The organism is Acidovorax sp. YS12 (assembly GCA_021496925.1).
GTDB lineage: Bacteria > Pseudomonadota > Gammaproteobacteria > Burkholderiales > Burkholderiaceae_C > Paenacidovorax.
In genome coordinates, this window is the sequence record CP053915.1 from 730282 (window position 1) to 787952 (window position 57671).

At 68.0% G+C, this 57671-nt stretch carries 44 protein-coding genes (2 of these 44 only partly in view); 22 read left to right on the forward strand and 22 right to left on the reverse strand.

Features of this window, described 5'->3' with window-relative positions:
• Window positions 1-65, forward strand: the final stretch of a protein-coding gene (locus YS110_03510) for a MaoC family dehydratase (GenBank protein ID UJB63899.1). The gene continues 394 nt to the left of window position 1, outside the view; the window shows 65 of its 459 coding nt (coding positions 395-459); the start codon falls outside the window, past its left edge; its stop codon occupies window positions 63-65.
• Between the two features lie 60 nt (window positions 66-125).
• Here the strand turns inward: YS110_03510 and YS110_03515 are convergent, their stop codons facing one another.
• Both YS110_03515 and YS110_03520 read right to left on the reverse strand, forming a co-directional pair.
• Window positions 126-911, reverse strand: a complete 786-nt coding sequence (locus YS110_03515; GenBank protein ID UJB63900.1) for an SDR family oxidoreductase — start codon at window positions 909-911, stop codon at window positions 126-128.
• Window positions 912-1016: 105 nt separating this feature from the next.
• Window positions 1017-1928: a hypothetical protein gene (locus YS110_03520; protein UJB63901.1), complete on the reverse strand. Its 912-nt coding sequence runs from the start codon at window positions 1926-1928 to the stop codon at window positions 1017-1019.
• A 101-nt stretch (window positions 1929-2029) separates the two neighbouring features.
• Here YS110_03520 and YS110_03525 point away from each other — a divergent pair, with 101 nt between their 5' ends.
• Window positions 2030-2428: a hypothetical protein gene (locus YS110_03525; GenBank protein ID UJB63902.1), complete on the forward strand. Its 399-nt coding sequence runs from the start codon at window positions 2030-2032 to the stop codon at window positions 2426-2428.
• Here YS110_03525 and YS110_03530 read toward each other — a convergent pair.
• Window positions 2425-2775: a helix-turn-helix transcriptional regulator gene (locus YS110_03530; GenBank protein UJB63903.1), complete on the reverse strand. Its 351-nt coding sequence runs from the start codon at window positions 2773-2775 to the stop codon at window positions 2425-2427. The genes YS110_03525 and YS110_03530 overlap by 4 nt on opposite strands.
• An 87-nt stretch (window positions 2776-2862) precedes the next feature.
• On the opposite strand from YS110_03530, the gene YS110_03535 reads away from it, so the two are divergent.
• The 11 genes from YS110_03535 to YS110_03585 all read left to right on the forward strand — a co-directional run bounded on the left by YS110_03535 (window position 2863) and on the right by YS110_03585 (window position 13067).
• Window positions 2863-3945 (forward strand): efflux RND transporter periplasmic adaptor subunit, encoded by a 1083-nt coding sequence (locus tag YS110_03535; protein ID UJB63904.1) that lies wholly within the window; start codon window positions 2863-2865, stop codon window positions 3943-3945.
• A 1-nt stretch (window position 3946) separates the two neighbouring features.
• Window positions 3947-7192, forward strand: coding sequence for an efflux RND transporter permease subunit (locus YS110_03540; protein ID UJB63905.1), 3246 nt, complete (start codon window positions 3947-3949; stop codon window positions 7190-7192).
• 77 nt (window positions 7193-7269) lie between these two features.
• Complete coding sequence (locus YS110_03545; protein UJB63906.1) at window positions 7270-7623, forward strand: carboxymuconolactone decarboxylase family protein; 354 nt, start codon at window positions 7270-7272, stop codon at window positions 7621-7623.
• A 165-nt stretch (window positions 7624-7788) separates the two neighbouring features.
• Window positions 7789-9177: a TolC family protein gene (locus YS110_03550; protein UJB63907.1), complete on the forward strand. Its 1389-nt coding sequence runs from the start codon at window positions 7789-7791 to the stop codon at window positions 9175-9177.
• A gap of 54 nt (window positions 9178-9231) precedes the next feature.
• Window positions 9232-10512, forward strand: a complete 1281-nt coding sequence (locus tag YS110_03555) for an NAD(P)/FAD-dependent oxidoreductase (GenBank protein ID UJB63908.1) — start codon at window positions 9232-9234, stop codon at window positions 10510-10512.
• A 70-nt stretch (window positions 10513-10582) separates the two neighbouring features.
• Window positions 10583-11194: a class I SAM-dependent methyltransferase gene (locus YS110_03560; protein UJB63909.1), complete on the forward strand. Its 612-nt coding sequence runs from the start codon at window positions 10583-10585 to the stop codon at window positions 11192-11194.
• 13 nt (window positions 11195-11207) lie between these two features.
• Window positions 11208-11417, forward strand: coding sequence for a DUF2892 domain-containing protein (locus YS110_03565; protein ID UJB63910.1), 210 nt, complete (start codon window positions 11208-11210; stop codon window positions 11415-11417).
• Window positions 11418-11440: 23 nt separating this feature from the next.
• The gene (locus YS110_03570) at window positions 11441-11821 is read left to right on the forward strand and encodes a sulfurtransferase (GenBank protein UJB63911.1); all 381 of its coding nucleotides are present in this window, start codon (window positions 11441-11443) and stop codon (window positions 11819-11821) included.
• Window positions 11822-11853: 32 nt separating this feature from the next.
• Window positions 11854-12048, forward strand: a complete 195-nt coding sequence (locus YS110_03575; protein ID UJB63912.1) for a DUF2892 domain-containing protein — start codon at window positions 11854-11856, stop codon at window positions 12046-12048.
• A gap of 229 nt (window positions 12049-12277) precedes the next feature.
• Complete coding sequence (locus YS110_03580) at window positions 12278-12583, forward strand: NIPSNAP family protein (protein UJB63913.1); 306 nt, start codon at window positions 12278-12280, stop codon at window positions 12581-12583.
• A gap of 70 nt (window positions 12584-12653) precedes the next feature.
• The gene (locus YS110_03585; GenBank protein ID UJB63914.1) at window positions 12654-13067 is read left to right on the forward strand and encodes a GNAT family N-acetyltransferase; all 414 of its coding nucleotides are present in this window, start codon (window positions 12654-12656) and stop codon (window positions 13065-13067) included.
• 73 nt (window positions 13068-13140) lie between these two features.
• Here the strand turns inward: YS110_03585 and bioB are convergent, their stop codons facing one another.
• The 9 genes from bioB to scpA form a co-directional block, all read right to left on the reverse strand.
• Complete coding sequence (gene bioB, locus YS110_03590) at window positions 13141-14238, reverse strand: biotin synthase BioB (GenBank protein UJB63915.1); 1098 nt, start codon at window positions 14236-14238, stop codon at window positions 13141-13143.
• Between the two features lie 403 nt (window positions 14239-14641).
• Window positions 14642-15115 (reverse strand): VOC family protein, encoded by a 474-nt coding sequence (locus YS110_03595; protein UJB63916.1) that lies wholly within the window; start codon window positions 15113-15115, stop codon window positions 14642-14644.
• A gap of 1 nt (window position 15116) precedes the next feature.
• Window positions 15117-15659 (reverse strand): hypothetical protein, encoded by a 543-nt coding sequence (locus YS110_03600; GenBank protein ID UJB63917.1) that lies wholly within the window; start codon window positions 15657-15659, stop codon window positions 15117-15119.
• A 76-nt stretch (window positions 15660-15735) separates the two neighbouring features.
• On the reverse strand, window positions 15736-17784 hold the full coding sequence (locus tag YS110_03605) for an acetyl/propionyl/methylcrotonyl-CoA carboxylase subunit alpha (protein UJB63918.1): 2049 nt from the start codon (window positions 17782-17784) through the stop codon (window positions 15736-15738).
• Between the two features lie 22 nt (window positions 17785-17806).
• Entirely contained in the window at window positions 17807-18268 is a 462-nt protein-coding gene (locus YS110_03610; protein ID UJB63919.1) for a PH domain-containing protein, read from the reverse strand.
• Between the two features lie 25 nt (window positions 18269-18293).
• Entirely contained in the window at window positions 18294-19826 is a 1533-nt protein-coding gene (locus YS110_03615; protein ID UJB63920.1) for an acyl-CoA carboxylase subunit beta, read from the reverse strand.
• A 52-nt stretch (window positions 19827-19878) separates the two neighbouring features.
• Complete coding sequence (meaB, locus tag YS110_03620; GenBank protein ID UJB63921.1) at window positions 19879-20889, reverse strand: methylmalonyl Co-A mutase-associated GTPase MeaB; 1011 nt, start codon at window positions 20887-20889, stop codon at window positions 19879-19881.
• A gap of 14 nt (window positions 20890-20903) precedes the next feature.
• Window positions 20904-21119, reverse strand: a complete 216-nt coding sequence (locus YS110_03625; GenBank protein UJB63922.1) for a hypothetical protein — start codon at window positions 21117-21119, stop codon at window positions 20904-20906.
• 19 nt (window positions 21120-21138) lie between these two features.
• Entirely contained in the window at window positions 21139-23301 is a 2163-nt protein-coding gene (gene scpA / locus YS110_03630; GenBank protein ID UJB63923.1) for a methylmalonyl-CoA mutase, read from the reverse strand.
• 123 nt (window positions 23302-23424) lie between these two features.
• Here scpA and YS110_03635 point away from each other — a divergent pair, with 123 nt between their 5' ends.
• From YS110_03635 to YS110_03645, 3 genes are all read left to right on the forward strand, one after another.
• Window positions 23425-24060, forward strand: a complete 636-nt coding sequence (locus YS110_03635; protein UJB63924.1) for a GntR family transcriptional regulator — start codon at window positions 23425-23427, stop codon at window positions 24058-24060.
• Between the two features lie 112 nt (window positions 24061-24172).
• Window positions 24173-26221 carry a diguanylate cyclase gene (locus YS110_03640; protein ID UJB63925.1) on the forward strand — a complete coding sequence of 683 codons (2049 nt, stop codon included), beginning with the start codon at window positions 24173-24175 and terminating at the stop codon, window positions 26219-26221.
• Between the two features lie 76 nt (window positions 26222-26297).
• Entirely contained in the window at window positions 26298-28142 is a 1845-nt protein-coding gene (locus YS110_03645; GenBank protein UJB63926.1) for a long-chain fatty acid--CoA ligase, read from the forward strand.
• Between the two features lie 66 nt (window positions 28143-28208).
• Here the strand turns inward: YS110_03645 and YS110_03650 are convergent, their stop codons facing one another.
• The 3 genes from YS110_03650 to ettA all read right to left on the reverse strand — a co-directional run bounded on the left by YS110_03650 (window position 28209) and on the right by ettA (window position 35576).
• Window positions 28209-30467 carry a DUF1631 family protein gene (locus YS110_03650; protein ID UJB63927.1) on the reverse strand — a complete coding sequence of 753 codons (2259 nt, stop codon included), beginning with the start codon at window positions 30465-30467 and terminating at the stop codon, window positions 28209-28211.
• 105 nt (window positions 30468-30572) lie between these two features.
• Window positions 30573-33779 (reverse strand): AAA family ATPase, encoded by a 3207-nt coding sequence (locus YS110_03655; protein ID UJB63928.1) that lies wholly within the window; start codon window positions 33777-33779, stop codon window positions 30573-30575.
• A gap of 135 nt (window positions 33780-33914) precedes the next feature.
• Window positions 33915-35576, reverse strand: a complete 1662-nt coding sequence (gene ettA / locus YS110_03660) for an energy-dependent translational throttle protein EttA (GenBank protein ID UJB63929.1) — start codon at window positions 35574-35576, stop codon at window positions 33915-33917.
• 261 nt (window positions 35577-35837) lie between these two features.
• On the opposite strand from ettA, the gene YS110_03665 reads away from it, so the two are divergent.
• Complete coding sequence (locus YS110_03665) at window positions 35838-37589, forward strand: DEAD/DEAH box helicase (protein ID UJB63930.1); 1752 nt, start codon at window positions 35838-35840, stop codon at window positions 37587-37589.
• Between the two features lie 175 nt (window positions 37590-37764).
• Window positions 37765-39600: a succinylglutamate desuccinylase/aspartoacylase family protein gene (locus YS110_03670; GenBank protein UJB63931.1), complete on the forward strand. Its 1836-nt coding sequence runs from the start codon at window positions 37765-37767 to the stop codon at window positions 39598-39600.
• Between the two features lie 58 nt (window positions 39601-39658).
• Here YS110_03670 and YS110_03675 read toward each other — a convergent pair whose 3' ends face one another.
• The 3 genes from YS110_03675 to YS110_03685 all read right to left on the reverse strand — a co-directional run bounded on the left by YS110_03675 (window position 39659) and on the right by YS110_03685 (window position 48845).
• Window positions 39659-41344, reverse strand: a complete 1686-nt coding sequence (locus YS110_03675) for a long-chain fatty acid--CoA ligase (protein ID UJB63932.1) — start codon at window positions 41342-41344, stop codon at window positions 39659-39661.
• Between the two features lie 116 nt (window positions 41345-41460).
• A complete protein-coding gene (gene hrpA / locus YS110_03680; GenBank protein UJB63933.1) occupies window positions 41461-45513 on the reverse strand; it encodes an ATP-dependent RNA helicase HrpA in 4053 nt (1350 codons plus the stop codon).
• Window positions 45514-45644: 131 nt separating this feature from the next.
• Window positions 45645-48845: a patatin-like phospholipase family protein gene (locus YS110_03685; protein ID UJB63934.1), complete on the reverse strand. Its 3201-nt coding sequence runs from the start codon at window positions 48843-48845 to the stop codon at window positions 45645-45647.
• Between the two features lie 330 nt (window positions 48846-49175).
• Here YS110_03685 and YS110_03690 point away from each other — a divergent pair, with 330 nt between their 5' ends.
• The 4 genes from YS110_03690 to YS110_03705 all read left to right on the forward strand — a co-directional run bounded on the left by YS110_03690 (window position 49176) and on the right by YS110_03705 (window position 53846).
• On the forward strand, window positions 49176-50414 hold the full coding sequence (locus tag YS110_03690; GenBank protein ID UJB63935.1) for an acyltransferase: 1239 nt from the start codon (window positions 49176-49178) through the stop codon (window positions 50412-50414).
• A gap of 234 nt (window positions 50415-50648) precedes the next feature.
• Window positions 50649-51995, forward strand: coding sequence for an amino-acid N-acetyltransferase (gene argA / locus YS110_03695; GenBank protein UJB63936.1), 1347 nt, complete (start codon window positions 50649-50651; stop codon window positions 51993-51995).
• A 210-nt stretch (window positions 51996-52205) separates the two neighbouring features.
• Complete coding sequence (locus YS110_03700; protein ID UJB63937.1) at window positions 52206-52553, forward strand: helix-turn-helix transcriptional regulator; 348 nt, start codon at window positions 52206-52208, stop codon at window positions 52551-52553.
• Complete coding sequence (locus tag YS110_03705) at window positions 52554-53846, forward strand: type II toxin-antitoxin system HipA family toxin (GenBank protein UJB63938.1); 1293 nt, start codon at window positions 52554-52556, stop codon at window positions 53844-53846.
• 14 nt (window positions 53847-53860) lie between these two features.
• Here the strand turns inward: YS110_03705 and bla are convergent, their stop codons facing one another.
• From bla to YS110_03725, 4 genes are all read right to left on the reverse strand, one after another.
• The gene (bla, locus tag YS110_03710) at window positions 53861-54739 is read right to left on the reverse strand and encodes a class A beta-lactamase (GenBank protein ID UJB63939.1); all 879 of its coding nucleotides are present in this window, start codon (window positions 54737-54739) and stop codon (window positions 53861-53863) included.
• A 2-nt stretch (window positions 54740-54741) separates the two neighbouring features.
• Window positions 54742-56382, reverse strand: coding sequence for a GAF domain-containing protein (locus tag YS110_03715; GenBank protein UJB63940.1), 1641 nt, complete (start codon window positions 56380-56382; stop codon window positions 54742-54744).
• A gap of 110 nt (window positions 56383-56492) precedes the next feature.
• Window positions 56493-56993, reverse strand: a complete 501-nt coding sequence (locus tag YS110_03720; protein ID UJB63941.1) for a disulfide bond formation protein B — start codon at window positions 56991-56993, stop codon at window positions 56493-56495.
• Window positions 56994-57039: 46 nt separating this feature from the next.
• Window positions 57040-57671: the 3' portion of a sulfate ABC transporter ATP-binding protein gene (locus tag YS110_03725; protein UJB63942.1), read on the reverse strand. Its footprint extends 481 nt past the window's final position; 632 of the gene's 1113 nt are visible here — the last part of the coding sequence; its start codon lies beyond the right edge, outside the window; it ends in the stop codon at window positions 57040-57042.

Below are 57671 nucleotides of genomic sequence, written 5' to 3' on the forward strand. Positions count from 1 at the left end.
GCGACGTGCTGCAGGTGTCCACCGTGCGCGTAGTGGTGCCGCGCAGGCCAGGGCAGGGCGGCTGAGGGTTTATAGGTGAAATAGGCCGCTAGCGCTTACCAGGCAAGCGCTGGCAGCTATCGATTTCATACCGGCACCGTGTAGTTCAGCGTCATGCGCCCGCCGTCCACGGTGACGATCTCGCCGGTCACGTAGCTCGCGGCGTCGCTGGCCAGCCAGGCCACCACGTCGGCAATCTCCGAGGGCTCGCCCAGGCGCTTCATGGGCGTGCGGCTCATGATCTTGTGCTTGGCCTCGTCGCTGGTCAGCACCGCCTTGGCCGCCAGCTCGGTGGCGATGGTGCCGGGCGCGACACCGTTCACGCGGATGTTGCGGTCGGCCAGCGCCAGCGCCATCACGCGCGTGAGCTGGTTGATACCGCCCTTGCTCACGTTGTAGCTGGCGATGTTGGGAATGGCCAGCACGCCGTTGACCGAGCTCATGTTGACGATGGCGCCGCCACCCGCATCAACCATGGCCCGCGCCACGGCCTGGCCCGCGAGGAACGCGCCCTTGAGGTTGACGCGCAGCACGGCGTCGAAGTCCGCCTCGGTCACGTCCAGGAAATCCGCCGCGCGGAAGATGCCCGCGTTGTTCACCAGTACGTCGATGCGCCCATGCGCCGCCAGCACCTGGGCCACCAGCGCGTCCACCTGCGGCTTGTCGCCCACGTCGCAGCGCACGTAGAGCGCGCCCAGCTCCTGCGCCAGCGCCTGGCCGCGTGCGTCGTCCACGTCCACGATCACGGGTTTGGCGCCATCGGCCGCGAAGCGGCGCACGCAGGCCTCGCCGATGCCCTGGGCGCCGCCGGTGACGATGCAGACGCGGCCTTGCAGGCCGAAGTGGATGGAGGATGGCTTGGGGGTGTTCATGGGCGAGGATGGTAGCGGCTGGTGGTGCCGCTTCTTAAATTTATACGATGTATATTATGTTAAATAACAAATATACTGTACGGCGCAGTACCGCCACCCTCCGCACTACACCACGACGATGACGTCCGGATCTGCTGCCTGGGGCGGCAGCGCCTCCCCCAGCATCTCACGCAAGGTCGCCTCAATCATGTCCGACATGGCATGCAGCGCCAGGTCATTCGGGGCCGTGCCGAATGGCTCTTCGATCTCCGAGCCGATGGCTTCGAGTGCGAAGAATGTGTAGGTGATGAAGGCCACGATCACCGGTGTCATGACGCCGATGGCATCGACCAGGCCGAACGGCAGCAACAGGCAATAGAAATAAATGGTCCGGTGGATCAGCACGACGTAGGTGAAGGGAATCGGTGTCGATGCAATGCGTTCGCACCCTCCCAATGCCTCGCTCAGCCGGTTCAGCGGCACCTCCATGGCCGGCACCAGCACGGGCGCCAGGCTTCCTTCGCGCCGCCGCTCGCTGATCCAGCGGCCGGCGAGCAGCAGCAAGACCGCAGGCTTGTAGCGCGCCGCCGCGATCTGGGCACACACCTCTGGGGGCAACAGGCGCCGCATGTCCTCCCTGGGGTCGGTGCCGCGCAACTGGTGGCGCAGCGCATGCACGAACGCGGCCAGGCACAGAGCGAATTCGCGGGCCTTTTCCGGCGTGTCCGTCAGCGTCAGCGCCTGCCGGACCAGGGAGCGGGTTTCATTCAGCAGCGTTCCCCACAGGGTGCGTGCTTCCCAGTAGCGCGCATAGCTGGTGCTGTTGCGAAAGCCCAGGAAGATGGCCAGCGTCAGCCCGATCAGGGAAAACGGGACGAAGTTGAGCTGCACCTTCCAGTCGAGCACCCTGCCGTGCAGCACCGTGACCAGGATGGCGAACAGCGTGGCGGCGCCCAGTTGCGGAAGAATGCCGGGCAGGACAGAGCCGCGCACGACGAACAGCATGCGCAGCCAGTTGGGACGGGGGCGGACGATCATCGAAGGAGGCTGTGCAAGTGGCGGTCACGCCGGCATCGGGGGAAAAGCGCCTGCCTACAATGCGGCGCACACGCCCATCCCATGCCGTCCACGCCCATCCCATGCCGTCCACGCCCTTCCCTGTCCGTACCGAATGCCCTCCGGGCGCATGCGTATGCGAGCGCGAGGCGCTGGTGCATGCGCATGATGCCGATCTGCGGGTTCTGTGGCTCACGAGGGAAGAAGAAAAGCGCCTGTTGCAGCGCCTTGAGAATCTGGCCAGTCTACAGGATCTGCGCCATATGCAAAGGCGCATGTTCGAGCAGCTTGGCATACGGATCAGCGTCCATGCCAGCGCGGTGGAGGTGCGCACGCTGCGGGGCATCACCGTCCTGGTGCACCCTCAGCCAGGGCTGTGCCGCAAGACGCGCCAGGCCATTCCCGCCGCCATCAAGAAGAGCATGGAGCAGCATCCGGACATCGTGTACGCGCTGCTCGACGAAGACGGGCTTTTCGCCTAGCTCCGGGCTTTCTCGGGTGCGCTGAACAGTGCGCGCTGCTGGGCCTCGCGGTCAAATTGGCGGGCCAGGCTGCCGCACACCAGATCGCACAGCGCATACACCGATGCGTCCTCGATGCGGTAGTACACGCTGGTGCCCCGCCCTTCGCGCGCCACCAGGCCATGCTTGGTGAGCAAGGACAGGTGCTTGGACACGTTTGCCACCGTGTAGCCGCACTGCTGCGCCAGGTCGCTCACGTTGTGCTCGCCGTTGCGCAGCAGGTTCAGGATGCGCAGGCGCGTGGGTTCGGACAAGGCCTGGAAATAGGCCGCGACCTGCTCCAGTGCTTCGGGCGGCAAGTCTTTCATAGGGGGAATCCTTCGGAAATGGCCTGATCGGCTGCATGGATTGTAGTGTCGGTTGACTATTCAATCAATTGGTTAAATAATCAATAAATGCACTACGCCCCGCCCCCTCCCCGCTTCCTCTCCAGGACTGGCCTGGCGCTGGCCACGGCCCTGCTGGCTGGCTCCGGCCTGGCTTTCGCGGCTGACATCGCCGCCGTACGCGTGCAAGCGCCTGCCCATGCCGCGTGGGCCAGCGCCGATGCCGTGGTCGAAGCCGTGCGCGACACCACCGTGGCCTCCCAGGTTCCGGGGGCCGTGGTGCAACTGCTGGTGCGCGTGGGCGACCGCGTGCAGGCCGGACAGGCGCTGGTGCACCTGGACGCCCAGGCCGCGCAGCAGAACACCGCCGCCAGCGTGGCCCAGGCCGAGGCCGCGCGCACCCATGCCCGGATCGCGGAAAAGGAACTCGCGCGCCAGCGCCAGCTTTTTGCCAAGCAGTACATCAGCCAGGCGGGCCTGGAGCGTGCGCAGGCGCAATACGACGCGGCGCAGGCCCAGGTGCGCGCGGCCCAGGCCCAGGCCCAGGCGGCTTCGGCCCAATCGGGCTTCTACGTGGTGCGCGCGCCCTACGCCGGGGTGGTGAGCGAAGTGCCTGTGGCGCTGGGCGACATGGCGGCGCCTGGGCGTCCCCTGGTGCGCATGTACGACCCGCGCGCCCTGCGCATTACCGCCACCGCGCCGCAGGCGCTGGTGCAGGCGCTGGCGCAGAACCTGGGCACGGCCGGCCAGGCCGCCATCGAGCTGCCGGGCACGGGGCGCATCGCCATCGAAGCGCGCCAGATCCAGCGCCTGCCTACGGTGGACAGCGCCACGCACACCATGCAGTTGCGCGCCGACCTGCCCGCGGGGCTGGAGGGTGCGGTGCCGGGCATGTTCGCGCGCCTGTGGCTGCCGGGCGCGGGCATGGCGGCGGCGCTGCCCGCCGTTCCCGCCAGCGCCGTGGTGCGCCGCGCCGAGATGACCGGCGTCTACGTGCTCGATGCCCAGAACCACCCGCGCCTGCGCCAGGTGCGCCTGGGCCGCACGCTGCCCGCGGCCGAGGGTGCCGCGCCGCAGATCGAAGTGCTCAGCGGCCTGCGCGACGGCGAGCGCGTGGCCCTCGACCCCCAGGCCGCCGCACAGGTGCGTTGACATGAGCGACACCTCCCCAAAAATGGGTATCTCGGGCCGCATCGCCGCCCTCTTCCTGCAGGCGCAGATCACGCCGCTGCTGGCGCTGCTGGCATTCCTGCTGGGCGCGTTCGCCGTGCTGGTCACGCCGCGCGAGGAAGAGCCGCAGATCAACGTGACCATGGCCAACGTGCTGATCCCCTTCCCCGGGGCCAGCGTCGCCGACGTGGAGCAGATGGTGGCCACCCCGGCCGAGCAGCTGCTCTCGGGCATGGAGGGCACGGAGCACGTCATGTCCGTCTCGCGCCCGGGCCTGGCCGTGCTCACGGTGCAGTTCAAGGTGGGCGTGCCGCGCACCGAGGCGCTGGTGCGCCTGCACGACCAGTTGCGCAGCCACGCCGACTTCGTGCCCGAGGGCCTGGGCGTGCTGCAGCCGCTGATCCGTCCCAAGGGCATCGACGACGTGCCCATCGTCAGCTTCACGCTGCACGGCAAGGACACTGGCAAGGCTGAAAGCGCCAGCGCCTTCGACCTGGAGCGCGTGGCGCACAGCGTCGAGGCCGAGCTCCAGCGCGTGCCCGGCACGCGCGAGGTGCGCTCCATCGGCGGCCCCGGGCGCGCCGCCCTGGTGCGCCTGCAGCCCGAACGCATGGCGGGCACCGGCATGACGGTGCACGAGTTGCGCGCCGCGCTGCAGTCGGCCAACCTGGGCCTGCCGGTGGGCGACCTGCTGGCTGGCGAAAAGACCATTGCCCTGGAGGCCGGGCCGTTTCTTTCGTCCGCCGACGAAGTGGCCGAACTGGTCGTGGGCACGCGCGGCGGCAGGCCCGTCTTCCTGAAGGACGTGGCCGAGGTACGCGACGGCCCGCCCCCGGCCCAACGCATGGTGTGGCTGGGCCAGCCCGGCAAGGACGGCCCCGAGGAATTCCCGGCCGTCACCCTGCAGGTCACCAAGAAGCCTGGCGAGAACGCCATCGACGTGGCCAACGCGCTGGCGGCGCGCATGGCGCAGTTGCGCAACACCGTCATCCCCGACGGCGTGCAGGTGGTGGAAACGCGCAACTACGGCGAAACCGCCAACGACAAGGCGCAAAAGCTCATCCAGAAGCTGCTGTTCGCCACGGCCTCCGTCGTCGCCCTGGTGTTCATCGCCCTGGGGCGGCGCGAGGCGGCCATCGTCGGCCTGGCCGTGGTGCTCACGCTCACCGCCACGCTGTTCGCCTCGTGGGCCTGGGGCTTCACGCTCAACCGCGTGTCGCTGTTCGCGCTGATCTTCTCCATCGGCATCCTGGTGGACGACGCCATCGTGGTGGTGGAAAACATCCACCGCCACCAGCAGCTCGAACCGGGCGTGGGCCTGCTGCAGAGCATCCCCAGGGCCGTGGACGAAGTGGGTGGCCCCACCATCCTGGCCACCTTCACGGTGATCGCCGCGCTGCTGCCCATGGCCTTCGTCTCGGGCCTGATGGGGCCGTACATGGCGCCCATCCCCATCAACGCCAGCATGGGCATGCTCATCTCGCTGGCCATCGCCTTCGTCGTCACGCCCTGGCTGGCACGGCGCTGGATGAAACCCCACGCAGGCGATGGCGCGGCGGACGGCCACGCGGGCCTGGCGGCCAAGCTGGAGCCGCGCCTGCAGCGCCTGTTCGGCCCGCTGCTCGACGAGCGGCGCGGTGCGCGCAACCGGGCCCTGCTGGGCCTGGCCGTGGCCGGGCTGATCGCGCTCTCGGTACTGCTGCCCGTGGTCGGCTGGGTGCAGCTCAAGATGCTGCCGTTCGACAACAAGTCCGAGTTCCAGGTGGTGGTGGACATGCCCGCCGGCACCCCGCTGGAGGAAACCGCCGCCGTGCTGCGCGAGCTGGGCGCCCATTTGGCCACCGTGCCCGAGGTGCGCGACTACCAGGCCTACGCCGGCACCGCCGCGCCCATCAACTTCAACGGCCTGGTGCGCCAGTACGACCTGCGCGCCGCCAGCGAGCTGGGCGACATCCAGGTCAACCTGGTGGACAAGGAGCACCGCAAGGACAAGAGCCATGCCATCGCCATGCGCGTGCGCCCTGCCCTGCAGGAGATCGGCAAGCGCTGGAGGGCCAATGTGAAGGTGGTCGAAGTGCCGCCCGGCCCGCCGGTGATGGCCCCCATCGTGGCCGAGGTCTACGGCCCCGAGCCCGCTGGCCGCCGCCAGGTGACCGAGGCCGTGCGCGCCGTGTTCGAGACAACCGATGGCGTGGTGGACGTGGATTCCACGACCATCGCCGCCGCGCCGCGCAAGCTGCTGCTGGTCGATCGCCGCAAGGCCGCGCTGGCCGGCGTGCCGCAGCAGGCCATCGTCGCCACGCTGCGCGCGGGCCTGGCGGGCGACGCCGCCACCTACCTGCGCGACGCGAGCAAGGTGCCCGTGCCCGTTTGGCTGCAACTGCCCGACGACAGCCACGGCAGCCTGGACGCGCTGCTGCAGCTCACCGTGCGCGGCGCGGCGGGCCAGGCGGTGCCGATCCGCGAACTGGTCACCGTGAGCGACACGCAGCGCGAGCAGCCGCTCTACCACAAGGATCTGCTGCCCGTCGACTACGTGCAGGGCGACATGGCCGGGCGCGTCGACAGCCCGCTGTACGGCATGTTCGCCATGCGCGGCGCCATCGCGCAGATCCAGGCCCCGGGCGGCACGGCGCTGAAGGAGACCTTCGTCGCCATGCCCGAGGATGCGCTGCGCGACTACACCCTGCGCTGGGACGGCGAATGGCGCATCACCTACGAGACCTTCCGCGACATGGGCGCCGCCTATGCCGTAGGCCTGGTGCTGATCTACCTGCTGGTGGTGGCGCAGTTCGGCTCGTACCTGGCGCCGCTCATCATCATGGCGCCGATTCCGCTCACCATCATCGGCGTGATGCCGGGCCATGCCCTGCTGGGCGCGCAGTTCACCGCCACCAGCATGATCGGCATGATCGCGCTGGCCGGCATCATCGTGCGCAACTCCATCCTGCTGGTGGACTTCGTGCGGCTGCAGCAGGCCGCGGGCGTGCCCATGGCCCAGGCCGTGGTGCATGCCGTGGCCACGCGGGCCCAGCCCATCGTGCTCACGGGCGTGGCGGCCATGATCGGCGCCTTCTTCATCCTCGACGACCCGATCTTCAACGGCCTGGCGATCTCGCTGATCTTCGGCATCCTGGTCTCCACGCTGCTCACGCTCGTCGTCATCCCCACGCTGTACTACGCGGCCTACCACCGGCGCGCGGAAAAACACGGCCAAATCGGCACTTGAGGCTTATGCAGCAAGCGCCAGCAGCTATCTAACCCATAGCAAAAACCTTTACCCCCCATCTTCAAGGAGCCATTGCCATGTTGCCCAGCTACCAAGACATCATCAAGGACACCAGCGCCGAGATCGCCAAGCTGCGCGGCGAGATCCCCGACGCCCTGCGCGGCTTCACCGCCATGGCCCAGGGCGCGACCAAGCCGGGCGCACTGGACGCCAAGACCAAGGAGCTGATCGCCACCGCCCTGTCCGTTGCCGCGCGCTGCGACCCGTGTGTCGGCTACCACACCCAGGCGCTGGTCAAGCTCGGCTGCACCCGCGCGGAACTGGCCGAGACGCTGGCCATGGCCGTGTACATGGGCGGCGGCCCGTCGCTGATGTACGCCGCGCGCACCAGCGCCGCCTTCGACGAATTCACCCAGGCCGGCCAGAAATGAAACACCCCCTGAGTCGCTTCGCGCCTTCCCCCTCTCTCTACGCGCTTCGCGCTATGGGAGGGGGACGCAGCCAGCGGCCTGGCAAAGCCAGCTCCGCGGCTGCCTGGCCTGGGCCGCTCCGGTTTCATGGGGCGTGGGTGGCGCGCAGCGCCAGGGATCATTGACATGCGTACATATCTCCGTCCCCTGGCCCTGGCGGGCGTCCTGGCCGCCCTGCCCAGCCTGGCCGCCGCCACCGATCTGCTGCAGGCCTGGCAGGCCGCCCAGCAGCACGACCGCGAGCTGTCTGTGGCGCGGGCCGCGCATGCCGCCGCCCAGCCGCAGCGCGACCAGGCGGCGGCGCTGTGGCGCCCCGGCGTGGCGCTGACGGCCGCGGCCGGCGTGGCGAACGGCGAGACCGAAATGCGCGGCGCGCAGTTCTCCGCCCCGGGCATGGGGCCCACGAATGGTGCCAACGTCGCCACCTCCGTCACCGGCGGCACGGCCACGCGCTGGCAGTTGCAGGCCAGCCAGCCGCTGTACAACCCGCAGCGCCGCGCGCAGCAGCAGCAACTGCGCCTGCAGGCCGACATGGCCGACCTGCAGTGGCAGGCGCAACAGCAGCAGGCCATGCTGCGCACCGCCCAGCGCTACCTGGACGTGGCCGTGGCGCAAGAGGCGCTGCGCGTCACCGGCCAGCAGCACGCGGCCGTGCAGAAGGCGGCCGAGGAAGCGCAGGAGCGCTACCGCGTCGGCAGCGCCCCCATCACCGACACGCACGAGGCCAACGCACGCCTGGCCGCGCTGCGCGCCAGCCAGGTGGCGGCGCAGGTGGACCTGGACGTCAAGCGCCGCCTGCTGGCCGACGCCACCGGCCTGCCCGCCGCCACGCTGCAGGCCCGCCTGCCCGCCGCCCCGGCGGCCGAACTGCTCGCCACTGCCCTGGCGCTGGAGGCCTGGCAGCAGCAGGCCGAGGACGGCAACCCCGGCATCCGCCTGCAGACGCTGGCCGCCGAAACCGCCCGCGCCGAGGCGCGCAAGCACGGCCTGGGCGCCGCGCCCAGCGTGGACCTCGTTGCCCAGGCCGGGCAGGAGCGCCTGCATGGCAGCGGCGCCTACGGCCCGGCGCAGAACAAGAGCCTGAACGCCATGGTGGGCGTGCAGCTCACCGTGCCGCTGTACACCGGCGGCTGGCGCAGCGCCAAGGAAGAAGAAAGCCTGCGCCTGCAGGACAAGGCCGAGGCCGAGGCCCTGAACACCCGCGAACAGGTGGCGCAGCAAGTCCAGGCCGCCTGGCTGGGCCTGCGCATGGGCGCGCAGCGCGTGCATGCGCTGGAGCAGGCCCAGGTGGCCAGCCGCGCCCGGCTGGACGCCACGCAAACCGGCCACGAGGTGGGTGACCGCACCCTGCTCGACCTGCTGAACGCCCAGAGCGACGACGCCGCCACCGCCCTGGCGCTGGCCCAGGCGCGCAGCGCGCTGCTCATCGACCACCTGCGCCTGGCCCTGCTGGCCGGTCAGCTTGACGAGGCGCGGCTGCGCGCCGCCAACCAGGTGCTGGGCGCAGCCCCCTGAAAAGCATTCCCCCCCAAAAAAGATCCCAACAGAGGCAATTCCAAGGAGACAACCATGGCCCATATCGTGATCCTCGGCGCTGGCACGGGCGGCATGCCCGCCGCCTATGACCTGCGCGCCGCCATCGGCAAGGAACACCGCATCACCGTCGTCAACGCGGTGGACTACTTCCAGTTCGTGCCTTCCAACCCCTGGGTGGCCGTGGGCTGGCGCGAGCGCAAGGACACCACGCTGCCCATCGCGCCGAGCCTGGCCAGGAAGGGCATCGACTTCATCGCCCAGCGCGTGGACCGCATCGACGCCGAGGGCAACGCCCTGGAGCTGGCCGACGGCCAGCGCCTGGGCTACGACTACCTGGTCATCACCACCGGCCCCAAGCTCTCGTTCGACGAAGTGCCCGGCGCAGGCCCGGTGCAGGGCCACACCCAGTCCATCTGCAGCGTGGACCACGCCGAGAAGGCCTGGGCCGACTACCAGGCCTTCGTGCAGGACCCCGGCCCTGCCATCATCGGCGCCATGCCGGGCGCGTCGTGCTTCGGCCCGGCGTACGAGTTCGCGTTCATCTTCAACAAGGACCTGCAGCGCCGCAAGCTGCGCCACAAGGTGCCGCTGACCTTCGTGACCAGCGAGCCCTACATCGGCCACATGGGCCTGGGCGGCGTGGGCGATTCCAAGACGTTGCTGGAGAGCGAGCTGCGCAGCTTCGACATCAAGTGGATCACCAACGCCAGGGTCACGAAGGTCGAGGCCGGGAAGATGTTCGTCACCGAGATGGACGAAAACGGCCAGCCGAAGAAGGAGCACGAGCTGCCCTTCAAGTACAGCATGATGCTGCCCGCCTTCAAGGGCGTGGACGCCGTGGCCGCCGTCGAGGGCCTGTGCAACCCGCGCGGCTTCGTGCTCATCGACGAAAACCAGCGCAGCAAGAAGTACCGCAACATCTTCTCGGCCGGCGTGTGCGTGGCCATACCGCCCGTCGAAGTCACGCCCGTGCCCACGGGCGCGCCCAAGACCGGCTACATGATCGAGACCATGGTCTCGGCCATCGTGCACAACATCGCCGCCGAGCTGGCGGGCAAGCCCCAGGACGCCACCGCCAAGGCCACCTGGAACGCCATCTGCCTGGCCGACATGGGCGACACCGGCGCCGCCTTCGTGGCGCTGCCGCAGATTCCGCCGCGTAACGTGAACTGGTTCAAGAAGGGCAAATGGGTGCACCTGGCCAAGGTGGCATTCGAGAAGTACTTCATGTACAAGATGAAGAACGGCACAGCCGAACCCGTTTACGAAAAACACGTGCTCAAGGCCCTGGGTATCGTGCGGCTGGAGAAATGACCCTGCGCGCTGGGAGCTACTGAATCCATAGCTGCCAGCGCTTTATCCACCTACGTTTCTGGCATTTTTCATGACATTCTGGGACCAGGCCTTCGGCAACGCGGGCTACAAGTACGGCACGCAGCCCAACGCTTTCCTGCGCGAGCAGGCCCACCGCCTGCCCGCCCACTGCCAGGCGCTGGTGCCCGGCGACGGCGAGGGCCGCAACGGCGTCTGGCTGGCCGCGCAGGGGCACACCGTGCTGTCGGTCGATGGCTCGGCCGTGGGCCTGGCCAAGGCCCGCGCCCTGGCCCTGCAGCAGGGCGTGCCCCTGGCCACCGAGCAGGCCGACCTGACCGAGTGGACGCCTGCCCGTGGCGGCTACGACGCCGTGGTGCTGACCTACGTGCACTTTCCCTCGGCCCAGCGCGCCGCCATCCACCAGCGCCTGCAGCAGGCCCTGCGCCCTGGCGGCTGGCTGCTGCTGGAAGCCTTCCACCCCCTGCAACTGCACCACGCCAGCGGCGGCCCCAAGGACCCCGACATGCTCTACACCCTGGAGCAACTGCGCGGCGACTTTGCCGGGCTGCTGCACGAAACGCTGGGCTGGGAAGGCCCCCTCACCCTCGACGAAGGCCCCGGCCACCAGGGCCCGGCGCATGTCGTGCGCTGGCTGGGCCAGGCCCCTCACTTGTTTTCATGAAAGGAACCACGCCATGACCTCCTGGCAAATCGTGCGCATCATCGCCGGCATCTTCATCCTGCTCACGCTGGCCCTGGGCCTGCCCGGCAGCCCGCTCTACATGAGCCAATGGTGGCTCGCCTTCACCGCCTTCGTGGGAGCCAACCTGCTGCAAAGCGGCTTCACCAAGTGGTGCCTGCTGGAAAGCATCCTGCGCAAGCTGGGCGTACAGCCCGGCTGCTGATCCACCCGCGAGGAAGACCACCCATGAAAACCGCTCTCGATCTCGTGGCCGCTGCCAAGGCGCGCATCCAGGAAGTGCCCGTGGCCGCCGCCGAAGCCGCCATTGCCCAGGCCGACGTGCTTATCGACGTGCGCGAGCCCGACGAATACCGCCAGGGCCACCTGCCCGGCGCCGTGAACATGCCGCGCGGCCTGCTCGAATTCCAGATGAGCGGCCAACCCGCCATGGCGCCGCGCGACCTGGCCATCGTGCTGTACTGCAAGACCAGCGGCCGCGCCGCCCTGGCTGCCTGCGCGCTGCACGACATGGGCTACCTGAACGTGCGCTCCATCGCTGGCGGCTTCGACGCCTGGGCCACCGCGGGCAAGCCCGTGGCCGCGCCGAGCACGCCCACATTCGGCTGATTCACTTTCCCAACCCCAAGGAGGAACACACCATGAAATTCAATGTTGGCGGCATCGACCGCATCCTGCGCATCGTCGTCGGCCTGGTACTGATCGCCCTGGCCGCCACCGGCACCGTGGGCTGGTGGGGGTACATCGGCGTGGTGCCGCTGCTGACCGGCATTTTCCGCTTCTGCCCGGCGTATCCGCTGCTGGGCATCAGCACCTGCCCGATGAAGAAGAACTGACGCAGCGGCCGCGACGCGGCTGCCTGTTTTTCGCCACTGCTTTCCATGGCGGCATCCCATGCCATAACGGCGTGGATGCCGCTTTTTTTTGCGGATAAGGCTTGCGTGGGGAGAGGTGTTTCGCTGGTGCTTTTTGGGCGACAAGGCATCGTGCTACATTGTTTTATCCGGCCGGTATTCTTCTGGCACCGGCCGTCCATGACCCATATGCCCTCTTGAAAGAAGCGCCGTGATAACCTGCTATCTGAGATACATCATCGATCCATTCAAGCTCAAGGAATTCGAGCATTATGGAAAGATATGGATCCCGCTGGTCGAGAAATTCGGCGGCAAACACCATGGTTACTTCCTGCCATCCGAAGGAGCGAACAACGTTGCACTTGCCATGTTCACCTTTCCCAGCATGGCGCTCTATGAGGAGTACCGCACTCAGTCATTCCAGGACGCCGAATGCCAAGCCGCCTTCAAGTATGCGGAGGAAACTCGTTGCATCATCAGCTATGAGCGAAGCTTCTTCCGCCCGGTGTTTGAATGAGCCCGGGGCTTTGGGGGACAGTGCCAACATGCCGCTACTGATCCAGGAAGTTTCTGCGGCAGAGGCCCCCATGGAACTGCTGCTGCTTGCCGATCCCTCGGAAGACAAGGTCCGTTCCTATCTTCCCAGATCAAAGTGCTTTATTGCCTTGCGCCATGGCATTACGGTGGGCGCATGTGTTGTTCAACCGCTTGGCGCGGGAGCGCATGAAATAATGTGCATTGCCATACAGCCAACCCATCAAAAATCCGGCCATGGCTCGGCGTTGCTGCAATGGGTCATTGGTTTCTTCCGTAAATCTGGCGCGCGCCAAATGGAAGTGGGCACCGGCACATTCGGCTATCAGCTCGCCTTCTACCAGCGGCATGGTTTTCGGGCCGAACGCATTGACCGCGATTTCTTCGTCAGAAACTACCCTGCGCCCATCTTCGAGAACGGGATACAACTGTTCGACATGCTGCGTCTCACGCTGAAATACCGCTAGGCGGAGCGCCTTTTATTGCACGCACCAGCGCGCTTCATGCATAAAAAGGCCTCCAGCCCTTTGCCATCAAGCGCTAGCAGCTCTCATTACAGGAGCAACCAGCCCCCTCTTCCTGCCCATGGCCATGCGCAGCGGTTGCCGTGGTGCGGTGGCCGCGCAGGCCCAGCTTGGCGAGCAGTTGTTCGTCGGCCGCCACGTCGGGGTTGCCCGTCACCAGCAGCTTGTCGCCGTAGAAGATGGAATTGGCCCCCGCCAGGAAGCACAGCGCCTGCACGGCGTCGCCCAACTGCTGGCGCCCGGCGGACAGGCGCACGCGCGCGTGCGGCATGGTGATGCGGGCCACGGCGATCACGCGCACGAAGTCGAAGGGGTCGATGGGGGCGCTGTCGGCCAGCGGGGTGCCTGGCACGCGCACCAGGCTGTTGATGGGCACGGACTCGGGGTACGGATTCAGGTTGGCGAGCTGCGCGATCAGGCCCGCGCGGTGCACCGGCGCCTCGCCCATGCCCACGATGCCGCCGCAGCACACGCTGATGCCCGCCGCGCGCACGCTGGCCAGCGTGTCGAGGCGGTCCTGGTACTGGCGCGTGCTGACCACGTCGGTGTAGTACTCGGGGGCGGTGTCCAGGTTGTGGTTGTAGTAGTCCAGGCCGGCCTGCTTGAGGGCCAGCGCCTGGTGCGGCTGCAGCATGCCCAGGGTGGCGCAGGTCTGCAGGCCCAGGCCCTTCACGGCGCCGATGAGTTCGCTTATCTTCTCGATGTCGCGGTCCTTGGGCGCGCGCCAGGCAGCGCCCATGCAGAAGCGCGTGGCGCCCGCCTCCTTGGCGGCCTGGGCGGCGGCCGTGACCTCCTGCACGCCCATGAGTTTTTCGGCCTTCACGCCGGTGTCGAACTCGGCGGACTGTGGGCAGTAGCCGCAGTTCTCGGGGCAGCCGCCGGTTTTCACCGACAGCAGCGTGGCCAGCTCGATGTCACCCGCGGGCCAGTGCTGGCGGTGCACGGTCTGGGCCTCGAAGAGCAGGTCCATGAGCGGCTTGTCGAGCAGCGCCTGGATGGCCTCCACCTGCCACGGGCCCGCGGCCAAGTCTGCGGGGGCGCTGGCGCGGCGGTGCAGGTGCACGGGCTGGACGTCTGGCGTGGTGCCGGTGGCGACGGGAGCGAGGGAAGGCATGGGCGTGGGTCCTTGGGTGACTGGTGGCAATGCAGCGGATTCTGGGTCTAAAGAAGCCGCAAATGCACACCACGGAGTCACAAAAAACGCCATTGCACATGTTGCGCTAACTTGGGCTATTTTTCGATTTGCGTTACGCGAAGATGAAATATTTTGAATGCATTTGAAGGAAAGTTACCGACACTCTTGTGCAGCGTGCCACCCGCGTTTGCAATTGCACTCTTTCGCGCTCGTTCATCGCCCATCTCTCATTCAAAATCCATGAAGATCGGCCATAGATGCAGAATCCAGCGTCCGTCGGCGCCCGGTACGAGAAGGCAACAAAAAAGGGGGCTCATGCCCCCTTTTCCACCCAGGCCGCCTTTGGCCCAGAACTCGTTGTCGTCAATCAGGCGCGGGCGGTTCAGCCCAGCGCGGCGATGACCTCGGGCGGTGCTTGCACCAGCTCGATCAGCACGCCCTCGCCCGCAATGGGGAATTCGTCGTTGCTCTTGGGGTGCAGGAAGGTGATGTCGTAGCCCGCCGCGCCCTTGCGGATGCCGCCGGTGGCAAAGCGCACGCCTTGCGCCGTGAGCCATTCCACCGCCTTGGGCAGGTCGTCGATCCACAGGCCGATGTGGTTCAGCGGCGTGGTGTGCACGGCGGGTTTCTTCTCGATGTCCAGCGGCTGCATGATGTCCACCTCCACCTTGAAGGCGCCCTGCCCCATGGCGAGGATGTCTTCGTCCACGTTCTCGCGCTCGCTCTGGAAGGTGCCGGTCTGGGCCAGGCCAAGCATGTCCACCCACAGGGTTTTCATGCGCTGCTTGTCGGTGCCGCCGATGGCGACTTGCTGGATGCCCAGCACTTTGAAGGGGCGTTGCTTGCTGTCGTTCATTTCATGCTTTCAGTGAGCGGGAGGGCGACTGCCAGCGCCGCAGCTCCCAAAGGGCCAAGGGCTCCGCGCCGGCGAGCGCCCTCGCCTCGGCGATGATGTCGCGGTACCCGTTCCAGTCGTCCAGTTCCGTCCAGCGGATGTGGCGCATGCTGGGAATGTGGCTCAGGATGACGCCATCCACCGGAAAATGCGGGGGCGGCGGCGCCTGGGTGCCGTGGCACCAAAGGTATTTGAGCCACAGGTTGATGAGCTTCTGCGCCGAGCCGACGCGCCAGCGGCCGTTCTGCATCACGGCGGCGGTTTCCTGCCAACCGCCCACCTCATCGTGCAGGCCGCATAACCATGCGATGTAGTGCGCATCGGCCATGGACGCAACGGCGGCCGTGTCGATGGCGCGCAAGCGCTCGAAAACGCGGCGGCGCCATGCTTCTTTCCGGGCCGCATCGGCCTCGGCGCGGTACAGGTGCCCGCGCTGCGCCATGCCCTGGAAGCTGAGGCCGAACAGTTGCTCGCGCAGAAAGCTTTCCTTGAGAGCGGCTTCCATGGGCAGGCGTCGGTCCGGCGATTGCTCTTTGTTTCATAGCTGCCAGCGCTTGCTGCACAAGCGCCAGCGGCCTATTTCATGCAAATTCCAGAATCACCTGGTCCACCGCCAGCGATTCGCCCTTGCCCGCCACGATCTTGCCCACCACGCCATCCTGGGCGGCGAAGAGGATGTTTTCCATCTTCATGGCTTCGATCACGGCCAGCTTTTCACCGGCCTGCACCTTCTGGCCCGGCTGCACCGCCACGTCGACCAGCAGGCCGGGCATGGGCGAGAGCAGGAACTTGGACAGGTCCGGCGGCGCCTTGTAGGGCATGAGCGCGTGCAGGCGCGCGCCCAGGGGCGAGAGCACCATGGCCTCGATCTGCGTGCCGTTGTGCTGGATGCGCAGGGCCAGCGGGTTCTTGCCCGCGCCGCGCTCCACCTGGGCGGTGAAGCCCATGCCGTTGCACTGGCCTTGCACGCGGATCTGGCCCAGCGTGGCGGTGCTGCTGATTTGATAGCTCTTGCCGCCCACCGCGACAGCGCTGGAGCCCGATTTGTCTTCAAAGTCGGTCACCGTCACGGTGTGGTGCTGGTTCTGGCCCTCGGCGCCCAGGGTGATGACGACGAACGCCTCGCCCACCTTCACCTCGTGGCCTTCGAGCTGGCCGCTGATGGCCGAGGCGCGCGCGCGGTAGCGGCGGTTCATGTAGGCGGCCAGGGCCACCAGGAACAGCGGGTCGTCGTGCGGCACGTCCTCGGCGGCAAAGCCCTTGCTGTAGTGCTCGGCGATGAAGCCGGTGTTGAACTGGCCCGACACGAACCTGGGGTGTGCCAGCAGCGCGGCCTGGAACGGGATGTTGCTGTTGATGCCACGGATCACGAAGCCGTTGAGCGCTGCGCGCATCTTGGCGATGGCGTCGTTGCGGTCGGTGCCGTGCACGATGAGCTTGGCGATCATCGAGTCGTAGTACATCGGGATCTCGCCGCCTTCGTACACGCCCGTGTCCACGCGCACGCCCAGCTTGCGGCTGGTGTCGGACTGGAACATGCTCTCTTCCGGCGGCTGGAAGCGCACCAGGCGCCCCGTGGAAGGAAGGAAGTTGCGGAACGGGTCCTCGGCGTTGATGCGGCACTCGATGGCCCAGCCGTCGCGCTTCACGTCGGCCTGCGTGATGGCCAGCTTCTCGCCGGCGGCCACGCGGATCATCTGCTCCACCAGGTCCAGGCCGGTGATGCACTCGGTCACCGGGTGCTCCACCTGCAGGCGAGTGTTCATCTCAAGGAAGTAGAAGTCCTGGTCCTTGCCGACCACGAACTCCACCGTGCCCGCGCTCTGGTACTTCACGGCCTTGGCGAGCTGCACGGCCTGCTCGCCCATGGCCTTGCGGGTGGCATCGCTGATGAAGGGCGACGGCGCCTCCTCGATCACCTTCTGGTGGCGGCGCTGGATGGAGCATTCGCGCTCGTTCAGGTACACCACGTTGCCATGGCTGTCGCCCAGGATCTGGATCTCGATGTGGCGCGGCTCCTGCACGAACTTCTCGATGAAGATGCGGTCATCGCCGAAGCTGTTGCGCGCCTCGTTCTGGCAGCTCGCGAAGCCCTCGAACGCTTCCTTGTCGTTGAACGCCACGCGCAGGCCCTTGCCGCCGCCACCCGCCGATGCCTTGATCATCACGGGGTAGCCGATGCCCTTGGCGATCTCCACGGCCTGCTCGGGGCCTGCAATCGCGTCGTTGTACCCAGGGATGGTATTGACCTTGGCCTCGTTCGCCAGCTTCTTCGAGGCGATCTTGTCGCCCATGGCGGCGATCGAATGCGCCTTGGGGCCGATGAAGGCAATGCCTTCGTCCTCGCAGCGCTGGGCAAAGGCCTCGTTCTCGCTCAGGAAGCCATAGCCGGGATGGATGGCCTGCGCGCCGGTCTGCTTGGCGGCGGCAATGATGCGGTCGGCCAGCAGATACGACTCGCGGCTGGGCGCGGCGCCGATGTGCACGGCTTCGTCGGCCAGCTTGACGTGGCGGGCTTCCTTGTCGGCGTCGGAATAAACGGCAACGGTGGCGATGCCCATTTTATTGGCCGTGGCAATGACGCGGCAGGCGATTTCGCCACGGTTGGCGATCAGGATTTTGGTGAACATGACGAGTTCCTCAAAAGGGAATTCAAAAACCGGTAACTAAAACGGCAGGACAGTGCTGGCGCAGGCTGTCGATGAAGCGCTGCTTTTCGCGCGGCGACACCAGGATGCTGCGCCCCGCGCCATAGCGGATGCGCACACGGTCCAGCGACAGCGCGGGGGAAGACACCCAACTGCGCGACGGCGACACCTCGCGCACATCGCTCAACGCAATGCGCCAGCGAAAGGGGCCGCTGCGAATCTCCAAGGTGTCTGCGGTCACGGTGTAGTTGGTGTCCAGGAGCAGCCACAGGGGCAGCGCCAGCGTGAGCGCAACGACCATCGCCAGCAAGGCGAGCGTCGTCTTGTCTGGCATGGCTCCAGAATTCAGCGCAAGCGGCACCACCGCAGTGGCAACGCAGGCCGTTGCCACCAGCCCCGCCAGGGGACCGATGGCAAGGAGCCATGAATCCACGCGGGAGGTGAAGAATGCGCGAGCTTGGGCCATGTTCCAAGAGTCGTTGCCCAGAGACTTACAGCGGGATGTTCCCGTGCTTGCGCCACGGGTTCTCAAGCTTCTTCTCGCGCAGCATGACCAGCGAGCGGCAGATGCGCTTGCGCGTCTCGTGCGGCAGGATCACGTCGTCGATGAAGCCGCGTGCGCCGGCCACGAACGGGTTGGCGAAACGCTCCTTGTATTCGGCTTCGCGCGCGGCGAGCTTCACCGGGTCGTTCTTGTCCTCGCGGAAGATGATTTCCACCGCGCCCTTGGCGCCCATCACGGCGATCTCGGCGTTGGGCCAGGCCAGGTTCACGTCACCGCGCAGGTGCTTGGAAGCCATCACGTCGTACGCGCCGCCGTAGGCCTTGCGCGTGATGACGGTGATCTTGGGCACGGTGCATTCGGCATACGCGTACAGCAGCTTGGCGCCGTGCTTGATGATGCCGCCGTACTCCTGGCTGGTGCCGGGCATGAAGCCGGGCACGTCTACGAAGGTGACCACGGGGATGTTGAACGCATCGCAGAAACGCACGAAGCGCGCGGCCTTGATGGAGCTCTTGATGTCCAGGCAGCCGGCCAGCACCAGCGGCTGGTTCGCGACGATGCCCACGGTCTGGCCTTCCATGCGCGCGAAGCCGATGAGGATGTTCTTCGCATACTCGGGCTGCAGCTCGAAGAAGTCGCCGTCGTCCACCGTCTTGACGATCAGCTCCTTCATGTCGTACGGCTGGTTGGGGTTGGCCGGCACCAGGGTGTCCAGGCTCAGGTCCATGCGGTCGGCCGGGTCGTGGCTCTTGCGCACCGGCGGCTTTTCGCGGTTGTTCAGCGGCAGGTAGTTGTACAGGCGACGCAGCATCATCAGCGCCTCCACGTCGTTCTCGAAGGCCAGGTCGGCCACGCCGCTCTTGGTGGAGTGGGTGATGGCGCCGCCCAGTTCCTCGGCCGTCACTTCCTCGTGCGTCACGGTCTTGACCACTTCGGGGCCGGTCACGAACATGTACGAGCTGTCCTTGACCATGAAGATGAAGTCCGTCATGGCGGGCGAGTACACGGCACCACCGGCGCAGGGGCCCATGATCATGCTGATCTGCGGCACCACGCCGCTGGCCATCACGTTCTTCTGGAACACGTCGGCATAGCCGCCGAGCGAGGCCACGCCTTCCTGGATGCGCGCGCCACCCGAGTCGTTCAGGCCGATCACCGGCGCGCCGACCTTCATGGCCTGGTCCATGATCTTGCAGATCTTCTCGGCATGCGCCTCGGACAGCGCGCCGCCGAACACGGTGAAGTCCTGGCTGAACACGAACACCAGGCGGCCGTTGATCATGCCGTAGCCGGTGACCACGCCGTCGCCGGGGATCTTGTTGTCCGCCATGCCGAAGTCGGTGCAGCGGTGCTCGACGAACATGTCCCATTCCTCGAACGTGCCGTCATCAAGCAGCAGCTCGATGCGCTCGCGCGCCGTCAGCTTGCCCTTCTTGTGCTGCGCGTCGATGCGCTTCTGGCCGCCGCCCAGGCGCGCAAGCTCGCGCTTTTTCTCCAGTTGATCGAGGATGGTTTGCATGGTTCGTCCTTCGTATGAATCTATTTGCTATGTATTCGAGAGCTGCCAGCGCTTACCCAGACTGGGCTGCGAGCAGATTTCTTGCCGCAGTGCTGGCCGCGATGCGGCCCGAGGCCACGTCGGCCTGCATCTGCGGCAGCAGCGCCCGCACCCCGGGGTGCTGGCGGAAGGCCTGCTTGAGGCCGTAGTCGATGCGCTCCCACATCCAGGCCAGCGCCTGGCGTTCGCGCCGCGTGGCCAGGCGGCCGTTGGCCGTTTGCAGCTGGCGGAATTCGCTCACCGCTGCCCAGAAGCCATCCACGCCCTCGCTCTTGAGCGCGCTCAGGGTGATGACGCGGGGCTGCCACAGCGCGGCGTCGTGGTGCGCGTGCTCGGGGTTGCCGTGCATCGACAGCAGGCGCAGGCTGGAGGTGATTTGCGCCTGCGCGCGCGTGGCGGCGTGCGGATCGATGTCGGCCTTGTTGATGACCACGAGGTCGGCCAGCTCCATCACGCCCTTCTTGATGGCCTGCAGGTCGTCGCCGGCGTTGGGCAGCTGCAGCACGCAGAACATGTCGGTCATGCCCTGCACCGCCGTCTCGCTCTGGCCCACGCCCACGGTCTCGACGATGACCACGTCGTAGCCCGCCGCCTCGCACACCAGCAGGCTCTCGCGCGTCTTCTCGGCCACGCCGCCCAGGGTGCCGCTGCTCGGGCTGGGGCGGATGTAGGCGCTTTCCTGCATGGAGAGCTGTTCCATGCGCGTCTTGTCGCCCAGGATGGAGCCGCCCGACACGGTGGACGATGGGTCGATGGCCAGCACCGCCACGCGCAGGCCCTGGGCAATCAGGTGCAGGCCCAGCGCCTCGATGAAGGTGGATTTGCCCACGCCCGGCACGCCGCTGATGCCCAGGCGGAATGCGCGCCCGGTGTGCGGCAGCAGCGCGGTGAGCATCTCATCGGCCTGCGCGCGGTGGTCGGGGCGCGTCGATTCCAGCAGCGTGATGGCCTTGGCCATGGCGCGGCGCTGCACGGCAGGCTGCGTGCGCTGAACAATCGCGCCAACGCGCTCTTCTACGTTCATGGTCTGTGCAACTTTCAATCCCGTTTCCGAAAACGCCTTAGCGCCAACCACACCATCACCAGCAAAGGCACCGTGAACACCCACAGCGCCAGAAAGAAAACCAGCCAATCGCTCTGGGCGCCGTAATGGCTATACAGCCACGGTATACCCAGGACAAGCCACAGCAGCGCGAGCCCTTGCGCGGCCAGGAACCCCAGTTCGGCTGCGACGGCGATGAGAAAGCGCCTCACACCCAGGGGGCCTGTGCGTTCAGGCGGCAACGGCCTTGCGGATCTGCTCCAGCACGTCCTTGGCGCTGGCCGGGATCGGCGTGCCGGGGCCGTACACGCCCTTCACGCCCGCGTTGTACAGGTACTCGTAGTCCTGCTGGGGAATCACCCCACCGACGAAGACGATGATGTCGTCGGCGCCCTGGCGCCGCAGCTCGGCGATGATGGCCGGCACCAGCGTCTTGTGGCCCGCCGCCAGGGTGGAGACGCCCACGGCGTGCACGTCGTTCTCGATGGCCTGGCGCGCGCATTCCTCGGGGGTCTGGAACAGCGGGCCCATGTCCACGTCGAAGCCCAGGTCGGCAAAGGCCGTGGCCACCACCTTGGCGCCCCGGTCGTGGCCGTCCTGGCCGAGCTTGGCGATCATCACGCGCGGGCGGCGGCCCTGTGCGTCGGCGAAGGCGCTGATTTCGCCCTTCAGTTTTTCCCAGCCTTCGGCGGAGTCGTATGCGGCAGCGTACACACCGGTCACCTTTTGCGTATCGGCGCGGTGGCGCCCGAAGGTCTTCTCCAGCGCATCGGACACCTCACCCACCGTGGCGCGCAGGCGGATGGCCTGGATCGCCAGGTCCAGCAGGTTGCCCTGGCCGGATTCTGCTGCGGAAGTGAGAGCAGCCAGCGCTTGATCCACCTGGGTTTGATCGCGTTTTGCCTTGATATTGTTCAGGCGGGCGATCTGGCTGTCGCGCACCTTGAGGTTGTCCACCTCGAGGATGTCCACGGGGTCTTCCTTGGCCAGCTTGTACTTGTTCACGCCGACGATGACCTCCTTGCCCGAGTCGATGCGCGCCTGCTTCTCGGCGGCGGCGGCCTCGATCTTGAGCTTGGCCCAGCCGCTGTCCACGGCGGCGGTCATGCCGCCCATGGCCTCGACCTCCTCGATGATCTTCCAGGCAGCGTCGGCCATGTCCTGGGTGAGCTTCTCCATCATGTAGGAGCCGGCCCAGGGGTCGATCACGTTGGTGATGTGGGTCTCTTCCTGAATGATGAGCTGCGTGTTGCGCGCGATGCGGGCCGAGAACTCGGTGGGCAGCGCAATGGCCTCGTCGAGCGCGTTGGTGTGCAGGCTCTGCGTGCCGCCGAACACGGCCGCCATGGCCTCGATGGTGGTGCGCACCACGTTGTTGTACGGATCCTGCTCGGTCAGGCTCCAGCCCGAGGTCTGGCAGTGCGTGCGCAGCATCAGGCTCTTGGGGTTCTTGGCGCCCGTGGCCTTCATGATGCGGCACCACAGCAGGCGCGCGGCGCGCATCTTGGCGATTTCCAGGTAGAAGTTCATGCCGATCGCCCAGAAGAACGACAGGCGGCCCGCGAACTCGTCCACGTCCATGCCCTTGGCGATGGCGGTCTTCACGTACTCCTTGCCATCGGCCAGGGTGAAGGCCAGCTCCAGCGCCTGGTTGGCGCCGGCTTCCTGCATGTGGTAGCCGCTGATCGAGATCGAGTTGAACTTCGGCATGTTCTTGGCCGTGTACTCGATGATGTCGCCGATGATGCGCATCGACGGCTTGGGCGGGTAGATGTAGGTGTTGCGGACCATGAACTCCTTGAGGATGTCGTTCTGGATGGTCCCGGACAGCTTGTCCTGCGAAACGCCCTGCTCCTCCGCCGCCACCACGTAGCCCGCCAGCACGGGCAGCACGGCGCCGTTCATGGTCATGGAGACCGACACCTTGTCGAGCGGAATGCCGTCGAACAGGATCTTCATGTCTTCCACGCTGTCGATGGCCACGCCGGCCTTGCCGACGTCGCCCGTCACGCGCGGATGGTCGCTGTCGTAGCCCCGGTGCGTGGCCAGGTCGAACGCCACCGACACGCCCTGCCCGCCCGCCGCCAGGGCCTTGCGGTAGAAGGCGTTGGACTCCTCGGCGGTGGAGAAGCCCGCGTACTGGCGGATGGTCCAGGGGCGCACGGCGTACATCGTGGCCTGCGGGCCGCGCATGTAGGGCTCGAAGCCCGGCAGCGTGTTGGCGTAGGGCAGCGCCTGCGTGTCTTCGGCCGTGTACAGCGGCTTGACGGTGATGCCGTCGGGCGTGACCCAGTTCAGGGCGTTCACGTCACCGCCCGGCGCCGACTTGGCGGCGGCCTTGGCCCAGTCAGCAAGGCTGGAAGTCTGGAAAGTGGGTTCGGATGGGCTGCTCATGGCGGTGATGCTTTCGCAAATTTGGCAAGAAGGGGCGGATTTGCTCGCTGCTGTTCGCAAGATTGCGCGAGTTTACCCGATCTGTAATTATTAATTCTTAGTTTTTTGCACTACAGTTCCGCCATGTCCGCAGTCACCCTCACCCCCCGCGCGCTCTATGAACAGGTGGCGGAACAGTTGCGCCAGCGCATCTTCCGCCGCGAGCTGGAGCCGGGCGGCTGGATCGACGAACTGAAGATCGCCGAGGAGTTCGGCATCAGCCGCACGCCGCTGCGCGAGGCGCTCAAGGTGCTGGCCGCCGAAGGGCTGGTGACGATGAAGGTGCGGCGCGGCGCCTACGTGACGGAGATGAGCGAGAAAGACCTGCGCGACGTGTACCACCTGCTGTCGCTGCTGGAGAGCGACGCCGCTGGCGTGGTCGCGAGCCGGGCCACCGATGCCCAGCTGCAGGCGCTGCAGGCGCTGCACGACGAGCTGGCCGCCTGCACCCATGACCGCGAGAAATTCTTCGCGGTGAACGAACGCTTTCACCTGCAGCTCCTGGCGCTGGCCGACAACCGCTGGCGCGACCAGATGGTGACCGACCTGCGCAAGGTCATGAAACTCAACCGCCACAACTCGCTGCTCAAGCAGGGGCGCATCGAGGACTCGCTGGCCGAGCACGACGCCATCATGGCGGCGCTGCGCGCACGCGACGCGGCGGCGGCGGCGCAGACCATGCAGGCGCATTTCCGCAACGGGCTGCAGGCGGCTGGATAAAAATCTGTTGGAATCCTGCAAGCTTCCCGCCCTACACTGGACGGCCATGGCACCAAAGCGGCACGGGAGGTAGCGCTGCCACGACTGTCCACGCGATCTTGAGGGGGGCCTGATGCTGGAGCGGTACTTTTTATTCGACCCGTCGTCCGCGCCATTGCTGCACGGCGACCACCACCACGGGCTGATGCTGCTGTCGGTGGCCGTCGCCATTGCTTCATCCGCTCTGGCGCTGTACCTGTCCAAGCTGGCGCGCCAGCCCACGGCGGCCTCGCGGCGGCAACTCACCCTGGCCAGCGGCGGCGTCGCCATGGGGGTCGGCATCTGGGCCATGCACTTCATCGGCATGCTGGCGTTCGATCTGCCCGTGCGCGTCACCTACCACCTGCCCCTCACCCTGCTGTCGCTGTTGCCGGGGCTGGCCGCGTCATGGCTGGCCTTGTGGCTGCTGGCGCAGCCGAACGTGCGCTTTTCGCAGCTGCTGCTGGGCGGAACACTGATGGCCCTGGGCATCGGCGCCATGCACTACAGCGGCATGGCGGCCATGCAGCTCACCCCGCTGCTGCGCTACGACCCGCTGCTGTTTGCCCTCTCCCTGGCCGTGGCTGTCGTGCTGGCCGTGCTGGCGCTGTGGCTGCGCTTTGCCTTGCCGCAATGGATACAGCTGCCTGACTGGCAAACGACCCTGCTGGCCGCCATTGCCATGGGCCTGGCGATTTCCGGCATGCACTACAGCGCCATGGCCGCCGCCCGCTTCATCGGGGAGCCCGACGCCCTGCATCCGGGCGACGATGCCTGGAAACTCACCCTGGCCCTGGCCGTGGCGCTGACCACCGCCGGCATCAGCAGCCTGATGGGCGCGCTCAATGCCCTGCTGCGCTACCGCGACCTGTACCGCCAGATCGACCAAAGCGAGGCGCGCCTGCGCGCGCTGGTCGATACCGCCGTGGACGGCATCATCACCATCAACCAGCGCGGACTGGTGCGCAGCTTCAACCGGGCCGCGCAGGGCATGTTCGGCTGGACGCCCGGGGAAGTGCTGGGCCGCAACATCACCATGCTGATGCCCGAGCCCTACAGCAGCCAGCACGACGGCTACCTGGAGCGCTACATGCACACCCAGGTGCCGCACATCATCGGCACGGGCCGGGAAGTGCTCGGCCTGCGCAAGGACGGCTCCACCTTTCCCATGCGCCTGGCCGTGGGCCGGGCCGATTCGCGCGGGGAACTGCTGTTCGTCGGTTTCGTCGTCGACTTGACCCTGCTCAAGCAGGCACAGGAGCAATTGCGCATCGCCGCCAGCGTGTTCCACCACAGCTACGAGGCCGTGCTCATCCTCGACGCCCGGCACTGCATCCAGGAACTCAACCCGGCGTTCGAGCGCATCGCGGGCCTGCCGCGCGCCGATTGCCTGGGCCGCTCCGTGGAGAGCCAGCACCCCGGCACCGACTTCGGCCCCATCTGGCAGACCGTGGCCAGCGCAGGGTATTGGCAAGGGGAATTGACCACCCCCAGCGCCAACGCCGCGCTGCAGGTGCGCCGCGTCTCCATCGCCGCGGTGCGCGACGGCGGGTCCGATGCGGCCCACCATTTCATCGTCGTCATCAGCGACATCACACAGGCCAAGGCGTACGAGCGCGAGCTGGAGCGGATCGCGATGTATGACAGCCTCACCGGCCTGCCCAACCGCCGCCTGCTCACCGACCGGCTCGAGCAGGCCGTACACCATGCGCAGCGCAACCAGCACCTGCTGGCAATCTGCTACCTCGACCTGGACGGCTTCAAGCAGGTCAACGACCAGTTCGGGCACGAAGCCGGCGACCAGCTCCTGATCACCGTGGGGCAGCGCATCCTGGCCCAGTTGCGCGCCGAAGACACGCTGGCGCGCCAGGGCGGGGACGAAATGGTGCTGCTGCTGGGCGACCTGCACGCCCCCGACGACAGCCTGCCGATCCTGCAGCGCATCCTGGAGGCCATCTGCCTGCCCATCGACCTGCCCGGCGGCCAGGCCCGCGTGTCGGCCAGCATGGGGCTGGCCATCTACCCGGTCGATGCCGACACGCCCGACCTGCTGCTGCGCCGCGCCGACCACGCCATGTACGAGGCCAAGCAAGCTGGCAAGAACCAGTGCCGCCGCTTTGGCGCCACGCTGCAGGGCGCGTGAAGACAGGCCACGGCGCTATCATTTGAAGATCGCCCGGGCCACCCCGGCCTGGCGCACTCCTGATACGTCTGCCTGCATGACTGCCTCCGCCCCCGACCTGCGCACCATCCACACCCTGCCCGAACTGCTGGCCTGGCGTGCCGCCCAAACCCCGGACGCCGAGGCCTACCGGCATTTCGATCCCGCCGCCGGGCAATGGACCAGCCTGAGCTGGGCGCAGACCCGGGAGCGGGTGGCCCGCTGGAGCCGCGCCCTGGCCGCATCGAACCTGCCCCTTGGGGCGCGCGTCGCCATCCTGCTGCCGAATGGGCTGGATGCCATGAGCATCGACCAGGCCGTGCTGGCAACGGGCTGCGTGCCAGTGCCGCTGCACGCCATCGACAACCCGGGCAGCATCGCCTACATCCTGCAGGACGCGCAGGTCGCGCTGCTCGTCGTCGCCGAGCCGCAGCAATGGGAACGCATCCGCGACGTGGGCACGCCGCTGCCGCACCTGCAGCAGGTGGTGGTGACCGACCCGGCCCAGGCGCCCGCCCCCGGCGCGTCCACACAGGCGCCCACGCCAACGCCGGCCCTCACGGCGCTGGCCACCTGGCTGGCCCAGGCGGCGCCCACGCAGGCACTGCCCCCCGCGCCCGCTGCCGGGGACCTGGCCGCCATCGTCTACACCAGCGGCACCACCGGCAAGCCCAAGGGCGTGATGCTCACGCACGGCAACGTCATCGCCGACGTCAAGGCGGTGCTGGCACGCATCACGCCGGTGCCTGAGGACGTCTTCCTGTCCTTCCTGCCGCTGTCGCACACCTTCGAGCGCACCGGCGGGTACTACCTGCCCATGGCGGCGGGCAGTTGCGTGGCCTATGCGCGTTCGGTGGCCCTGCTGGGCGAAGACCTGAAGACCGTCCAGCCCACGGTGCTGGTCTCGGTGCCGCGCATCTACGAGCGCGTGCATGCCAAGCTGATCGAGACGCTGTCGCCCTCGCCCTTCAAGCTGCGGCTGTTCGAGGCGGCGCAAGCCGTGGGCTGGCGGCGCTTTCGCGCCCGGCAGGGCCTGCCGGCGGCCGCGGACGACGGCCAGGGCGGCTGGCTGCGCCTGCTGCCGTGGCCGCTGCTGCGCGCGCTCGTGGCCCAGCCCTTGCTGGCGCAGTTCGGCGGGCGCGTGCGCGTGGCCGTGAGCGGCGGCGCACCGCTGTCGCCCGCCATCGCCCGCTGCTTCCTGGGCCTGGGCCTGCCGCTGGTGCAGGGCTACGGCATGACCGAGACCGCGCCCGTGGTCAGCGCCAACACGCTGGAGGACAACGACCCCGCCACCGTGGGCCGCGCCCTGCCCGGCGTGGAGGTGCGCATCGGCGAGAACCGGGAGCTGCAGGTGCGCGGCCCCATCGTCATGAAAGGCTACTGGAACCGCCCCGAGGACACCGCCCGCACCATCGGCCCCGAGGGCTGGCTGGGCACGGGCGACCAGGCCGAGATCGCCGATGGCCGCATCCGCATCCTGGGGCGGATCAAGGAAATCATCGTGACCTCCACCGGCGAGAAAGTGCCCCCGGGCGACCTGGAGCTCGCCATCACGTCCGACCCGCTGCTGGAGCAGGCCTTCGTCGTGGGCGAGCAGCGCCCGTTCATCGCCTGCATCGCCACGGTGCGCAAGGACGAATGGCGCCAGCTCGCCGAGGCGCTGGGGCTGGACCCCGACGACCCGGCCAGCCTGGCCGACCCGACCGTGCAGCGCGCGGTGCTCGACCGCATCGAGCGCCGCACGTCCAGCTTCGCACGCTACGCCGTGCCGCGCGCGGTGCACCTGGTGCGCGATGTCTGGACGATCGACAACGGCCTGATGACGCCCACGCTCAAGCTCAAGCGCAACAACCTCATGGCGCATTACGGCCCGGTGATCGAGGCCATTTACCAGAAGCGCTGAAATACCAGCCAAATCGGCTTCCAACGCTTGCCAGGCAAGCGCTGGAAGCCATCAAAAAGAGAGTTATCAGCCCTTCGGGGGCAAAGCGCGCAGGCTGCCCTCGGCCATCAGCTTGTCGCACATGCGCCGCGTCATGGACTGCGTGCTGCCATCCGGCGCGGTGAACAGGAACAGCGTCTGGTGCGGGCTGGCCCAGGTGAGCTGCGTGCGTACGGCGCGGCGCTGGCTGAGCAGCTCGAACCAGTCGCCGATGCTGAACGCCGCAGTGGCCTGCGCCACCGGCTGCGCGGGCGCGCCGGCGTCCATATCCAGGTCGATGTCCACATGCTGCGGCGCAGCCTCGGCCTCGGCCGGGGGCGCCTGCTCCTCGGCGGCCGCCGCGGCGGCGGCCTGGGCCAGGGCCAGGACTTCGTCGTGGCGCTCCTGCAGCCGCGCCAGGAAGGACTGCACGTGCTCCTCGGAACGGCCGATGCCCAGCAGCCCGTGGCGCAAGGTCTCGCGCATGCCCGGCAGCGCCGCCGCCAGGCGCTGCGCATCGCTGCCCACCTGGCCGGGCTGCACGCTCCAGAACAGCTCCGGCACCAGTGCCAGATAGCCGCCCGGATCGTCCTCGGCGGGCGCATGGATCTGCGCCCACGCTGCCACTTCGGCCCAGGGCCCGGTGGCGAAATCCACAATGTCGGCGGGCACCTGCCCGGTGTCCGCAAGCTTGCCGATGCCCTGCGCGATCTGCGCGGCCAGCTTGGCGCGCTGCTCCACCTGGCGCAGCGCCTGCGCCTTGGCCTCGCGCTGGGCGCGCTCCTTCCTGGCCTGCGCCTCCCAGGCGGTTTCAAGGGCCGTCAGCACCGAGGCGAAAGGCGCCGCGTCCTGGATGTTCTGGCCCGACAGGTGCACCACGGCCTCGTTGACCACGCGCATGAAGCGGCTGAAGCCCGTGGCGTCCTCGGACGCGAAGGAACGGCTGCGTTCGGTCACTTCGTCGAGCAGGCGCCGCGCGGGGTGCGTCTCGTCGTTGAAGAAAACGGGGTCGTGGCGCACCAGTTGCTGCAGCGCGGGCTCCAGGCTGCGCACGGCCCGCTGCACCGAGGGCAGCAGGCGCGCGTCCTGCACCAGGTGCGCCACCATGCGGCTCACCACCTCCTGCGCCGCCATGCCCGGATCGGCCGCCGGCGCGCCCGAGGGCACGGCGTACACCATGCCCGGCGCCAGCACCGGCACCGCCTGCACGCCGCCCGCGCCTGGCCACGCCACCAGGGGCGCCCCCTGGCTGGCCTGGGCCGGATGCGCCTGGGCCAGGCGGCCGACGATGCGCTCCAGCTCGGCGATGTCCTCCATGGCCTCGCTGGCCGCCATGGCCTGCTGCGCGTAGACACCGCCCTGCAGGCTGGGCTGCTGCGCCGCCAGGGCCCCTTGCGCGCTGACGGCGACCCGGTGCGGGTCCATGGGCTGCGACGCCAGCATCTGGCGCAGCATGCCCACGGTGAGCAAGGCCTCCTCGGCCTCGGCCGCGGGGGAATAGCCCGAGCCCCAGCCGGTCATCGCACCGCTGCGGCTGTAGCCCGTCACGGCCAGGTCCGCGGCCATGCTGTGGCCGTACCCGGTGCCGTAGCCGCCGCCCTGCTGGCTGGCCGCGTAGCCGCCACCTTGCTGGCTGTGGCGCGCCATGCCCGGCCCGGCGGCCACGGCATAGCCCACCGGCTGCACGCCCTGCTCGCGCAGCGCCTTGGCGGTGCGCTCGTATTCCTCGGTGAGCAGCCGCCCCAGCGGATCGCGCAGGTGGCGCATCCACACCTGGCGCACGGCGCCGGACACGCCGGTCTCGCCCACCACCTGCTGCAGCGCGCGGATGTAGTTGTCCGGGCGCAGCGGATTGCGCTCGGGCTGCACGTTGCGCAGGCCCTGGGCCGCGCTGACCAGGGTGTTGAGCTCGGCCAGCGTGGCGTCGGTGGCATGCACAGCCAACTGCTGGGCGCGCGAGAACTCCACCTGCGCCTGCACCTGCGCATCGTCCATCAGCGAGAGTTCGCCGAAATCCATGCCCGTGGCCGTCGCGGGCATGGCCTTGGCGGGGGCCGGCCCCTCGGCGAAGATTTCCAGCAAGGCCATGGGATAGGCCTTGACCAGCGCGGGCGCATGCGCGCGCAGCAGGCGCAGGGCATCGGCCAGCTCGGTGCGCTGGTGCACGTCGCGCGTGGCCGCCTCGTCCGCCGTCAGCGCCGCCGCCGTGGCCTGAAGCAGTTGCTCCATCAGCGCCTCCCCCCTGCGGACGGCATTGACGACGCATGCGCGGAAAACCGTTCTGGCGCTGGTCGCTGGAAGGGACATGGTGGGGGAATGCAAAAAAAGCGAAGGAAACTGCCCGATGCTACTACCTGCAAGGGATTCTTTGCGTGTGTTGTGGCACGGCTGCCAGTTGGACGCCTTCTTCTCTCACAAATCGGCAATGTCCCGCGCCACGATCAGCGATGCCTGCGCATCGGGCTCATGGGCCAGACGGCTGGCCTGGGCCTCCTTGACCCGCTCGAAAAGATTGCGCACCGTGCGCCCATTGCCAAAATGGGCGTCGCGGCGGCGGTGCATGTCTTCCAGCAAGGCCTGGGCACGGGCCAGGGCTTCGCCGTCGAGAACGAACCCCTGGGCCGCGCAGCACTGCTGGAAGATGCCCGACAACGCATCCGGCCCATAGTCCTCGAAGTGGATGCGCCGCATGAAGCGCGATTCCAGCCCCGGATTGGCGCCCAGGAATTCCGCCATCTGCCCGCCGTATCCGGCCACGATCACGGCCAGCCGCTCGCGCTTGTCTTCCATGTGCTTGAGCAGGGCGTCGATGGCCTCGCGCCCGAAGTCCTGCGCGCCGCCCTGGGCCAGGGTGTACGCCTCGTCGATGAAGAGGATGCCGTCGAGCGCGTCCTTGACCTTCTCCCCGGTCTTGATGGCCGTTTGGCCCACGTACTGGCCGACCAGCGCGGCACGGTCCACCTCCACCACATGGCCGCTGCGCAGCAGGCCCAGGGCCTGGTAGATGCGGCCGATCAGCCGCGCCACCGTGGTTTTGCCCGTGCCGGGGTTGCCGCTGAAGACCAGGTGCAGGTTGACCGCCTGCGCCCCCTGCGGCTGCCCCTGTGCGGCCCGGCGCGCATTGGCCTTGACCAGGTTCACCAGCTTGGCGACTTCAGCCTTCACTTCATCGAGGCCGACCATGGCGTTCAACTGCGCCAGCACCTGGTCCAGGCCATCCTCGGGGGCCAGTTGCAGCGTGGGAATGTCGGCGGGCAGCAGTTCCTGGATGTCGGCATGCTCGTCCTCGGCCACGCGCATGGCCTGGTGCTCAACCATGCTCTCGAACAGCTTGCGCATGTCGCGGGCATTGCCAAAGTTCTCGTCGCGCCGGCGGTGCAGGTCGGCAATGTGGCGCGTCAGCGCTTCATCGGCCGGCGTGCCGAAGTGATAGGCGTGTTCGTGCAACAGCTTGACCAGGATCTGCTTGAGCGCGGACGGGTCGTAGTCCTCGAAATCCAGGTAGCGCGTGAAGCGCGAGGCCAGGCCGGCATTCGCCTCGATGAAGCGGCGCATCGGCCCCGCGTAGCCCGCCACCACCACGGCCAGGCGGTCGCGGTGGTCTTCCAGGGCCTTGAGCAGCGCGTCGATGGCTTCGCGGCCAAAGTCCTTCTCGTTGCCCGGCTGGTTCAAGGCATAGGCCTCGTCGATGAAGAGCACGCCGTCCAGCGCTTCCTCCACGTGTTTCGCCACCAGCGGCGCGGTCTGGCCGATGTAGGGGGCCACCAGCTTGCCGCGGTCCACTTCCACCAGATGGCCTCTTTGAAGCAGCCCCAGTTCGGCATACACCTGCCCCAGCAGGCGCGCCACCGTGGTCTTGCCGGTGCCGGGGTTGCCGGTGAACACGCAGTGCAGCGTGACGGGCGCCACGGGCAGGCCCTGCTCCTTGCGGCGCCTTTGCACCGTGGCCAGGCGCGCCAGCTTGCGGATTTCGTCCTTGACGCCCTGCAGGCCGACCAGGCCGTCGAGCTGGGCCAGGGCATCGCCCGGCGCATCTGCGGGCGCGGCCGGTGCCACGGCAGGAGGCGCGGACGGCGCTGCGCCCTCGGCCTCGGCTGCGGCCATCTGCGCGAAGGTGCAGCGCGAAGGGGCAATGGCGCTGTCCTGGTCCGCCTTCCAGGCCCGCTTTTCATCGGCCTGCGCGAAATCGCAGCGCATCAGCATGGCGGTGCCGCCCTGGCGCGCCTCCACGTACGGCGGCTCGCCCCGGAAGGCTGCGTTGTGCACGCTGATCTGGCTGGCCTCGCCATGGACGAACGCGCCGCTGGCGCCGCAGTTCCACAGTGCGCCGCCATGCATCTCGATGCGCCCGCCACTTTGGGCCGCCGCGCCATTGCCCGCCGTGTCGTGCAGCTTGCTGCCGTGCATCTGTACCTGTGCCCCTTCCATCGCCATGACGCATGGGTACTGGGCATCCTGGCCGCCGCTGAAATCGCAGTCCTCCACCATTGCCTGTGCCTGGTTTCTGGCCAGGAGCCCATGGCGCGCCGTATCCCGCACCCTGCTCTTGCGCAGGGCCAGGCGGCTGGCGGCGTCCTGCACGTCCAGCGCGCTCACGCCGCAGCCCCACAGTTCGCAGTCCGCCACCTCGGCGCTGCCGCCTTCCTTGACCCAGACGCCATGGGAGCCGGTATCGTGCAGCTTGCTGGCATGCACCTGGGCCTGTGCGCCCGTCCCAACGATGACCGCTGGATAGTCTTCTCCGCAGCGACTGAAATCGCAGCCTCTGATTTCCACCTGGGCCTGGGCATGGGCGAAGACAGCGTTCCGCGCCGTATCCCGCACCTGCGTCTGGTGGACGCGAAGAACGCTGCCCATGTCCTGGACCTCCAGCGCGCTATGGCCACACCCCCACAGTTCGCAGTCCGCCACTTCGGCGCTGCCGCCCTCGGTAACCCAGACGCCGCAGGAGGCGGCGTCATGCAGCTTGCTGCCACGCACCTGGAGCAGCCCGCCCTTCGATGCCAGCAGCACGGTTTTCTTGCCGTTCGAGGAACCGCCCAGATCGCAGTCCTGCACCGCCACCCGCGCCTGGGCGTAGGCCCAGGCGGCAACGTCTCCCATGTCCCTGGCCTGGGTGCGCCGGAGGGTCAACTGGCTGTCGGGATCCTGGGCCATGAACGCGGGTTTTCCGCTCGCCATGGAGATGCAGTCCTGCACTTCGGCCTGCCCGCCCCTGGACACGAACACCGCATTGCTTTCCCGGCTGCGGAAGGTGCAATCGGCCAGCCGGCTCCAACCCTGCACGCTCACGCAGGCACCGTCGGTGCTGGCCATATCGCAGCCCAGCACGGTCGCCTGCGCGCCCGGCGCCACCCACACGGGGTTGCCGGATCCTTGCGCACTGTCGAACGACAGGTTTTCCAGCACCGCCCGCCCCTTGATGCGCAACTGGAAATACAGATGGACCGTGCCGCGCGCGGCGGCGCAGATCTTGATGTCCTGGTGCGGCACGTCCAGCCCCTGGCCGACGTACGTGCCAGGCGCCATCAGCACCGTGTCTCCCGGCCGGGCGCGGCCCAATGCATCCTGCAGCGTGACCTTGCCCAGCCAGCCGCTTTTCACCTCGATCGTCGCCATGGATGGAGTTCCCCCTGTGTGCCGCCTGCTTTATTTTGATAGCAGCCAGCGCGCGCAGGGCGCCATTTCAGGCTGGTTTATTGCCTGAAAATGGCGCCCTGCGCGCGCTGGCTGCTATGTTTTCTGAAGTTCAGGTTACTTCAGCGCCTTGTAGCGCATGCGCTTGGGCTTGGCGCCCTCCTCGCCCAGGCGCTTCTTCTTGTCGGCCTCGTATTCCTGGTAGTTGCCGTCGAAGAACACCCACTGGCTGTCGCCCTCGGCGGCCAGGATGTGCGTGGCGATGCGGTCGAGGAACCAGCGGTCATGGCTGATGACCAGCACCGTGCCGGCGTATTCGAGCAGCGCGTCTTCCAGCGCGCGCAGGGTTTCCACGTCGAGGTCGTTCGAGGGTTCGTCGAGCAGCAGCACGTTGCCGCCCTGGATCAGCGTCTTGGCCAGGTGCAGGCGCCCGCGCTCGCCGCCCGAGAGCAGGCCCACCTTCTTCTGCTGGTCCTGGCCGTTGAAGTTGAAGCGGCCGCAGTAGGCGCGGCTGGCCATCTGGAACTTGCCGATGTTCAGCATGTCCAGGCCGCCCGAGACGTCTTCCCACACGGTCTTCTCGTCGGACAGCGCATCGCGCGACTGGTCCACGTAGGCCATCTTCACGGTCTGGCCGATGACCACCGTGCCCTCGTCGGGCTGCTCGCGCCCGGCGATCAGCTTGAACAGCGTCGATTTACCCGCGCCGTTCGGCCCGATGATGCCGACGATGGCCCCGGCGGGAACGGTGAAGCTCAGGTTGTCGATCAGCACGCGGTCGCCAAAGCTCTTGGTGACGTTGTGGAACTCGATGACCTGCGTGCCCAGGCGCTCGGCCACGGGAATGAAGATTTCCTGCGTCTCGTTGCGCTTCTGGTATTCGTGGTCGCTCAGCTCCTCGAAGCGGGCGATGCGCGCCTTGCTCTTGGCCTGGCGGCCCTTGGCGTTCTGGCGCACCCACTCCAGTTCCTTCTTCAGGGCCTTGGCGCGCGCTTCCTCGCCCTTTTGCTCGGCCTCCAGGCGGTTTTGCTTCTGCAGCAGCCACTCGGAATAGTTGCCCTTGTAGGGAATGCCGTGGCCGCGGTCGAGTTCGAGAATCCACTCGGCCGCGTTGTCGAGGAAATAGCGGTCGTGGGTGATGGCCACCACGGTGCCAGGAAAGCGGTGCAGGAACTGCTCCAGCCACTCGACCGACTCGGCGTCCAGGTGGTTGGTGGGCTCGTCGAGCAGCAGCATGTCGGGCTTGGACAGCAGCAGGCGGCACAGCGCGATGCGGCGCTTCTCGCCGCCCGAGAGCACGCCCACCTTGGCGTCCCAGGGCGACAGGCGCAGCGCGTCGGCGGCGATTTCGAGCTGGTGCTCGGAGTCGGTGCCTGCCGTGGCGATGATGGCTTCGAGGCGCGCCTGCTCGGCGGCCAGGGCGTCGAAGTCGGCATCCGGCTCGGCGTAGGCGGCATACACCTCTTCGAGCTTGGCCTTGGCGGCGAAGACCTCGCCCATGGCTTCTTCCACGCTCTCGCGCACGGTGTGCTCGGGGTTGAGCTGCGGCTCCTGCGGCAGGTAGCCGATCTTCAGGCCCGCCATGGGGATGGCCTCGCCCTCGATCTCCTTGTCCACGCCGGCCATGATCTTCAGCAGCGAGGACTTGCCCGACCCGTTGAGGCCGAGCACGCCGATCTTGGCGCCGGGGAAGAAGGACAGCGAAATGTCTTTCAAGATCTGCCGCTTCGGGGGCACGGTCTTGCTGACACGGTTCATCGAATAGACGTATTGGGCCATGGCGCGTTGTGAAAAAAACTGCAAAAAAAGGAGCGCCGGATTTCGGCGCGCAACCTGGGATTATCGACGCATGCGACAATACCCCCTGCCATGGGTTCCAGTTGCCCTGGCAACAGCGCTGAAGCTGGGGACGACGGGAAAGCCTTTTTCCCAAGCTCCCACCCTTGAACCCCATCTGCCTGCATAACTGGCGTGGCGCCCCCCAAGGCGCTGCGCAAGGCCGATACCCAGCGCCCCGGATGGGCGCACTTCCTAAATTTCATGACATTCGACGAACTGAAGCTGGCTCCGGCCATTCTCAAGGCCGTGCAAGAACAGGGCTATGCCCAGCCGACGCCGATCCAGGCCCAGGCCATTCCGCTGGTGCTCGCCGGCCACGACCTGCTGGCCGGCGCACAGACCGGCACCGGCAAGACTGCCGCCTTCACGCTGCCGCTGCTGCAGCGCCTGGCCGAAGGCCAGGCCCCGCGCAGCCAATTCGGCGGCAAGGGCATCCGCGCCCTGGTGCTGACGCCCACGCGCGAACTCGCGGCGCAGGTCGAGGAGTCCGTGCGCGACTACGGCAAGTACCTCGACCTGAACTCCACCGTGATCTTCGGCGGCGTGGGCATGAACCCGCAGATCGAGCGCATCAAGCGCGGCGTGGACGTGCTCGTGGCCACCCCCGGGCGCCTGCTGGACCTGCAGCAGCAGGGCTTCATGGACCTGTCCAGCGTCGAGGTGCTGGTGCTCGACGAAGCCGACCGCATGCTCGACATGGGCTTCATCCACGACGTGAAGAAGGTGCTGGCGCTGCTGCCGCGCACCAAGCAGAGCCTGCTGTTCTCGGCCACGTTCAGCGACGAGATCCGCGAGCTGGCGGGCAACCTGCTCAAGGACCCGCAAAGCATCCAGGTCACGCCGCGCAACACCACGGTGCAGCGCATCAGCCAGGTCATCCACCCCGTGGGCCGCGGCAAGAAGAAGCAGGTGCTGCTGCACATCATCCAGCAGCACGACTGGAGCCAGGTGCTGGTGTTCACGCGCACCAAGTTCGGCGCCAACAACGTGGCCGACTACCTGACCAAGAACGGCGTCACCGCCATGGCACTGCACGGCAACAAGAGCCAGAGCGCGCGCACCCAGGCGCTGGCCGGCTTCAAGAGCGGCGAGATCCGCGCCCTGGTGGCCACCGACATCGCCGCGCGCGGCATCGACATCGACGACCTGCCGCACGTCGTGAACTACGAGATCCCCAACGTCCCCGAGGACTACGTGCACCGCATCGGCCGCACCGGCCGCGCCGGCAAGGAAGGCCAGGCCGTGAGCCTGGTGTGCATGGACGAGGAAGGCTTCATGATGGAGATCGAGCGCTTCACCAAGCAGGAGATCCCGGTGCAGATCCTCGAAGGCTTCGGCCCCGAGGAAGGCGAGAAGGCCGAGCCCATCGCCATGGGCCGCCAGACCATCTGGGGCGGCGCCGGCAAGCCGCCGAGCCGCGACGTCATGCAGGCCGCCGCCAAGGCCGCGCGCCAGGAAATGATGGAACGCATCCGCACCAGCAAGACGGCCCAGAAGGAGCGCGGCGGCAAGGCCGGCGGCGAAGCCGGCCAGGGCGGTGAACGCGGCGAGCGCGCCAGCCAGGGCCAGCGCCAGGGGCCGCGCCAGGCACAGGGCGGCCCGCGCAGCAACGCACAGGGCCCGGCAGGCCAGAACCAGGGCCGGGGCCGCAGCGGCGGCGGCGCACGCGGCGGCCGTGGCGGCAACGGGCGCAGCCAGGGCGAGCGCCCGCCGCGCGACGACGACTTCGACGACCACCGCCAGCCGCGCGCCGACGCCCACCTGGGCACCCAGTTCGGCCATCCCAAGCCCGCGCGCCACTCCACGCCCGGCGGCGGCCAGCCCGACCCGATGCGCACCAGCGTGGACAGCATGGCCAACCGTGGCGGACGCGGCGGTGGCGGCGGCTTCCGTGGCGGCTTCGGTGGTGGTGGTGGCGGCGGACGCGGCGGACGCGGCGGCTACGGACGCTGACACCCGGCCCCCCCGCTGCGCGCGGCACCCGCGGGGCCGCGTCGCATTGCCTTAACATCGCACGCTTCGGCGAGGGCAGTCCGGCCCTCCCCTGGACGGAGCCGTGGCGCGCCTTGCCGGCGCGGTGCGCGGGCCGTCCCGAGGTGAGACTTCGTACCCCAGGCATACCGCGACCATGACGACTCCGCCCTCCACCCCCCTCGCACCCTCGCCCACACGCGCTCCGGCCGCCGTGGCGCATCTCACCGCGGCGTGTGCCGCGGCCCTGCTGGCCGCCTGCACCAGTACCCCGCTGCCGCCCTGGCCCACCACGCCGGGCACAGCCACCGCGCCGCGCCCGGCGGCACCGGCACCCCTGCCGCCCCGGGCCCAGCCAGGCGTGGTGGTGGCTGCGCCGCCGGCCAGCCCCGGCGGCGTCACCATCAACCCGCTGGGAACGTCGGCCCAGCCCGCCCCGCTGGCGGCCCTGCCCTACGGGCCCGCCGTGGCCGCGCGCTTCCCGGACCCGATGGTGCGCTACCAGACCCCGGGCCTGGCCGACAACCGCAGCGCCTACACCACGAATGCCGAGCTGGCGCAATGGCTGCGCCAGCTCGAAATCCCCGCCACCCCCGGCGGCACGCGCCTGGCCGTGCAGGAGCTGGGCCTGTCGCAGGCGGGCACCCCCATCCTCGGCCTGGTCGCCACGCGCGCCCAGGGCGCGGACGCCGCCAGCCTAGAGGCCCAGGGCCACCCGACGGTGGTGCTCGTGGGCCAGCAGCATGGCGACGAGCCCGCCGGCAGCGAGGCGCTGCTGGTCCTGGCGCGCGAGCTGGCGCCCGGCGGCCTGCTGGAGCCGCTGCTCGAACGCCTCAACGTCATCCTCGTGCCGCGCGCCAACCCCGACGGGGCCGAGCGCGGCCAGCGCACCACGGCCAACGGCGTGGACATGAACCGCGACCACCTGCTGCTGGCCACGCCCGAGGCGCGCGCGCTGGCGGTGCTGGTGCGCAACTACCGCCCCGTGGCCGTGATCGATGCGCACGAGTACACCGTCACGGGCCGGTTCCTGCAGAAGTTCAACGCCATCCAGCGCTACGACGCGCTGCTGCAGTACGCCACCACGGCCAACCTGCCCGAGTTCGTCACCAAGGCCGCGCACGAGTGGTACTACACCCCGATGACCGACGCCCTGCGCGCCCAGAAACTGAGCAGCGACTGGTACTACACCACCTCCACCGACCCGCAGGACCTGCGCGTGTCCATGGGCGGCGTGCAGCCCGACACCGGGCGCAACGTCAACGGCCTGAAGAACACCGTGAGCCTGCTCGTGGAGACGCGCGGCGTGGGCATTGGCCGCGCGCACCTGCAGCGCCGCGTGCACACCCAGGTCACGGCCATGGCCAGCGCGCTGCGCAGCACGGCCGAGCGTGCCCAGAGCCTGGCGCAGGTGCGCTCGTTCGTGGCGCGCGACATCAGCGCCCAGGCCTGCCGGGGCGAGGTCACCATCGAGGCCGGCCCCACGCCCGGCCAGCATGAGCTGCTGATGCTCGACCCCGTGACCGGCGCCGACCGCAGCGTGCAGGTGCAGTGGAATTCCGCCCTCACCCTGCGCCCGCTCAAGACCCGCGCGCGCCCCTGCGGCTACTGGCTGGCGGCCAGCGCCGGCCCCGCCGTGGAGCGCCTGCAACTGCTGGGCCTGCAGGTGCTGCGCGTGGCCGAGGCCGGCTCGGTGCTGGCCGACACCTACACCGAGACCAGCAGCAGCACCGGCGTGCGCGAGGACGTGCGCGGCAGCGTGGCCGGTGGCGGCGACATCGTGCGCGTGGAGGTCGGCGCCACGCGCGCCGCCATCGACGTGCCTGCCGGCAGCTACTACGTTCCGCTGAACCAGCCGCTGGCCAACCTGGCCGTGGCGGCGCTGGAGCCCGACACGCAGAACAGCTACTTCGCCAACCGGCTCATCCACCAGCTGGGCGATGCCGCGCGCGTGATGGCATCGCCGTCACTGGTGTTCGAGGAACAGGATTAACTCCTGTATTGATAGCTGCCAGCGCTTTCCACGCAACGGCTGGCAGCCGATTTGGCAGTTATTTCTCCGCGTCCTGCAGCAGCCGCCACATGACCTTGCCGCTGCCGCTCTTGGGCAGCGCGTCGGCGAACTCGACGATGCGCGGCACCTTGTACGCCGCCATGTTCTCGCGGCACCAGGCGATGACGTCCTCCTCGCTCACCTGGCCCTTGTGCGACGGGCGCAGCACCACCACGGCCTTGACGGTTTCGCCGCGGTAGGCGTCCTTGGCGGAGACCACGCAGGCCTCCTGGATGGCGGGGTGGCGGAACATCAGCGCCTCCACTTCGGCCGGCCAGACCTTGAAGCCGCTGGCGTTGATCATGCGCTTGAGGCGGTCGGTGATGAAGAAGTAGCCCTCTGCGTCCATCCAGCCCAGATCGCCGGTGCGAAAGAAGCGCTTGCCGCCGCGCTCGAAGAACGCGGCGCGCGTGGCGCCCTCGTTGCGCCAGTAGCCCGAGAACACCTGCGGCCCGCTCACCACGATCTCGCCCTGCTCGCCCTGGGGCATGGGCTCCAGCGTGTCGGGGTGGGCAATGAACGACTCGGTGCCGATGAACGGCATGCCCAGGCACTGCTGCTTGCTGTGCTGCGCCGGGTTGTTGTGCGAGGGCGCGGCGGTTTCGGTCAGGCCGTAGCCCTCCTGGTAGGTCAGGCCATATTCATCCAGCAGGCGCTGCGCCACCGCCTGCGGCATGGCTGCGCCGCCGCCGCCGATGTAGGCCAGGCTGTGCAGGTCGAACTGGCGGAAGTTCGGACTGGCGAACAGGTCGATCACCATCGTCGGGATGTTGGTCCAGTTCGTCACCTGGTAGCGCGAGATCAGTTGCCCGGCCAGCTCGCGGTCCCAGCGCGGCATCAGCACCATGGTGGCGCCCAGGTAGATGCTGGCATGCATTACCGACACCATGCCGGTGATGTGGAACATGGGGATGACGGTCAGCGTCACGTTCTCGCTGCTGCCCTGGCCCCACAGCGCCGAGGCCACGGCGTTGTGCATGATGCTGCGGTGCGTGTGCATGCAGCCCTTGGGCAGGCCCGTGGTGCCGCTGGTGTAGGGCAGCACGCTCAGGTCCTGCGGCCCCACCGTGAGCGGCGGCATGGGGGTGGTGCAGGCCAGCGCGTCCTGCCACGCCGCCGTGGCGCCGCCATCCAGCGCAGGCAGCGGGTGCTGCGCGGTCAGCCACGCCTGCCAGGCGGCCGGAATGGCGTCGCCCTGCCCTGGCGGCGGCAGGTACTCGCCGGGCTGCGTGACCAGCAGGTGCGCCAGGCGCTGGCCGGGCGGCAGGGCGTTGCTGGCCTTGGCCAGCTCGGCGCCCAGGTCTGCGCTGGCGATGGCCACTTTCACCTCGCCGTCGGTGATGTAGTGTTTCAGCTCCTCGGCCAGGTTCATGGGATTCACCGGCACCACCACGGCATTGGCACGCAGGATGGCGAAGTGCCCCGCCACCAGTTGCGGCAGGTTCTGCATCAGCAGGATGACGCGGTCGCCCTGGCGCACGCCCACGCTGTGCAGGTAGGCGGCCAGGCGCTCTGCCGTGTGCGCCAGCTCGCGGTACGGCACCTGCCGGCCGAAGAACACCAGCGCCGCCTTGTCGGGGTAGCGGCGCGCGCTGGTGTCGAGGTTGTCCGGCAGCGCGGTGGCAGGCACCGTGATGGACTGGGGCAGATGGCTGGGCCAATGGGCGAGATGGGGTGGCTGCATAGCGAAAGCGGTTGGAAAAGTTGCCAAGCCGCTGACGCTAAGGCTTGCGCGCCCCGCTGGCGCGGGGGAAAGCCCTGAGCCGGGGTCACCTGGGCGACGCCGGGGATGGCTCGCGTTCAGTGCTGCAACTGCTGCCACACCTTGTCGAGCCGCTTGGTGCTGACCGGGTACGGCGTGCGCAGCTCCTGCGCGAAGAAGCTCACGCGCAGCTCCTCCAGCATCCAGCGGTATTCCTGCAGGCGCGCGTCCTGCTGGCCCTTGCGCTCGGCCAGCAGGCGCCCGTAGCGCTGCTCCAGCGGCTGCAGCTCCTTGAGCTTGGCGGCGTCGCGCGCCGGGTCGGCGCGGTACTTGTCCAGGCGCACGCCGATGGCCTTGAGGTAGCGCGCGTAGTGCTGCAACTGCGCCCAGGGGGCCTGGGCGATGAAGTTCTTTGGCATCAGCTTTTGTAGCTGCTCGCCCGCGTCCCGCGTGGCTTCGGGAGCGTTTTTGGTGTCCTTGATCTTGCGCTGCGCGGCGGCGTATTCCTGCAGGATGGCGCCGGCCATGCGCGCCACCTCGTTGGCGATCAGCGTCAGGCGGCCGCGGCCCTCCTGCACGCGCTGCTTGAAGGCGTCCTCGGTGGCGGGCAAGGGGTCCTGCAGGAAGGCGCGGTCCATGGCTACGGCGATGATCTGCGCGCGCAGCTCCTCCTGCGTGCCCAGCGGCATGTAGGCCACGGCCATCCTCTGCAGGTCGGGAATGTTTTTTTCCAGGTACTTGAGCGCGTCCTTGATCTGCAGCGCGAACAGGCGGCGCAGGCCCACGCGGTGGCGGGCGGCGGCCACCTCGGGTTCGTCGAACACCTCGATGGCCACGGCCTCGCCGTGGTCGATGAGCGCCGGAAAACCAAGCAGCGTCTGGCCGCCCTTCTTGATTTCCATCAGCTCGGGCAGCTCGCCAAAGCGCCATTCGGTGTAGCGCGCGTCGTGCGGGGCCACGGCGGGCGGTGTGGCCTGCGCTCTCTTTTCAGGAGCTGCTGGCGCTTGTTCCTGGCTGTTTTTCTGCTGTTTTTTATCCGAATCCGTTGCTGGCTGTGCGCTGCCAGCTATCTTTAATGAAGCAAGCGCCTGGAAGGCGCCGCGCGCCTTGCTGCCCCATTCGGCCTTGAGCGCAGCCAGGTTGCGCCCCTGTCCGAGCTGGCGGCCGTGCTCGTCGGTCACGCGGAAGTTCATGAACAGGTGCGGGCTGAGCATGTCGGGCTTGAAGTCGGCGCGCTTCACGTCGAGCGAGGTTTCATCGCGCACCTGCTTGAGCAGCGTGTCGATCAGCCCAGCCTTGCCGGTGGCCTCGGCCCAGCGCCCGTCCGCGGTGAACAGCGCGGCCAGGCGCGCGGCGTTCTCGGGCAGCGGCACGAAGCGGCTGCGCGGGCGCTGCGGCAGGCTTTTCAGGAGCGCCTGGATCTTGTCCTTGAGCATGCCGGGCACGAGCCATTCGGCGCGCTCCTCGCTCACCTGGTTGAGCACGAACAGCGGCACCGTGACGGTCAGCCCATCGCGCGCGTCGCCCGGGCTGTGCAGGTAGGCGGCCGAGCAGTCAGCGCCGCCGAGCTTGACGGTCCTGGGGAACTTCTCGGTGGTGATGCCCGCCGCCTCGTGGCGCATCAGCTCGTCGCGCTTGAGCAGCAGCAGGCCGGCATCGGCCTTGCTGGCGGGGCGGAACCACTTGTCGAAGGTGGCGCCGCTGTAGATGCCCTCGGGAATGTGCTGGTCGTAGAAGGCGTAGATCAGTTCGTCGTCCACCAGCACGTCCTGGCGGCGGCTCTTGTGCTCCAGCTCCTCCACCTTGCGCACCAGCTTGTGGTTGGCGGCGAGGAAGGGCCAGTGCGTCTCCCACTCGCCCTCGACCAGCGCGCGGCGGATGAAGAGCTGGCGCGCCTCGTGCGGGTCGATGCGGCCGTAGCTCACGCCGCGCCCGTTGTAGACCACCAGGCCGTACAGCGTGGCGCGCTCGTAGGCCACCACGTCGGCCTGCTTCTTGGACCAGTGCGGGTCGAGCAGCTGCTTCTTCAGCAGATGGCCGCCCACCTCCTCCAGCCACTGGGGCTCGATGGCGGCGATGCCCCGGCCGTAGAGGCGCGAGGTCTCGACCTGCTCGGCCGCGACGATCCAGCGCCCGGGCTTCTTGCCCAGGTGCGCGCCGGGGTGCGGGTGGAAGCGGATGCCGTGCGCGCCCAGGTAGGCCTCGCTCTCCTCGCCCTTGAAGCCGATGTTGCCCAGCAGGCCCGAGAGCATGGACAGGTGCACCGCCTCGTAGCTGGCGGGCTGGGTGTTGACCTGCCAGCGGTGCTCCCTGACCACGGTGAGCAGCTGCGAGTGGATGTCGCGCCACTCGCGCACGCGGCGGATGTTGATGAAGTTCTGCCGCAGCAGCTGCTCCCACTGGCGGTTGCTGAGCTTGTGCGTGGCGTCGGGCTCGGGCGCCGTGCCGGCGGGGTGAAAGGCTGCGGGCCGCTGCTCCGGCGCCTGCGGCGCCTGGGCGCCGCTGCCGCGCTGGGCCACGGGCAGGAAGGCCGTCTGGCGCGCGTTCTGGCGCTGCGCCGGGGCGCTGTGCGCGGCCATTTCCTTGCGGCTCATGGCCACCACCTTGCCGCCGCGCGCGTCGTGCAGCCACTGCCACAGGCGCAGGTAGCCCGAGAACTCGCTCTTGTCGTCGTCGAACTTGGCGTGCTGCTGGTCGGCCTGCTGCTGCGCCTCCAGCGGCCGGTCGCGCACGTCCTGCACCGACAGGGCCGAGGCGATCACCAGCACCTCGGCCACCGCGCCGCGCGCGCGCGCCTCCAGGATCATGCGGCCCACGCGCGGGTCCAGCGGCAGGCGCGACAGCTCCTGGCCCATGGGCAGCAGATTGCCGCGCTCATCGACCGCGCCCAGCTCCTGCAGCAGTTGGTAGCCGTCGGCGATGGCGCGGCCCGAGGGCGCTTCGAGGAACGGGAAGTTCACCACGTCGCCCAGGCCCAGCGCCTTCATGCGCAGGATGACGCCGGCCAGCGATGAACGCAGGATCTCGGGGTCGGTGAAGCGGTCGCGCTGGTTGAAATCGTCCTCGCCGTAGAGGCGGATGCAGATGCCGTGGGCCACGCGCCCGCAGCGCCCGGCGCGCTGGTTGGCCGCCGCCTGGCTGATGGGCTCGACCAGCAGTTGCTCCACCTTGCTGCGGAAGGAATAGCGCTTGACGCGCGCCGTACCTGCATCGATCACATAACGAATGCCAGGAACGGTGAGCGATGTTTCCGCCACGTTGGTGGCCAGCACGATGCGCCGGCCGGTGTGGCCGTCGAAGATGCGGTCCTGCTCCGCCTGCGACAGGCGCGAGAACAGCGGCAGCACCTCGCTGCTCCGCAGCACGGGCGAATGCTGCAAATGCTTGCGCAGGTGGTCCGCCGCCTCGCGGATCTCGCGCTCGCCGGGCAGGAAGACCAGGATGTCGCCGCCCCGCCCGCCCTGCCAGAGTTCGTCCACACCGTCGGCGATGGCGTCGTTCAGGTCGTAGTCCTTCTTTTCCTCGAACGGGTGGTAGCGCATCTCCACCGGGTAGGTGCGGCCCGAGACCATGATGACTGGCGCGGGGCCGCTTTGGCCCGCGAAGTGCCTGGCGAAGCGCTCCGCGTCGATGGTGGCCGAGGTCACCACCACCTTCAGGTCGGGCCGCTGGGGCAGGATCTGCTTGAGGTAGCCCAGCAGGAAATCGATGTTCAGGCTGCGCTCGTGCGCCTCGTCGATGATGAGCGTGTCGTAGGCCTTGAGTAGCGGGTCGGTCTGCGTCTCGGCCAGCAGGATGCCGTCTGTCATCAGCTTGACCGAGGCGCCCTTTTGCAGCGTGTCCTGGAAGCGCACCTTGTAGCCCACCACCTCGCCCAGCGGCGTCTTCAGCTCCTCGGCGATGCGCTTGGCCACGCTGCTGGCGGCAATGCGGCGCGGCTGCGTGTGGCCGATGAGGCGGCCCTTCTGCCCCTCGGGCGCATTGCGGCGGCCACGCCCCAAGGCAAGGGCGATCTTGGGCAGTTGCGTGGTCTTGCCGGAGCCGGTTTCACCGCAGACGATGATGACCTGGTGTTTTCGCATCGCCTCGGCGATTTCGTCGCGCCGGGCGGAAACGGGAAGGGATTCGGGGAAAGTGATGGACAGGGGCACGGGGCGCGATTATCCGCGCGCGCCAGAGCGTTCAGCGCAAAAACAAGCAAAAACAGCCTGCAACCCTTGCCATGCAAGCGCAAGCAGCTATTGAAACAGGAGCACCTGCGCAAGTGGCATTTGCTGCGAAATCACTCTCCGGGTGTGCCCTGAGACCTCTCCTTGGCGCTGTAGTCATACCCCCAATAGACCACTCGCGATGGCGCAGGCGTTTCCCTGAAGCAGGATTCCGCTGGCATGGAGCCGAGTCCGTGTCGCGCCTCGGCCAATGCCTGGCACGCCGATCCCATGCCGGATTTCAGCGCTTCGCACGCCCGGACGGCTTCGCCAACGATATGCCGGCCCAGTTCCGACTTCATGGGCCAGCCTGCCTCGCCTTTCACGCAATAGGCATCGCCGGCGCGCAGCAAGGCGGCCGCGAGCTTGTTCGCGGCCCCCGACGGGTCACTGGAAGCCGCCGTGGACGACAGGCCTCCCCAGAGATCGGAAATATTCGCCATGGCGGCGCGCTCGCCAGCGGTGCGCTCGGCCTGGTCCGTGCGGTATGCATCGAAAGACTGCCAGGCAGCAATGGCGACCGAGATGACCGCGCCCGCACCCAGGGTCGCGCCGACGGCGCCTGCCTGCGGCCCCCAGATACTTCTTGACGCCGGGGCCGCCGCGGGCTGGTCGTCCGTGGCCGCGCTGGGCGTGGCGGGCAAAAGAGAGGCCGGCCCACTGCCGCCCAGGTCGAATACCGCATCGAGGTGCGTCCGCAATGGGGCCAGCAAATCATGGGAAAGGTGCTTGCCAAGGTCGGTGCCCAATGAGAAATAGGACTCCCACTGGTTTTCGCTGAAGAATTGATCGCCCGTGGATTCCTGTGGAAACCGCGGGTGCTGGCGCTTGTAGTTCGCCACATCCAGCGCCACCGATGTGCAGGTATTGGGCTTGACCAGAACGAGAATCCCCGGCGCCTGCGAGGCCACGTCTGGATAGTCGACCGTGGCGAGCGCCAGGCAGGCGCTGCCGCCGTCCTGCGCAAGCTCCTGCAGCGAACCGAAGTACCTGCGACTTTTGCGCCAGGCATTGAAAAGGCTGAAAGGCACCGTCGGCGGAACAGACGACAGGTCGCGCGGCTGGCGAAAGGTGATGGTGACGCCCAGGTCGATGCGCGCCTTGCGCACCAGGTTTTCCACATCCTCGAACGAATAGCCGGGATCGGCTCCGCAGTCTGCGAGAACGATCACGCTGGCACGTTCGAGAAGCAGCGCGTACACAGCGGTGTTCTCGAAGTGCCCGCCGTCGCTGAGGAACCAGTCGTCCGTGGCGCCCGCGCTGAATGTCGCGGACATTTCCCGGAGCAGCGCACGCGGCTTCTCTTTCGCCCTGGCCAATAGGGTGTAGATGGAGGGGCGTTCTCCTGCCCGCTCGTATTGCGACAGCCAGTATCCCAGCCGCACCCCCGCAAAGGTGAGCAGCGCCGCCAATCCCCGCTGGGTGCGGTAACCCAGGCCCGGTGCCGCCGCAGCGCCGGAGATGGCGGCCCATCCGCCGACGCTGAGCTTGCCAATCCCCTTGAACTCATCTCTCCAGCCCTCTTGGCTGAGCCGTGAAGCGCCGCCGGAACGCACGCTCAGGAGCAAGCCCTTGCGGTCACGGTTGAACAGCCTGCCCTTGGGGTCCGCCGTCTGGTTCACGCAGGTGTTGATGATGTGGACGGGGCCGCCGGCGAGGTGCGGCGCGTAGTCCTTGAGCAGGATGTCATCCCCTGCGGCGACCTTGCCGACATTCTCCACCTTGCTCGTGGTGAGTTCGTTCGCATGGATGGTTTGAAGGGCCGAAGCGACGCCACGGTCCCGGAACCGCTCCGGGTTGGTCGCGCCGAACCAAGTGCGAACCAGCCGTGCCTTGTAGAAGGTGTGCAGGGAAGACAGGTTCAGAAACCCCAGGTTCGATCCCGTGGCCACGACATAGAGTGCAGGCGGGACAAAGACGCAGAGCAAGGCCAGCCAGCCCGCGCCGAAGTGCAGCGGCTGCGGTACGCCACCGGGCTTGCCAAGGTCTGGAAACACCGGGCCGAAGCTGATTTTCAGCACCAGCGACACCCAGCAGACAAAAAGCGCCGCCGTGAACAGATAGCCGACCCCTTGCAGAAGATAGAGCGCGAGGGGGCTGGACTGCTCCGCGCGCTGCTGCTCCTGGGTCTTGCGCTTGCCAAGGCTTGTCACCACGGCCTGCGCGGCGCCAGCCAAAACGGCCAGCACGATGCCGAGGTCAAGCGTCTGGAAAATTCTCGACTCGAATGCCAGCAGCCATGCCAGACGCTCGGCAACGCCCAGCGCCAGAATGAGTGCGCCGATTCCGAGGCACCACATCAGCCGCGAGGTCAATTGGTTGCGCATCTCCGCCAAGACATCATCCACCGGCGCGTCACGGGCTTGCCTTACCAAACCGCGCCAGGTGCACCAGGCATCCAGCGCAGAAGTGGCCAAGAGCAGAACGACCACGAACGCCACGCCAGGCAGAAGGCGGAAAAGGGTCACGGTCCCCTGCCCTGCGGATGGAGCGGCCAGGCCGCAGATGGTCAGCGCCGCAGCCAGCAGCGCCACGCACAAAGCCGCTTTCCAGGCAAAGTACCGGCCAAACCGCTTGGCAACCCACTGGGTGTCCCAGTAGGCGAACACCCAGTGCAGCGCGAACAGCAAGACAACCGGAAGCAGCAGCCATGCCGTAGGAAGCCACGGTTTCAGAAGTGGCGTGACCGTGCCGAGCGGATAACCGTTTGCCGCAATGCCCTGCCATACACCGAGATCCACGGCGGCCAACAGGCATCCGGCCAGCACGGCCAGGAGTCCGAACTCGAAGTGCAATGCCAGGAGGTTGCGCAGGCAGATGGTGATGGCGAACAGCCGGTCGGTGAATCCAGCGGGCGCCAGGTAACGTCCGTTGGATCTCAGCCACCAGCCGAACCAGGTGCGTTCGACATGGGCCATCGCCGCTTCCACCCGGTCGGCCACCGGAGGCGCGGGCGCCGCAGAGGACGGCTGCGATTGCGCGGCCTGGCTCTGTTGCTCGCGCACATAGAGCCGGCCGAGCGCGCTGCCGACATAGCCTCCGCCCGAAACGGTTGACAGCACGTCGAAGCGGTTGAGCAGTTTCTGTTGCGCCAGCCCGCGCAGCAAGCCCAGGCTGAAAGTCGCACTGCGGATGCCGCCCCCGGAAAGCGCCAGACCCCAGACATCGCTGCCATCGGTGGGGAGTTGCGCGGCAATCGCCGCCTTGCCTTTGACAAGCTTTCGCCTTCGGTCGGCAATCAGGTCGCTTGAGTCATTCGGTGGAGGCTTATCCATGGCATTCGCCGGCGGAGCAGGCCCCAGTTGAATACTTTCCGGTCATCGCTCACCCCTCCTTCTGCAAACGGCTCACCCCATGGAGCGGCCTTGCTTCACCCCTTCGATGCGACGAATCCACTGGCGTTGTAAACAATGCAGGCGCATCCGTGAGGAACCGTCCCAACCTTCTGGATGTGTAACTGAGGCACGCAGACACGTCACTAGGTGTAACCCATAGGTGGTGATGCAGGCCGCAGCGGCGGAGGCACCCGCGCCCGTCGCCCTTGTTTACACATTCTTGACACGATCTGACTACAATCCGCCGCTTTCGGGTTTACCCGAATGGGCATGCGCCAGCCGCATGCCGGAAACCCCTGGCGGCAGTTGCCGCCACTCCCCCGCTCCCGGTGTCGTTCCTGCGCTGCAGCGCCGCCCGGGCATCCATCCCACGATGTTTTCAGGAGGTGCCAGGTTTTGGCCGAGGTTCCACAGTCCCCTCCCCCGGGCCGCATCGGGCTGCCCTACAACCCCGCACTGGACGGGCTGCGCGCCGTCGCCATCGTGCTGGTGCTGCTGTCGCACGCCCATGCGCCGATGTTCGAGGGCGCCTTCTACGGCGTGGACATCTTCTTCGTGCTCAGCGGCTACCTCATCACCTCGCTGCTGCTGCAGGAGCTGCAGGGCACGGGCCGCATCGACTACCTGCGCTTCTTCCGCCGCCGCTTCCTGCGCCTGATGCCGGCGCTGCTGCTGTTCCTGGCCGTGTACTGCCTGGTGGCGCCGCTGCTGTGGCCCGGCCTGGACGACATGTACGCCGACGCGCTGGTGGCCGTGCTCTACCTGGCCGACTACGGCATCGCCTTCTTCGACCAGCCCGACAAGCTGCTGCACATGTGGTCGCTGTCAGTAGAGGAGCATTTCTACCTGCTGTGGCCGCCGCTGCTGGCGCTGCTGGTGCGCCGCGTGCCCCCGGGCAAGGTCTGGCGCCCCGTGCTGCTGCTGTGCGTGCTGGCCTGGGCCTGGCGCGTGCTGTGGGTGGAACAGGGCCAGCAGTTCTACGAGGTGTTCTTCCGCTTCGACACGCGCGCCTCGGGCCTGCTCATGGGCAGCCTGCTGGCCTGCCTGCTGCGCGAGCAGCCCGCCTGGTTCGGCGCGCTGCGCCAGCGCATGGCGCACGGCATGTGGCTGGTGTTCGCGGTGCCGCTGCTCATGGCCCACTCGTGGGACAACATGGACGCCATGGTCTGGGGCATCACCGTGGTGGAAGGCGGCACGCTGATGGCGCTGCTGGCCGTGCAGCGCGAGCACACGCTGCTGCACGAGATGCTGCGCGCCCCGGCGCTGGTGTGGGTGGGCAGGCTCTCCTACGGCGTCTACCTGTGGCACTACCCGGTGGTGCGCTACCTGCGCACCGACCTGCACTGGTCGCTCACCGTGGCGCTGGGCTTGGCGATTTCGCTGGCGCTGGCGGCGCTGTCGTTCTACACCGTGGAGCGCTGGGCCCTGCGCTGGCGCGACGCGCGGCCGGCCCCGCGCACGCCGCCGCGCCAGCGCCCCGCCGGCCCGCCTGCGCTCTCTTTTCGATAGCTTGTAGCGCTTGTCCATCGCGGATTTTGGTGCCAAAAGCACCTGGAATGCCCGCGTGGCAAGCGCCAGCAGCTACATTTTTCGCAGCACTGCCCCCAGCGCCCTGCGCACCCGGCACACTGCCGCTACACTGCGCGCTGAACCTGCCTGCCATCCCCGCACCAAGCCTGCTGGCGCGCGGAGCGCAGGCATTTTTTCCGCCTTTTTCCGTTGCCCACGCCGTTCACGCCGCCCATGTCCGCCGTCTTCAACTTCACCTTCGTCCCCTGGTTCCGCTCGGTCGCGCCGTACATCCACAAGTTCCGCCACCAGACCTTCGTCATCGGGCTGCCGGGCGAGGCCATCGCCGCGGGCAAGCTGCCGGTCATCGCGCAGGACCTGGCCATGATCCAGGCCATGGGCGTGAAGATCGTGCTGGTGCACGGCTTCCGGCCCCAGGTGAACGAGCAGCTCGCCGCCAAGGGGCACGAGGAGCGCTACTCGCACGGCATGCGCATCACCGACTCGGTGGCGCTGGACTGCGCCCAGGAGGCCGCGGGCCAGTTGCGCTACGAGATCGAGGCGGCCTTCAGCCAGGGCCTGCCCAACACGCCCATGGCGGGCTCCACGGTGCGCGTGATCTCGGGCAACTTCATCACCGCGCGGCCGGTGGGCATCCTCGACGGCGTGGACTTCCAGCACACCGGCGTGGTGCGCAAGGTGGACGTGGCGGGCATCCAGCGTGGCCTGGACATGGATGCGCTGGTGCTGATCTCGCCCTTCGGCTTCTCGCCCACCGGCGAGGCCTTCAACCTGGCCATGGAGGAAGTCGCCACCTCGGTGGCCACGGCACTCAAGGCCGACAAGCTGCTGTTCATGGCCGAGGTGCCCGGCATCCGCATGCGCCCCGAGGAGCCGCCCGGCGAGGACAACCCCATCGACACCGAGCTGCCGCTGGCCCAGGCGCGCCGCATGCTGGCCAGCGTGCCCGACAGCCACAAGCCCACGGACACGGCCTTCTACCTGCGCCACTGCGTCAAGGCGTGCGAGGGCGGTGTGGAGCGCAGCCACATCATCCCGTTCGCCGTGGACGGCGCGCTGCTGCTGGAGATCTACGTGCACGACGGCATCGGCACCATGGTGGTCGATGAGAAGCTGGAGGAGCTGCGCGAGGCCACGGCCGACGACGTGGCGGGCATCCTGCAGCTGATCGAGCCGTTCGAGAAGGACGGCACGCTGGTCAAGCGCGACCGCACCGAGATCGAGCGCGACATCGCCAACTACACCATCATCGAGCACGACGGCGTGCTCTTCGGCTGCGCGGCGCTCTACCCCTACCCCGAGGCGCGCACGGGCGAGATGGCGGCCGTGACGGTCTCGCCGCACAGCCAGGGCACGGGCGACGGCGAGAAGCTGCTCAAGCGCATCGAGCAGCGCGCGCGCAACCAGGGGCTGCAAAGCCTGTTCGTGCTCACCACGCGCACCATGCACTGGTTCCTCAAGCGCGGCTTCGCCCCCGTCGATCCCAACTGGCTGCCCGAGGCGCGCAAGCGCAAGTACAACTGGGACCGCAAGAGCCAGGTGCTGGTGAAGCGGCTCTGAACACGCGCTGGGCGCCCACACGCTTCAAGGGCGCCCAGGGCAAGCCCCGGCGGGCCCTGCAGCACACACCTTCATAACACATGCCTTTTCATTGGTTGGGCCGAAAATGCCAAAAGACCATTGAATTTTCATAGTTTAGTCAGCTTCATCTTCTCTTTACCAGATGAGACATAAACTATAAAATTGCATAGCTTCATGGAAAAGTCCGCTATGAACTCTGCATTTCCATCCCTTACGAATATCAGCTCGACACCTGCCGAGCTCGAATCCTGGCTGGGCGAGCAACTGCGGGCGGAGCGGTTGCGCAAGAACGTCACGATGGCGGATCTGGCCCTCCGGGCCGGGGTTTCCGACCAGACCATCCGCGCCCTCGAGACCGGGCGCGGCGGGCGCGTGGAGTCGCTCATCCGGGTGGTCGTCGCCCTCGGGCGTGCGGACTGGCTGGCCAGCCTGCGCCCGCCCGTGAAGATCAGCCCCCTGCAAATCGCCCAAGGCAAGCCCCGGCGCCAGCGCGGCAGCCGCAGCGTGCTGGCGCCCCTCCAGTCCAAGGACCGGTAGATGGCCTCGTTCAAGCCGGTGCAAGCCGTCAGCGTCGAGATCTGGGGCAAGAAGGTCGGCGCCGTAGCGCTCAACCCCGATTCCGGGTTCTACGCCTTCGAGTACGAGCCTGCGTTCCTGCGCTCGGGCATCGAGCTCGCTCCGCTGCAAATGCCACTGGCGCAAGGCACCGAGCCCTTCGAATTCCTGAACCTGCCCGTCGAGACCTTCCAGCGCCTGCCGGCCCTGATCGCCGATGCCTTGCCAGACAAGTTTGGCAATGCCCTGATCAACGCCTGGATGGCCGACCGGGGCATGGGCAGCGCCAGCATCACCGCGCTGGACCGGCTCGCCTACATGGGACAGCGCTCCATGGGGGCCCTGACGTTCAAGCCCAGCCGCGGCCCCTCGAAAACGCCGCCCTCGGCGCTGCAGATGTCGCACCTGGTGGCGCAGGCGCGCAGCGCCATCCACGGCAGCTTCGACCGCAGCGACCACGCGGGCGAGGCCCTGCGCCAGATCATCCAGGTGGGCACCTCGGCGGGCGGCGCCCGCGCCAAGGCGGCCATCGCCTGGAATCCGCACACGCAGGAGGTGCGCACGGGCCAGTTCGACATTCCCGAGGGCTTCCAGGCCTGGCTGCTCAAATTCGACGGCATCGGCGCCGACGCGCAGTTGGGCGAGGGCCGCAACTACGGACGGATCGAATACGCCTATTCCCTCATGGCCAAGGCGGCGGGAATCACCATGTCCGAGTGCCATCTGCTGGAGGAAGAAGGCCGGGCGCATTTCATGACCCGGCGTTTCGACCGCAGCGGCAACGAGCGCCACCACATGCAAACGCTGTGCGCGATGGCCCACCTGGACTTCAACCAGATCGGCGTCCACAGCTACCACCAGTTGTTCCAGACCGCGCGGGCGCTGGGCCTGGGCCGCCCTGCCCTGGAAGAGATCCTGCGGCGCATGGTCTTCAACGTGCTGGCCGCCAACCACGACGACCACACCAAGAACTTCTCCTTCCTGCTGCGCCAGGGCCACGCCTGGGAGCTGGCCCCCGCCTACGACATCACCTTCGCCTTCAACCCCGGGAACAAGTGGCTCAAGCAGCACCTGATGTCGGTGAACGGCAAGTTCGAGGGCATCACGGAGCAGGACTTCCGTGAAGTCGCCGACCGCTACGAACTGCTGGGCGTGTGCAAGGACATCGTCGCCGGCGTGCGGGCGGCGGTGGCGCAATGGCCCCGCTTCGCGGCCGAGGCAGGCGTGCCGCAAACGCTCGCCGAAGGCATCGCACAGGCGCTTGCCGTGAAGTGAAACACCATGCCTTCTCAAGCAGGCATTGAGGCCACCCACTGCGCCACGCGCCGCCCCACCTCGGCAATGGCCGCATCGCGCCGCGCGCCATCGGCCGTGCTGCCGGTGAGGTAGCAGGCCAGCGCCACCGGGGCGCGGCCCGGGGGCCAGAGCACGCCGATGTCGTTGCTGGTGCCGCGCGGGCCGGTGCCGGTCTTCTCGCCGATGCGCCAGCCGGGCGGCATGCCCGCGCGCAGGCGCTGGTCGCCCGTGCGGCAGCCCAGCATCCAGCCCTGCAGCCGTTCGCGCGAGGCGGGGGTCAGCGCCTCGCCCAGCGCCACGGCCTGCAGCGTACGCGCCATGGCCTCGGGCGTGGTGGTGTCGCGCACGTCGCCCGGGGGCACGTCGTTGAGCGCGGGCTCGCTGCGGTCCAGCCGCGTGGCGGGGTCGCCCAGCGTGCGCAGCCAGTCCGTCAGCGCCTGTGGGCCGCCCTGGCGGGCCAGCAGCAGGTTGGCGGCGGTGTTGTCGCTCCAGGCCATCGCGGCCTCGCACAGTTCGGCCACCGTGAGGCCCGCGCCGCTGGCATGCGCCCGCGTCACCGGGGCGTATTCGAGCAGGTCGGCCTGGCCGTAGGCGATGCGGTGCTCCAGTTGCTCCACCCCGCGATCCACGCGGTGCAGCGCCTGCGCCGCCAGCAGCAGCTTGAAGGTGCTGCACAGCGCAAAGCGCTCGCCGCCCCGGTGCGCGGCCAGGCGGCCCGTGCCGGTGTCGAGCGCCGCCACCCCGAGGCGCCCGCCCACGCCCTGCTCGATGCCGCGCAGTGCGCGCAGCAAGGCGCGCGTGGCGCGGTCCTGGCCGGCCTGCGCGGTCCCTGCCAGGCAGGCGGCGGCGGTGATGAAAGTTCGTCTATGCATGCTCAATCCAGTGGCATAGCGGGGTGCAGCAGCCGCTGCACGTCCACCGCGTCGATCTGGCCGGGGTCGAGAAAACGCTCGGCATAGCGCAGGTACACCTGCTGGCGCAGGAACACCGTGAACAGGTCGGGGTCGATGTGGCCGCCATCGGCCATGCGGCGCATGATGGCCAGCGCCTGCGACAGCTTCATGCCCTGCTTGTACGGCCGGTCGGCGGCGGTGAGGGCCTCGAAGATGTCGGCGATGCCCAGCATGCGCGCCTGCCACGACATCTGCTCGCGCGTCAGGCCGCGCGGGTAGCCTCGGCCGTCCATGCGTTCGTGGTGCCCGCCGGCGTACTCGGGCACATTGCGCAGGTGGCGCGGCCAGGGCAGGCTCTCCAGCATCTTGATGGTGGAGACGATGTGGTGGTTGATCACGTCGCGCTCCGCCTGGGTCAGCGTGCCCGAGCGGATCGTCAGGTTGTGCTGCTCCTCGGCGGTGAGCAGCGCCGTGGTCACGCCGTCGGGATTGCGCCACTGCCGCGTTTGCCCGATGGCGCGCACGCGCTGCTGGTCGGCCTCGGGCATGGCCTCCACGCCACGGTTGCAGCGGCGCAGGAAGTCGCGTTCCTCGTCCAGCGCCTGCAACTGCCGCTCCAGCGTGGCCTGCAGTTGGGCTTCGGCGTACGCATCGGCCACGGGGCGCAGCGCCAGTTGGCGACGCAGCATGTCGATGCGCGCATCGCGCTTGAGCACCTCGAAGCGCGTATCGACCAGGCCGATGCGGTCGTACAGCGTCTGCAGCTTGGTGGCCTTGTCCACCACGTGCACGGGCGTGGTGATCTTGCCGCAGTCGTGCAGCAGGCCGGCCATTTTCAGCTCGTAGCGGTCGCGCTCGCCCATGGCGAATTGCGCCAGCGGCCCCTCGGTGGTGGCGTGCGCGGCCTCGGCCAGCAGCATGGTCAACGCCGGCACGCGCTGGCAGTGGCCCCCGGTGTAGGGCGATTTTTCGTCGATGGCCAGGTTGATGAGCTGGACGAAGGACTCGAACAGAGTCTCAAGCTGCGTGATGAGCTGGCGGTTGCTCAGCGCGATCGCGGCCTGCGAGGCCAGCGACTCGGCCAGGCGCTGGTCCTGCGCGGTAAAGGCGCGCACCTGGCCCGTGGCCGGGTCGGTGGCGTTGATGAGCTGCAGCACGCCGATGAGCTCGTTCTCATGGTTCTTCATCGGCACCGTCAGGAACGACCGCGAGCGGTAGCCGGTGCGCTCGTCGAAGGCGCGCGTGCCGGAGAAGTCGAAATGCTGCTGGCAATAGGCGTCGGCGATGTTGATGGTGCGGTCGTGCACCGCCGCGTGCACGGCCACCAGGCTGTCGTTCGGGGCGCCGCCGGGCAGGCACAGCGGCAGGTCGGGAAACTGCGGCGCATCGTCCGACGCACCGCCCAGGCGCAGGCCCAGCGAGTCGGTGCGCACGATGGCGAAGCGCAGCGCCGCGCCATCCTCGGTCACGCGGTACAGCGTGCCGCCGTCGGCCCCCAGCAGCCGCTTGGCGGCCTCCAGAATGCTTTCGAGCAGGCGGTGGATGTCACGCTCGCGCGACAGCGCGGCGCCAATGCGGTGCAGTTGCTCCAGCCGCTCCAGCAGGTGTTGTGTCGAATCCATGGCGCTCCCCTCCCCTGGGAATGCAGCCTGCCATGGTAGGGGAAAAAGCAAAAAGCCCCCGGCATGCCGGGGGCCCGGGGGCCCGGGGGCGCGATATGGGAGTGGTGGAATCAGGCCTTGCGGCTGCGTGCCAGCAGGGCCAGCAGCACCACGCCGATGAGCACGAAGCAGACGAAGGACCAGTTGGCGATGGAGCCGCCGAGGAAGGTCCAGTCCACCGCCGTGCAGTCGCCGGAACCACGGAAGATCATGGGAATGGCGCGGCTCAGGGAGTAGTTCTCGATCATGCCGTAGAAATCGCGCCCGCAGGTGGCGAACTCGGGCGGGAACCACTGCAGCCAGCTCTGGCGCGCGGCGGTAAAGGCGCCGAACCCGGCGAATGCCAGCGCCAGCACGCTCCAGGACGCCCGCCAGCCCTTGCCGGCCCGGGCGCTGGCCAGGCCGGTGAAGATAGCCACGGCAATCAGCGCGTAGCGCTGCACGATGCACATGGGGCAAGGCTCCAGCCCCACCCCGTACTGCAGGTACATGCCGAAGGCCAGCAGGCCCACACAGGCCACGCTGATGAGCGCCAGCAGGCGGCGCGGGCATTTGTCCAACAAACTCAACACGGTATCGATTCCTTCAAGGCACCGGACGGGCCGGCCGTGCGGTGGGTCAGATACCGGCGGCCTCGTCCAGAAAAACACGGGCCCGGCGCGGCGTGACCACGACGGTTTCCCCCTCCTGCAACCCCATCTCCCTGAACTGCTGCGCAGCGATTTGCGCTTCGATCAGGGTCTGCGGGCCTGCATTGTCCGTTGCTTTGGGGCCCCCGGCGGCCAGAAGTTCCAGCCGCGCGATCGGGCCGACGACGATGGCGCGCTCCAGCCGCGCCACGATGCCCTGCCCCGGCGCCTGCCCGGGCTGGTGGCGCTGCACGTCCAGGTCGTGCGGGCGCACGTAGGCCAGGGCGCTGGCGTTCTGTGCGCCGGCATGCTCGGGCGAGTCGATGGCCATGCCGCCCTGCACGTGCACAGTGCCCTCGTGCGCGCGGCCATGGAACAGGTTCACGTCGCCCAGGAAGCCGTAGACGAACGGGCTGGCCGGGTTGTCCCACACCTGCTGGGGCGTGCCCTCCTGCTCGATGCGGCCCTTGTTGATGACGACCACGCGGTCGGCCACCTCCAGCGCCTCCTCCTGGTCGTGCGTGACGAAGATGCTGGTCACGTGCAATTCGTCGTGCAGGCGGCGCAGCCACCTTCGCAGCTCTTTTCTCACCTTGGCGTCGAGCGCGCCGAAGGGCTCGT

Excerpts from the sequence above, each read along its gene's own strand:
- YS110_03535 (UJB63904.1), top strand. The coding sequence starts at position 2,863 with ATGCACTACGCCCCGCCCCCTCCCCGCTTCCTCTCCAGGACTGGCCTG.
- YS110_03550 (UJB63907.1), top strand. The coding sequence starts at position 7,789 with ATGCGTACATATCTCCGTCCCCTGGCCCTGGCGGGCGTCCTGGCCGCC.
- YS110_03555 (UJB63908.1), top strand. The coding sequence starts at position 9,232 with ATGGCCCATATCGTGATCCTCGGCGCTGGCACGGGCGGCATGCCCGCC.
- YS110_03700 (UJB63937.1), top strand. The coding sequence starts at position 52,206 with ATGAACTCTGCATTTCCATCCCTTACGAATATCAGCTCGACACCTGCC.
- ettA (UJB63929.1), bottom strand. The coding sequence starts at position 35,576 with ATGGCCCAATACGTCTATTCGATGAACCGTGTCAGCAAGACCGTGCCC.
- YS110_03515 (UJB63900.1), bottom strand. The coding sequence starts at position 911 with ATGAACACCCCCAAGCCATCCTCCATCCACTTCGGCCTGCAAGGCCGC.
- YS110_03530 (UJB63903.1), bottom strand. The coding sequence starts at position 2,775 with ATGAAAGACTTGCCGCCCGAAGCACTGGAGCAGGTCGCGGCCTATTTC.
- YS110_03690 (UJB63935.1), top strand. The coding sequence starts at position 49,176 with ATGCGCCAGCCGCATGCCGGAAACCCCTGGCGGCAGTTGCCGCCACTC.
- YS110_03715 (UJB63940.1), bottom strand. The coding sequence starts at position 56,382 with ATGGATTCGACACAACACCTGCTGGAGCGGCTGGAGCAACTGCACCGC.
- YS110_03665 (UJB63930.1), top strand. The coding sequence starts at position 35,838 with ATGACATTCGACGAACTGAAGCTGGCTCCGGCCATTCTCAAGGCCGTG.
- YS110_03675 (UJB63932.1), bottom strand. The coding sequence starts at position 41,344 with ATGCAGCCACCCCATCTCGCCCATTGGCCCAGCCATCTGCCCCAGTCC.
- YS110_03575 (UJB63912.1), top strand. The coding sequence starts at position 11,854 with ATGAAATTCAATGTTGGCGGCATCGACCGCATCCTGCGCATCGTCGTC.
- YS110_03670 (UJB63931.1), top strand. The coding sequence starts at position 37,765 with ATGACGACTCCGCCCTCCACCCCCCTCGCACCCTCGCCCACACGCGCT.
- YS110_03705 (UJB63938.1), top strand. The coding sequence starts at position 52,554 with ATGGCCTCGTTCAAGCCGGTGCAAGCCGTCAGCGTCGAGATCTGGGGC.
- bla (UJB63939.1), bottom strand. The coding sequence starts at position 54,739 with ATGCATAGACGAACTTTCATCACCGCCGCCGCCTGCCTGGCAGGGACC.
- YS110_03545 (UJB63906.1), top strand. The coding sequence starts at position 7,270 with ATGTTGCCCAGCTACCAAGACATCATCAAGGACACCAGCGCCGAGATC.
- YS110_03615 (UJB63920.1), bottom strand. The coding sequence starts at position 19,826 with ATGCAAACCATCCTCGATCAACTGGAGAAAAAGCGCGAGCTTGCGCGC.
- YS110_03610 (UJB63919.1), bottom strand. The coding sequence starts at position 18,268 with ATGGCCCAAGCTCGCGCATTCTTCACCTCCCGCGTGGATTCATGGCTC.
- YS110_03645 (UJB63926.1), top strand. The coding sequence starts at position 26,298 with ATGACTGCCTCCGCCCCCGACCTGCGCACCATCCACACCCTGCCCGAA.
- YS110_03595 (UJB63916.1), bottom strand. The coding sequence starts at position 15,115 with ATGAACGACAGCAAGCAACGCCCCTTCAAAGTGCTGGGCATCCAGCAA.
- YS110_03650 (UJB63927.1), bottom strand. The coding sequence starts at position 30,467 with ATGTCCCTTCCAGCGACCAGCGCCAGAACGGTTTTCCGCGCATGCGTC.
- YS110_03585 (UJB63914.1), top strand. The coding sequence starts at position 12,654 with ATGGAACTGCTGCTGCTTGCCGATCCCTCGGAAGACAAGGTCCGTTCC.
- meaB (UJB63921.1), bottom strand. The coding sequence starts at position 20,889 with ATGAACGTAGAAGAGCGCGTTGGCGCGATTGTTCAGCGCACGCAGCCT.
- YS110_03605 (UJB63918.1), bottom strand. The coding sequence starts at position 17,784 with ATGTTCACCAAAATCCTGATCGCCAACCGTGGCGAAATCGCCTGCCGC.
- YS110_03540 (UJB63905.1), top strand. The coding sequence starts at position 3,947 with ATGAGCGACACCTCCCCAAAAATGGGTATCTCGGGCCGCATCGCCGCC.
- bioB (UJB63915.1), bottom strand. The coding sequence starts at position 14,238 with ATGCCTTCCCTCGCTCCCGTCGCCACCGGCACCACGCCAGACGTCCAG.
- YS110_03570 (UJB63911.1), top strand. The coding sequence starts at position 11,441 with ATGAAAACCGCTCTCGATCTCGTGGCCGCTGCCAAGGCGCGCATCCAG.
- YS110_03525 (UJB63902.1), top strand. The coding sequence starts at position 2,030 with ATGCCGTCCACGCCCTTCCCTGTCCGTACCGAATGCCCTCCGGGCGCA.
- scpA (UJB63923.1), bottom strand. The coding sequence starts at position 23,301 with ATGAGCAGCCCATCCGAACCCACTTTCCAGACTTCCAGCCTTGCTGAC.
- YS110_03600 (UJB63917.1), bottom strand. The coding sequence starts at position 15,659 with ATGGAAGCCGCTCTCAAGGAAAGCTTTCTGCGCGAGCAACTGTTCGGC.
- YS110_03685 (UJB63934.1), bottom strand. The coding sequence starts at position 48,845 with ATGGATAAGCCTCCACCGAATGACTCAAGCGACCTGATTGCCGACCGA.
- YS110_03565 (UJB63910.1), top strand. The coding sequence starts at position 11,208 with ATGACCTCCTGGCAAATCGTGCGCATCATCGCCGGCATCTTCATCCTG.
- argA (UJB63936.1), top strand. The coding sequence starts at position 50,649 with ATGTCCGCCGTCTTCAACTTCACCTTCGTCCCCTGGTTCCGCTCGGTC.
- YS110_03560 (UJB63909.1), top strand. The coding sequence starts at position 10,583 with ATGACATTCTGGGACCAGGCCTTCGGCAACGCGGGCTACAAGTACGGC.
- YS110_03655 (UJB63928.1), bottom strand. The coding sequence starts at position 33,779 with ATGGCGACGATCGAGGTGAAAAGCGGCTGGCTGGGCAAGGTCACGCTG.
- YS110_03635 (UJB63924.1), top strand. The coding sequence starts at position 23,425 with ATGTCCGCAGTCACCCTCACCCCCCGCGCGCTCTATGAACAGGTGGCG.
- YS110_03520 (UJB63901.1), bottom strand. The coding sequence starts at position 1,928 with ATGATCGTCCGCCCCCGTCCCAACTGGCTGCGCATGCTGTTCGTCGTG.
- YS110_03640 (UJB63925.1), top strand. The coding sequence starts at position 24,173 with ATGCTGGAGCGGTACTTTTTATTCGACCCGTCGTCCGCGCCATTGCTG.